At 38.5% G+C, this 44,052-nt stretch carries 44 protein-coding genes and 2 pseudogenes; 39 read left to right on the top strand and 7 right to left on the bottom strand.

Translation table 11 applies throughout. The features are described 5' to 3' along the window. Positions 1–689: 689 nt before the first annotated feature. From H4J63_RS10745 to H4J63_RS10775, 7 genes are all read left to right on the top strand, one after another. Positions 690–1,664: a transposase gene (locus H4J63_RS10745; RefSeq protein WP_182196495.1), complete on the top strand. Its 975-nt coding sequence runs from the start codon at positions 690–692 to the stop codon at positions 1,662–1,664. Between the two features lie 251 nt (positions 1,665–1,915). Further along, the gene (locus H4J63_RS10750; RefSeq protein ID WP_182196498.1) at positions 1,916–2,872 is read left to right on the top strand and encodes a phosphotransferase; all 957 of its coding nucleotides are present in this window, start codon (positions 1,916–1,918) and stop codon (positions 2,870–2,872) included. Between the two features lie 146 nt (positions 2,873–3,018). Continuing rightward, complete coding sequence (gene upp, locus H4J63_RS10755) at positions 3,019–3,648, top strand: uracil phosphoribosyltransferase (protein ID WP_002958676.1); 630 nt, start codon at positions 3,019–3,021, stop codon at positions 3,646–3,648. Positions 3,649–3,658: 10 nt separating this feature from the next. Beyond that, positions 3,659–4,897 (top strand): uracil-xanthine permease family protein, encoded by a 1,239-nt coding sequence (locus tag H4J63_RS10760; RefSeq protein ID WP_182196501.1) that lies wholly within the window; start codon positions 3,659–3,661, stop codon positions 4,895–4,897. 145 nt (positions 4,898–5,042) lie between these two features. Beyond that, entirely contained in the window at positions 5,043–6,788 is a 1,746-nt protein-coding gene (locus tag H4J63_RS10765; protein ID WP_182196503.1) for an HAD-IIB family hydrolase, read from the top strand. Beyond that, positions 6,781–8,001 carry a glycosyl transferase gene (locus H4J63_RS10770; protein ID WP_002958673.1) on the top strand — a complete coding sequence of 407 codons (1,221 nt, stop codon included), beginning with the start codon at positions 6,781–6,783 and terminating at the stop codon, positions 7,999–8,001. Before H4J63_RS10765 ends, H4J63_RS10770 begins: the two co-directional genes overlap by 8 nt. A 55-nt stretch (positions 8,002–8,056) precedes the next feature. Beyond that, on the top strand, positions 8,057–9,835 hold the full coding sequence (locus tag H4J63_RS10775; protein ID WP_182196506.1) for a sugar phosphorylase: 1,779 nt from the start codon (positions 8,057–8,059) through the stop codon (positions 9,833–9,835). Between the two features lie 104 nt (positions 9,836–9,939). On the opposite strand, the pseudogene H4J63_RS10780 reads toward H4J63_RS10775, so the two are convergent. After that, a pseudogene (locus H4J63_RS10780) lies at positions 9,940–12,783 on the bottom strand (TonB-dependent receptor domain-containing protein). A 615-nt stretch (positions 12,784–13,398) separates the two neighbouring features. Here H4J63_RS10780 and H4J63_RS10785 point away from each other — a divergent pair. Further along, the gene (locus tag H4J63_RS10785; RefSeq protein ID WP_182196509.1) at positions 13,399–13,788 is read left to right on the top strand and encodes a cytochrome b562; all 390 of its coding nucleotides are present in this window, start codon (positions 13,399–13,401) and stop codon (positions 13,786–13,788) included. An 83-nt stretch (positions 13,789–13,871) separates the two neighbouring features. Next, positions 13,872–14,258, top strand: coding sequence for an OsmC family protein (locus tag H4J63_RS10790; protein WP_008170108.1), 387 nt, complete (start codon positions 13,872–13,874; stop codon positions 14,256–14,258). A 62-nt stretch (positions 14,259–14,320) separates the two neighbouring features. Here the strand turns inward: H4J63_RS10790 and ykgO are convergent, their stop codons facing one another. After that, on the bottom strand, positions 14,321–14,455 hold the full coding sequence (gene ykgO / locus H4J63_RS10795) for a type B 50S ribosomal protein L36 (RefSeq protein WP_002958669.1): 135 nt from the start codon (positions 14,453–14,455) through the stop codon (positions 14,321–14,323). Beyond that, positions 14,452–14,718 carry a type B 50S ribosomal protein L31 gene (locus tag H4J63_RS10800; protein ID WP_182196512.1) on the bottom strand — a complete coding sequence of 89 codons (267 nt, stop codon included), beginning with the start codon at positions 14,716–14,718 and terminating at the stop codon, positions 14,452–14,454. Before H4J63_RS10800 ends, ykgO begins: the two co-directional genes overlap by 4 nt. A 241-nt stretch (positions 14,719–14,959) precedes the next feature. On the opposite strand from H4J63_RS10800, the gene H4J63_RS10805 reads away from it, so the two are divergent. After that, a complete protein-coding gene (locus tag H4J63_RS10805) occupies positions 14,960–15,229 on the top strand; it encodes a hypothetical protein (protein ID WP_007580861.1) in 270 nt (89 codons plus the stop codon). A gap of 61 nt (positions 15,230–15,290) precedes the next feature. On the opposite strand, the gene H4J63_RS10810 is transcribed toward H4J63_RS10805, so the two are convergent. Next, a complete protein-coding gene (locus H4J63_RS10810; protein WP_182196515.1) occupies positions 15,291–15,764 on the bottom strand; it encodes a hypothetical protein in 474 nt (157 codons plus the stop codon). An 81-nt stretch (positions 15,765–15,845) separates the two neighbouring features. Here H4J63_RS10810 and H4J63_RS10815 point away from each other — a divergent pair, with 81 nt between their 5' ends. After that, the gene (locus H4J63_RS10815) at positions 15,846–16,145 is read left to right on the top strand and encodes a PadR family transcriptional regulator (protein ID WP_182196517.1); all 300 of its coding nucleotides are present in this window, start codon (positions 15,846–15,848) and stop codon (positions 16,143–16,145) included. Between the two features lie 399 nt (positions 16,146–16,544). Continuing rightward, positions 16,545–17,024 carry a hypothetical protein gene (locus H4J63_RS10820; protein ID WP_182196519.1) on the top strand — a complete coding sequence of 160 codons (480 nt, stop codon included), beginning with the start codon at positions 16,545–16,547 and terminating at the stop codon, positions 17,022–17,024. Between the two features lie 22 nt (positions 17,025–17,046). On the opposite strand, the gene H4J63_RS10825 is transcribed toward H4J63_RS10820, so the two are convergent. Then, a complete protein-coding gene (locus H4J63_RS10825) occupies positions 17,047–17,934 on the bottom strand; it encodes a LysR family transcriptional regulator (protein ID WP_182196521.1) in 888 nt (295 codons plus the stop codon). A 116-nt stretch (positions 17,935–18,050) separates the two neighbouring features. On the opposite strand from H4J63_RS10825, the gene H4J63_RS10830 reads away from it, so the two are divergent. The 6 genes and pseudogenes from H4J63_RS10830 (at position 18,051) to H4J63_RS10855 (ending at position 22,949) form a co-directional block, all read left to right on the top strand. Then, complete coding sequence (locus H4J63_RS10830; protein ID WP_076924782.1) at positions 18,051–19,223, top strand: MFS transporter; 1,173 nt, start codon at positions 18,051–18,053, stop codon at positions 19,221–19,223. 157 nt (positions 19,224–19,380) lie between these two features. Then, the gene (gene dkgB, locus H4J63_RS10835) at positions 19,381–20,196 is read left to right on the top strand and encodes a 2,5-didehydrogluconate reductase DkgB (RefSeq protein ID WP_076924781.1); all 816 of its coding nucleotides are present in this window, start codon (positions 19,381–19,383) and stop codon (positions 20,194–20,196) included. 79 nt (positions 20,197–20,275) lie between these two features. Then, the gene (locus H4J63_RS10840) at positions 20,276–20,563 is read left to right on the top strand and encodes a putative quinol monooxygenase (protein WP_002958660.1); all 288 of its coding nucleotides are present in this window, start codon (positions 20,276–20,278) and stop codon (positions 20,561–20,563) included. A gap of 440 nt (positions 20,564–21,003) precedes the next feature. Next, positions 21,004–21,348, top strand: coding sequence for a hypothetical protein (locus H4J63_RS10845; RefSeq protein ID WP_024606141.1), 345 nt, complete (start codon positions 21,004–21,006; stop codon positions 21,346–21,348). 302 nt (positions 21,349–21,650) lie between these two features. Continuing rightward, positions 21,651–22,054 (top strand): annotated as a pseudogene (locus H4J63_RS10850) (hypothetical protein). Between the two features lie 130 nt (positions 22,055–22,184). After that, entirely contained in the window at positions 22,185–22,949 is a 765-nt protein-coding gene (locus tag H4J63_RS10855; protein WP_182196523.1) for a 2-keto-4-pentenoate hydratase, read from the top strand. A gap of 8 nt (positions 22,950–22,957) precedes the next feature. Here H4J63_RS10855 and H4J63_RS10860 read toward each other — a convergent pair whose 3' ends face one another. After that, complete coding sequence (locus tag H4J63_RS10860) at positions 22,958–23,611, bottom strand: DUF6058 family natural product biosynthesis protein (protein ID WP_182196552.1); 654 nt, start codon at positions 23,609–23,611, stop codon at positions 22,958–22,960. Between the two features lie 171 nt (positions 23,612–23,782). Between H4J63_RS10860 and dapA the strand changes: the two genes are divergently transcribed. From dapA to H4J63_RS10965, 21 genes are all read left to right on the top strand, one after another. Further along, positions 23,783–24,700, top strand: a complete 918-nt coding sequence (dapA, locus tag H4J63_RS10865; protein WP_182196525.1) for a 4-hydroxy-tetrahydrodipicolinate synthase — start codon at positions 23,783–23,785, stop codon at positions 24,698–24,700. 118 nt (positions 24,701–24,818) lie between these two features. After that, positions 24,819–25,532, top strand: a complete 714-nt coding sequence (locus H4J63_RS10870; RefSeq protein ID WP_182196527.1) for a beta-ketoacyl synthase chain length factor — start codon at positions 24,819–24,821, stop codon at positions 25,530–25,532. Then, on the top strand, positions 25,525–26,307 hold the full coding sequence (locus H4J63_RS10875) for a 1-acyl-sn-glycerol-3-phosphate acyltransferase (RefSeq protein WP_180961397.1): 783 nt from the start codon (positions 25,525–25,527) through the stop codon (positions 26,305–26,307). The genes H4J63_RS10870 and H4J63_RS10875 overlap by 8 nt, the downstream gene beginning before the upstream one ends. Next, positions 26,304–26,561 carry a phosphopantetheine-binding protein gene (locus H4J63_RS10880; RefSeq protein ID WP_007580830.1) on the top strand — a complete coding sequence of 86 codons (258 nt, stop codon included), beginning with the start codon at positions 26,304–26,306 and terminating at the stop codon, positions 26,559–26,561. The genes H4J63_RS10875 and H4J63_RS10880 overlap by 4 nt, the downstream gene beginning before the upstream one ends. 21 nt (positions 26,562–26,582) lie before the next feature. Further along, positions 26,583–26,828, top strand: coding sequence for an acyl carrier protein (locus tag H4J63_RS10885; RefSeq protein WP_002958648.1), 246 nt, complete (start codon positions 26,583–26,585; stop codon positions 26,826–26,828). Positions 26,829–26,907: 79 nt separating this feature from the next. After that, entirely contained in the window at positions 26,908–27,399 is a 492-nt protein-coding gene (locus H4J63_RS10890) for a hypothetical protein (protein WP_259365608.1), read from the top strand. Further along, a complete protein-coding gene (locus H4J63_RS10895; RefSeq protein ID WP_182196531.1) occupies positions 27,392–28,756 on the top strand; it encodes an AMP-binding protein in 1,365 nt (454 codons plus the stop codon). The genes H4J63_RS10890 and H4J63_RS10895 overlap by 8 nt, the downstream gene beginning before the upstream one ends. Continuing rightward, positions 28,740–29,105, top strand: a complete 366-nt coding sequence (locus H4J63_RS10900; protein ID WP_024606158.1) for a thioester dehydrase — start codon at positions 28,740–28,742, stop codon at positions 29,103–29,105. The genes H4J63_RS10895 and H4J63_RS10900 overlap by 17 nt, the downstream gene beginning before the upstream one ends. After that, the gene (locus H4J63_RS10905) at positions 29,098–29,847 is read left to right on the top strand and encodes a glycosyltransferase family 2 protein (RefSeq protein ID WP_182196534.1); all 750 of its coding nucleotides are present in this window, start codon (positions 29,098–29,100) and stop codon (positions 29,845–29,847) included. The genes H4J63_RS10900 and H4J63_RS10905 overlap by 8 nt, the downstream gene beginning before the upstream one ends. Next, positions 29,837–30,805, top strand: coding sequence for an acyltransferase (locus tag H4J63_RS10910; protein ID WP_165735812.1), 969 nt, complete (start codon positions 29,837–29,839; stop codon positions 30,803–30,805). Before H4J63_RS10905 ends, H4J63_RS10910 begins: the two co-directional genes overlap by 11 nt. Continuing rightward, positions 30,798–32,342: a histidine ammonia-lyase gene (hutH, locus tag H4J63_RS10915; RefSeq protein WP_008137191.1), complete on the top strand. Its 1,545-nt coding sequence runs from the start codon at positions 30,798–30,800 to the stop codon at positions 32,340–32,342. Before H4J63_RS10910 ends, hutH begins: the two co-directional genes overlap by 8 nt. After that, a complete protein-coding gene (locus H4J63_RS10920) occupies positions 32,335–32,763 on the top strand; it encodes a thioesterase family protein (protein WP_007580812.1) in 429 nt (142 codons plus the stop codon). The genes hutH and H4J63_RS10920 overlap by 8 nt, the downstream gene beginning before the upstream one ends. Before the next feature lie 23 nt (positions 32,764–32,786). Next, a complete protein-coding gene (locus H4J63_RS10925; RefSeq protein ID WP_182196536.1) occupies positions 32,787–33,296 on the top strand; it encodes an outer membrane lipoprotein carrier protein LolA in 510 nt (169 codons plus the stop codon). Positions 33,297–33,342: 46 nt separating this feature from the next. Next, positions 33,343–35,583 (top strand): MMPL family transporter, encoded by a 2,241-nt coding sequence (locus H4J63_RS10930; protein WP_182196538.1) that lies wholly within the window; start codon positions 33,343–33,345, stop codon positions 35,581–35,583. A 1-nt stretch (position 35,584) separates the two neighbouring features. Next, positions 35,585–36,823 (top strand): NAD(P)/FAD-dependent oxidoreductase, encoded by a 1,239-nt coding sequence (locus H4J63_RS10935; protein WP_182196540.1) that lies wholly within the window; start codon positions 35,585–35,587, stop codon positions 36,821–36,823. Then, positions 36,811–37,371 carry a DUF3261 domain-containing protein gene (locus H4J63_RS10940; RefSeq protein WP_024606153.1) on the top strand — a complete coding sequence of 187 codons (561 nt, stop codon included), beginning with the start codon at positions 36,811–36,813 and terminating at the stop codon, positions 37,369–37,371. The genes H4J63_RS10935 and H4J63_RS10940 overlap by 13 nt, the downstream gene beginning before the upstream one ends. After that, a complete protein-coding gene (locus H4J63_RS10945) occupies positions 37,368–38,537 on the top strand; it encodes a beta-ketoacyl-ACP synthase (RefSeq protein WP_182196542.1) in 1,170 nt (389 codons plus the stop codon). Before H4J63_RS10940 ends, H4J63_RS10945 begins: the two co-directional genes overlap by 4 nt. Beyond that, entirely contained in the window at positions 38,530–38,985 is a 456-nt protein-coding gene (locus H4J63_RS10950) for a hotdog family protein (protein WP_182196544.1), read from the top strand. The genes H4J63_RS10945 and H4J63_RS10950 overlap by 8 nt, the downstream gene beginning before the upstream one ends. Continuing rightward, complete coding sequence (fabG, locus tag H4J63_RS10955; protein ID WP_182196546.1) at positions 38,982–39,707, top strand: 3-oxoacyl-ACP reductase FabG; 726 nt, start codon at positions 38,982–38,984, stop codon at positions 39,705–39,707. Before H4J63_RS10950 ends, fabG begins: the two co-directional genes overlap by 4 nt. Further along, positions 39,707–40,936 (top strand): beta-ketoacyl-ACP synthase, encoded by a 1,230-nt coding sequence (locus H4J63_RS10960; protein WP_182196555.1) that lies wholly within the window; start codon positions 39,707–39,709, stop codon positions 40,934–40,936. The genes fabG and H4J63_RS10960 overlap by 1 nt, the downstream gene beginning before the upstream one ends. Before the next feature lie 90 nt (positions 40,937–41,026). Beyond that, positions 41,027–42,331 (top strand): DEAD/DEAH box helicase, encoded by a 1,305-nt coding sequence (locus H4J63_RS10965; RefSeq protein ID WP_002958629.1) that lies wholly within the window; start codon positions 41,027–41,029, stop codon positions 42,329–42,331. A gap of 30 nt (positions 42,332–42,361) precedes the next feature. Here the strand turns inward: H4J63_RS10965 and H4J63_RS10970 are convergent, their stop codons facing one another. After that, positions 42,362–43,861 carry an amidase family protein gene (locus H4J63_RS10970; protein WP_182196549.1) on the bottom strand — a complete coding sequence of 500 codons (1,500 nt, stop codon included), beginning with the start codon at positions 43,859–43,861 and terminating at the stop codon, positions 42,362–42,364. Between the last annotated feature and the right edge of the window lie 191 nt (positions 43,862–44,052).

Here is a 44,052-nt window from a genome sequence, read left to right on the forward strand (position 1 = left end):
AATATCAAACACTTCTATATTCTGCGTAAAAATACAGTAATCAATTGAACCAAAATAGGAACTCAGCTATGGTTTGTTTATCAATAAAAACAAATTTAAAAACGAGTTAATCTACAGGCTCGTTAGGCATCTAAATGAGCAACGAAGGATTAGTTAAAGTTCACGTATCTTTGCCAAATCACTGGATGATTGGTGGGGAGTCTATGTGTAGTGGCATAGTGATTTTGGCCACTATTTACATACAAACTTGAGAGAACAAACTAGACACCCATCCTAAATTTAGAGAACAAACTAGACACCCATCCTAAATTTTGCACTTTTCAAAATTAAAGGCTAGCCTTTTATTAGTACAAAAAACAAGCAGGACGTCTTATGGCAATTGAGAGAACAAACTAGACACCCATCCTAAATTTAGAGAACAAACTAGACACCCATCCTAAATTTTGCACTTTTCAAAATTAAAGGCTAGCCTTTTATTAGTACAAAAAACAAGCAGGGCGTCTTATGGCAATCGCAAGAAAGCGTCAAGTAAGTTTGGTTGATACAAAATACTATCACTGTATTTCACGTTGCGTGCGTCGTGCTTTTTTGTGTGGAAAATAAATAAACTAGACACCCACTCTAAATTTTGCACTTTTAGAAGTTAAAGACTAGCCTTTGTTTAGTGTAAAAAACAAGCAGGGTGTCTTATGGCTATCGCGAGAAAGCGTCAAGTAAGTTTGGCTGATACAAAATACTACCACTGTATTTCGCGTTGCGTGCGCCGTGCATTTTTATGTGGCGAAGACCACTTTACAGGTAAGTCTTACGAGCATCGACGAGGCTGGGTTGAAGACAAACTGCTTGAGTTAGCCAAGATATTTTGTATTGACGTATGTGCTTATGCCGTAATGAGTAATCATACACACTTAGTCTTGTATGTTGATGATAAAAAAGCGAATAGGTTAAATGATAAAGCGATTGTTATTCGCTGGCATAAACTGTGTAAAGGCACCGTACTTACGCAAAAATATGTACAGGGTGAAAAGCTAAGTAAAGTTGAACTTATCTTTTTTTATCAAACAGTAAAGGAATATCGAGAGCGCCTATCAAGTATTAGCTGGTTTATGCGGTTGTTAAATGAAGATATTGCTCGCAGAGCAAATAAGGAAGATAACTGTACCGGCAGGTTTTGGGAGGGGCGATTTAGATCGCAAGCACTGCTTGATGAAGCCGCACTTGCCGCCTGTATGGCGTATGTCGATTTAAACCCCATTAGAGCCAAGATGGCTAAAACGCCAGAAGAGTCAGACCATACCAGCGCTCAAGTACGCTTAATATGCGCAAAAGAAGGCAAGCAGCCAAAACAACTACTGCGCTTTGCAGGCATGCCACGTAAAATAATGCCCAAAGGGCTGCCGTTTGAGCTTAAATCGTACCTTGAACTTGTTGAATTAACAGGGCGTTGTATACGTGAAAATAAGCGAGGGTATATTGAGAGTTCACACTTACCCTTACTCGAAAGAGTGAATATATCCCCCGAAAACTGGTTAAAGCTCACCACACAATTTACGCGTGTATTTCATGGCGCAGTAGGCAGGCCAGCCTCACAAGAAGGTTATTGTGAAAACTTAAAGCGAAAGCGGCGAGCGAATATCAGTAACTGCGAAAAGCTACTAGCATAAAACTTAAACTACTCAGTACGAAATTAAAACTGCAAATATGCAGTCATTTTCATGCGTGCAATTTAGATTTAATAGGCTAATGACTTATTTAATGGATGAAATGGAAATAACCTGGTGTAGTGGCATAGTGATTTTGGCCACTATTTACATACAAACTTGTATAAAACAAAGCGGGGCTTTTTTATGCCTTAGTTTTATTAAAAACGCCCACTAGTGTTAAACTACAAAAAACTTAATGACTTAATATAGTTATGGCATTTTACATTCCTTTATTACAACCTCACTTTAAGCACATTGAAATTGGCGATACGCTTACATCACTTTGGAGTGGATGTGGCAGTATTGTACAGTGCCAGCTTGATGATAAAGCCTGTGTTATTAAAGCTATTAAAATACCCAGTTATATACACCATCCTAAAATTAAACAAAGCGAATTTGCACTTAAAAGAAAGCAGTATTCCTATAGTGTTGAATACACTTTTTATAAGCTTTATAGCCAGCACTTACCAAAACATGCGCAAAGTATTAAATGTATAAGCGCAGTTAATAAAGATGATGAATACGCGCTGGTGTTTAAAAACTTTATCAAACATGGGTTTACTCAAGCAGTGCCACAACATGTTAAAGCTATATTAAGGTGGCTTGCACACTTTCATGCGTTTAACTTAAGTAAACCCGCTGATGGGTTATGGCAGCAAGGCAATTACTGGCATTTAAGCACGCGCCCAGATGAGTTTAATAAACTAAAAGATAACCTTGATAAAAAGTCCGATATTAAAAATGTTGCACATAAAATAGATGAGCAACTACAAAGTTGTGCGTACAAAACGCTGATTCATGGCGATGCAAAACTTGCTAATTTTGCAGCAAATGAGCACGATAAAATACTCGGTTATGATTTTCAGTACATAGGTTCAGGTTGCGGGATAATTGATGTAATGTATTTTATGACCAGTTGCTTGAGTGATGCACAATTACACGAGTGCGCTGATGAGTACCTTGTGTATTATTTTGACAATTTAAAGGCTGCTATTACAACTTATCACCCTTGGGCACCCGCAGGTAAAATAGCTGACGATTGGCTCGCTTTATGGCCTGCTGCATGGGCTGACTTTTATCGATTTTTAGCTGGCTGGAGCCCCGAGCACCAAAAAATAAATAGTTATATGCAACAGCAAGTAAACAGCTGGTTAGCGAGTAACATTTAATAAACACAACGGGTTGGTTGCTTGCATAAATATCAAGCAAAACAATGCATTTTGGCACGATGTATGAAAATCTCTTTAAAACTACAGGTCAAATGACCTTTTTTAATATAAAATACTGCAAATTCTTGTATCAGTAGGTTTATATCATGGCAATTCACGTTATTTCTCACCCTCTTGTTCAACATAAACTAGGCCTAATGCGAGCGCATGGTATTAGTACTAAAAGCTTTCGTGAATTATGTTCTGAAGTTGGAACCTTATTAACTTACGAAGCAACTAAAAACCTACAGTTAGAAGATAACGAAATTACAGGCTGGGATGGCAATAAATTAAAAGTAGAGCATATTAAAGGTAAAAAAATTACCGTAGTGCCTATTTTACGCGCAGGTCTTGGCATGATGGACGGTGTTATGCAGTTATTACCTGCGGCTAAAGTAAGTGTGGTTGGTCTTGAACGTAACGAAGAAACACTAGAACCAGTACCATATTTTGAAAAGCTAGTAGGTAATATTGATGAGCGCTTAAGCTTGGTTATTGACCCTATGCTTGCAACAGGTGGCTCAATGATTGCCACAATCGATATGCTTAAAAAAGCAGGCTGTAAAGAAATCAAAGTAATTGTATTAGTAGCTGCACCAGAAGGTGTGGAAAAAACACTTACAGCACATCCCGACGTAGAAATATTTACAGCCTCTGTAGATAGCCACTTAAACGAAAAGGGCTATATTATCCCTGGTTTAGGCGATGCGGGCGACAAAATATTCGGTACTGTTTAGGAGTCTTTAAGTGCAAAATAATGACACCTTTTCAATAAAAACTATTTTAACAGGCGCGCAAATGCTGTTTGTAGCATTTGGTGCGCTGGTATTAGTGCCACTTTTAACGAGCTTGGATCCTAATGTTGCGCTTTTTACCGCTGGCATTGGTACTTTGCTGTTTCAGGTAGTGACTAAAGGCCAAGTGCCTATATTTTTAGCTTCATCATTTGCTTTTATTGCACCCATTATTGCCGCTGTGCAAATGTGGGGCGTGCCGGCCACTATGGGCGGCTTAATGGTGGCCGGCTTTGCTTATATGCTTTTAAGTTTATTAGTGAAATTTAAAGGCGTTGCAACGCTTCATAAAATTTTACCGCCTGTGGTTGTAGGCCCTGTAATTATGGTTATTGGCTTAGCGCTTGCACCTGTTGCTGTAAATATGGCGATGGGTAAAAGTGGCGACGGCAGTATTCAAATTATTGATTACAACAGCGCTATTTATATTTCGTTGTTCTCGTTAGTGGTTACGCTTATTTTTGCAGTGTGGGGAAAAGGCGTATTTAAGCTTATACCTATTCTGGCAGGGGTTGTAGCGGGTTATTGTTTATCGCTTGCAATGGGCGTTGTGCAATTTGACGCAGTAACTAACGCACAGTGGTTTGCTGTACCAAACTTCACATGGCCTGAGTTTAAATGGCAGGCTATTTTGTTTATGGTGCCTGTAGCAATAGCACCTGCAATTGAGCATATTGGCGATATGATGGCTATTAGCCAAGTAACCAATAAAGACTTTTTGAAAAAGCCTGGGCTTCACCGTACTTTGTTTGGTGACGGCCTTGCGACGTCTGCCGCATCATTATTTGGCGGCCCGCCTAACACAACTTACTCAGAGGTAACGGGAGCAGTTATGCTTACCAAAAACTTCAATCCTAAAGTAATGATGTGGACAGCCATTATCGCTATTATTTTAGCCTTTGTTGCTAAAATGGGATCTGGCTTACAGACTATACCTGTACCTGTAATGGGCGGCATTATGATTCTACTTTTTGGCTCTATTGCTGTAGTGGGTTTAAATACATTAGTTAAGTCGGGCGATGATTTAACAGCACCACGTAACTTAAGTATTGTTGCACTTATTTTGGTGTGCGGTATAGGCGGTATGCATATTGGTGGTAGCCAATTTAGTTTAGAGGGCGTAAGTTTATGCGCTATTCTAGGCATTGTGCTCAACCTTGTATTACCTAAGGCGCAGCCTCAAGAGAGTTAATAGTGCACGTAAGTTAAAAATATTGCACCAAAATAGCGCATTTTCAATGCGCTATTTTTTTAACCTATTAATAAATATGCAAAAATAATAATGGTCTAGTATCTGCATTTAATTTCCAGAACGCATCGTATGCAAAGGAGTTACTATGTCAGAGGCCAATATTGTGGATATAACCCCGTTTTTAGCAAAACACCAACTGCCTTTAAAGTACCAATATTTGAGTGAGCAATATTTTGTTCCACTTGCGCATGACATCCTCGAATCTAAAAAAACAAATACTCCTATTTTTGTTGCCATAAATGGATGCCAGGGCTCAGGAAAAACAACACTCGCAGATTTTTTAGTTACGTGGTTTTCTAAAAACACACCACTTAACAGTGTTGCATTGTCTATTGATGACTTTTATTTAGCAAAACAAGCACGTAGTGAACTTGCCAAAGACGTACATCCTCTTTTTACTACTCGCGGAGTACCGGGTACTCACGATGTAGCGTTAATGAATAGCACAATAACTAACTTACTGGCAGGAGAGGTAAACGTACCGCTTCCACGTTTTAATAAACACGAAGACGACAGCGTGCTAGCAAGTGATTGGCTAACAAACGAAAAGCCAGTTGATATTGTTATTTTAGAAGGGTGGTGTGTAGGCAGTGAGCCACAACCGTTGTTTTCATTGAGTGAGCCGCTTAACGAGTTAGAGCACCAGTTTGATAAAGAAGGCGTTTGGCGCCGCTGTGTAAATAGCTGTTTGGCAAATGAATATAAAGCCGTTTTTAACCTAATTGATTATACCGTTATGCTAAAAGCACCGAGTTTTAGTGATGTTTTTACATGGCGACAAGAGCAAGAACAAAAGCTAATAGCCAAAAAAGGTGAAGGCTCAGGCACCATGACTAACGAGCAATTGGTGTATTTTATTTCTCATTTTGAGCGCATTACGCGTGAGAACTTAAACACACTGAGCGCTAAAGCAAATGCTTTAATTGAACTTGATAGCAACCGAGATATTAGCGGTATGCACCTAACGAGTGATGACACCCTTCAACCTATTATTTTTACAGATTTGGACGGTACATTACTCGATCACGCCGATTACAATACAAATAATATCAGTGAGTTATTACAGCAGCTGCAAAATGCGCATATTCCTGTGGTGTTTAATACCAGCAAAACTTTTTGCGAAGTTATAGAGCTTAAAAACGATTTAAATATTCAACAGCCTTTTATTGTCGAAAACGGTGCAGCGGTATTTATTCCAGAAGACTATTTTGAATTAAAGCCAATTGGTTGTAAAAAAGTAGGCGCTTATTGGTGCTACGCAATGGCAAAGCCGTTATCGAGTTTATTAAATGATTTAAATACTTTAAAGGCGGATTATAAAGCGCATTACAAATTGTTTAGTGACTTATCGAGTGAGCAAATATCAGAGCTTACCGGGCTAGACGATGCACAAGCAAGACGCGCACAAACCCGCGATTATTCAGACCCTCTTTATTGGTATGGCAATGACGAATTACTCACAGCTTTTGTAAACGATGTTGAAGCACTCGGCTACGATATAAAAATTGGTGGGCGCTTCATTCATATTGCCAAAAATACCGATAAAAGCGCTGCACAGCAGTGGTTAGTTAAACAGTTTACCCATCATTTCAGAAAGCCTCTCACGGTCATTGCACTTGGTGATAGCGATAACGATAAGCAAATGTTAGAGCATGCAAATATCGCCATTATTATCGCCAACCCGGCGAGTAAAAAGCCGGTTAAATTGTCGCACAACAAAGCACGATACTCTCAATCGCCAGCACCGCTGGGCTGGATTGAAGAAATAACATCGTTGCCGTGCATTAGCAGTATTTTAAGTATTTCTGAGGAGCAAACATCTCATGGCTGATTTTTATCAAAATGGCATTATTACAACATTACATAATATTGCCGACAGACCAATAGAAGACCTAGAAAAAGAGCTACTTACTTTTAGCAAGCAGCGCCCTATGGGGTTAATACTTCCTTCGTTATTTAGTGAACTTGAAGGCCCTGCACTGCAAAATATAGTTAGCGAATTACGCGAAGTACCTTATTTATCACAAATCACTATAGGCTTAGATAGAGCCGACGAAGCACAGTACCGCCATGCACTTGGCTTTTTTAAAGAGCTAAACCAAAACCACAAAGTATTATGGAACGACGGCCCACGCTTACAAGCACTCGATAAAGAATTACAAGAGCTAGGGGTTGCACCTCGCGAGCTTGGTAAAGGCCGTAATGTTTGGTATTGCATGGGCTATAAATTAGCAACAGCAGAAGTAGAGTCTATCGCGCTGCATGATTGCGATATTTTAACCTACGACAGAAGCTTACTTGCGCGTTTAATTTACCCTGTTGCGCATCCGCGTTTTAACTATGAATTTTGTAAAGGGTTTTACCCGCGTACTGCTAATGGAAAAATTAATGGCCGCGTATCACGCTTATTAGTAACGCCATTACTTCGCTCGTTTAAAACAATTTTAGGTAATACAGACTACCTTGAATATATGGATTCGTTTAGATACCCATTAGCAGGGGAGTTTTCGTTTAGACGCGATGTATTAAATGATATTCGCATTCCAAGTGACTGGGGCCTTGAAATTGGCGTACTGAGTGAGATGTATCGTAACTACTCCCATAACCGCTTGTGCCAAGTAGATATTGCCGATAACTATGATCATAAGCACCAAGAGCTTTCACTTGATGACCAAAGCGCAGGTTTGTCTAAAATGTCGATTGATATTACCAAGGCATTATTTAGAAAGCTGGCTACACAAGGCGTTACCTTTACCAGCGAAACAATTCGTTCATTAAAAGCGACTTATTACCGTATCGGTTTAGATTTTATAGAAACGTATCATAACGACGCGCTAATGAACGGGTTAACGCTTGATGTACACCAAGAAGAAAAAGCAGTAGAAATGTTTGCACAAAATATTATGGAAGCAGGGCAACACTTTTTAGAAAACCCAATGGAAGCGCCATTTGTGCCAAGTTGGAACCGTGTTGTATCTGCAATGCCAGACGTACTTGAGCGCTTAAAAGAAGCCGTAGAGCTAGATAACGAAGAATATAGTTAACCTGCGTGCAAGTTAACTAGCCTATAAGTCTAAACAATAAATATTAGGGGCGCATGTGAGCACAGTTAGCGAATTATTTTTACAACGAGTAGAGCAACATCTTCATATTATTTATGAGGGTGTTGAGCTGCCTTTATCGGTTACTGAGCTTGCTCAGCAACTCATTAAAATTATATTAGGTAGCAATGCACTGCGCGACCCGACGCCCCATACAAACCGATGGGATGAACAAGATATAGTATTGATTGCTTATGGCGACTCTATTATTAAACACGATGATAGTGAATTTGCCGTATCGAGCCCAATGGAGGCACCGCTTAAAACACTACACAGGTTTATAAAAGAGCAATGTGATATGCAGTTAAATGCGCTGCACATATTGCCATTTTACCCGTACAGCTCAGACGAAGGCTTTGCCGTAATGAACTACGTGCAAGTGAATGAGTCCTTGGGTGATTGGGGAGATATTCAAAATATCGCTAAAGACGTAAAGCTAATGGCGGATTTGGTTATTAACCATTGCTCAAGCAGAAGTGTATGGTTTGAGAACTTTTTAAATGATTTACACCCGGGTAAAGACTACTTTAAAACGGCGAGCTTAACGGATGATTTAAGCCAAGTTGTACGCCCGCGAACCTCATCGTTATTAAATACTGTAACTACGCCAAGCGGCGAAAAACATGTGTGGTGTACGTTTAGTCACGATCAGGTTGATTTTGACTTTGGCAATCCTGATGTACTTAAAGAGTTTGTGGGAATAATTAGGCATTATTTAGACAATGGCGTGCGTTTGTTTAGGCTTGATGCGGTTGCATTTTTGTGGAAACAGCTTAATACAAGTTGCATTAACTTGCCGCAAACACATGAAGCAGTAAGGCTAATGCGAACACTTATTGAGCACGCAGAGCCCAGCGTAGTTATAATTACCGAAACCAATATTCCAAACCAAGAAAACCTATCGTACTTTGGTAATGCCAACGAAGCGCACAGTATTTATAACTTTGCATTGCCGCCATTGTTGCTTCATACATTACTTAGTGGTGATAGTACTGCAATAAAGCATTGGATGATGAGTATGCCGCCTGCGCAAAATGGTACGGCATACTTTAACTTTATAGCCTCGCACGATGGAATAGGGCTCAGACCAATTGAAGGTTTACTACAACCTAGCGAAGTGGCGTCATTAGTAAGTACAACCATGCAGTTTGGTGGTCGTGTATCTATGCGTACCAGTAACGATGGCACACATACACCATACGAGCTAAATATTGCGTTATTTGATGCAATGCAAGGTACGCATAATGGCCCCGACAAGTTTGGCCTTGAGCGATTTATGTGTGCTCACGCAATTATGTTTGCGCTTGAAGGTATCCCAGGGCTTTATATTCACAGTTTGTTGGGTACAACTAACGATTACGAACGTTTTGAAAATTCACAGCATAACCGTGCTATAAATCGCCATCGTTGGCAAGAGTCAAAGTTACTGGCGGCAATTGGTGAAAAGTATAGTCATCATCATAAAGTGTTTAATGGCATAAAAGGCTTATTGGCAGTACGTAAAAAGCAGGGGGCTTTTCATCCTAACGCAACGCAATTTACTTTGCATTTAGCGGGTGGGTTGTTTGGTTTTTGGAGACAAAGTATAGACCGTCGCCAAAGCATATTTTGTGTTTATAACATTAGCGATAAACCACAAACGCTCACATTGGCCGACTTAAACTTAATTAACACCCAAAAGTGGTTTGATTTGGTGGCAGATAAAACGATTGAAGAAAGCCAATTAACAATAGAGCTAGAACCATACCAAAGCGTGTGGCTGAGTAATATTAAATAAGGCGCAATAATACCAATCCTCAAAATTGATCACTTAATTAAGAGGATTGATATAAAAAGGCTCGCAGTGCGAGCCTTTAATTTAATCAATAACGTTGTTACTAATTATAAGCTGTAGCTTAAGTTAATGTAGCCAAAACGGCCAATGTTATCGTAACTTGCGCTACCCGCGCTTGTACCACGTGAACCGTACGGAAGTTTACGGTTAAATACGTTATCAACACCTACTTTAACGCCTAAACCGCTATCGAAGTTATAACCGACTGTCATATCGGTAATAAAGTATTTACCGTAAGACATTTGATTACTTGGGTTAGGGTTGCTATCAAGTTCAACATTAGTGTATAGCTCTACTTCACTTAAAAAGCGTGTTTCAACTGTTGAGAAAAAGTTATCCATAACATAGCTTACTGACAGGTTAGTTTGCCATTTAGCTTCACCGGTCGTACCTGCATACTCGATATACGAGCTAGGATCGTCTTGGAATGGGTAGTCTTTACGTTCAATTAAGTAAGTACCAATTAAGCGGGTTTTAAAACTGCCTTCAAGCGCGTCAAAATCGTAACCTAGTTCAAAGTCTACCCCAGATGCTTTTTGCCCTGCAACGTTTAGCACTGAGTTTTGAATAAGTGAAATCTGGCCGCTTGCATCGCGAGTAATTAAATTACAGTATTGGTTATTAATACCTGTTTTGCTATCTACACAGCGATCAAGAATGTCTTGCGCGTTAATTGTGTCAATTGCATCTTCAAGTTCAATTTCCCAGTAATCAATGGTAAGTAGTGCGTTTTTTAAAAACTCTGGTTGGTAAACAATACCTACAGTCGTACTTGTCGATTCTTCACCTTTTACATCACGGTTACCGCTTGTTAAACCATCTAATGAAGCAGAATCGTAATCTGAGTTGAAATCACTCGCTACACCCAATGTGGCACAATTTGCAGTGAGAGTTGCTCCGTTTGATAAATCACCTAGGTTTTCGGCGCGACACGGGTCGTCAACACTATAAAAAGTTTGGCTCGGTGCACCAAATACTTCACTAATATTAGGAGCTCGAAGCGCAGCAGACTGAGTTACACGTACACGTAGCTCATCATTTACAGTCCAATCAAGGCCAAGTTTCCAGCTAGTTGCTTCGCCAATCGTACTGTAATCAGCATGACGTACTGCAGTATCAAACACTAAATCTTGAATAAGCGGTAAGTCAGTTAAAATTGGCATAGACACTTCAAAGAATACTTCGCGAACATTAAACGAGCCCTTATCTTCGCCCAGTGCGTTAAAGAACGTACCTTCTGCGTTATCAGGCTCTTTAGTTTCGCTTTCTTCTTTACGGTACTCAGCACCAAATGCAACACCCACATAACCCGCTGGTAACTCAAAAATAGCGCCGTTTGCAAGTGATCCAGAAATAACCGTTTGTTTAATAGTTGAAGTGCCAACAGATACCGTATTAATGTAATCAATGGCTTGTTGAGATGGCGCACCAAACCCCATAATATTTACAGGAACACAGCCATCAGCTTGGGCTGCTGCACTACGACAAACAACATTACCATTTTTATCTTCAACAGCATCAAGCGCATTAAAGTAATTAGCTAAAATCATGTTAGCGCCATTTTCGCGCTCTAGATCAGTTTGGCCGTATACTATAGAGGTATCTAATTCCCAATCATCAAATACAGTGCCTTTTAAGCCTGTTACAAAACGCGTTGTTTCACGGGTGTTGTTTTCTATACGACGGCCGAGGTCACTCATCATGCGGTTAACCATTATCGAGTCAACACCTTCCTCTTCCATGCGCGCTTTGATGCTTGGGTCTAGGTAAGGGTTGTCAATTTTAATGCTGTTATCATCGTCGCGGTAGAAATATGCTGGTTGGCCAATGCTTTCGCCTTGGCTATTTACATATTTAGCATCAAAGTAAACGTTTAAGTCGTCGGTAACATCGTAGTTAACTTTAAAGTTTACGTTGTAACGCTCAAACTCAGGTTGAATTTCTTCAAACTGGCCTAAGTTAAAAAAGTCACAGTTAGCGCATGCTGTGCCATCAACGTTATCGCCTATGTATAAGTCACGCGCACTGCCATCAGGGTTAAAGCTATTGGTAAATAAAGTATTTTCAAGTGCGTAAACACCCGCGTTATTAATAGCATAAAGACCGGCGTTCGGCGTTAAAATGTCATCCGGAAAAGCACTACTATCTTTATTGCTATCAGTTTGTGCTTGATTATGTAAGCTTCTAAAAGATGTGCTAGTCCAAGGGTGATCAAGCGCATTTAATGAATCTTGGCCTGAGTACTCTATAGCAAAAGCTGCATTACCACGGTCGTTATCAAAATTAGAGCCGTACGAGAAGGTTGCTTTTTCGTTGTTGTAGCTGTTTAGATCGGCAAAACCACGTGTAACGCTAAAATCCATGCCTTAAATGTTGTCTTTTAATATAAAGTTTACAACACCTGTTACCGCGTCAGCTCCGTACACAGCTGATGCACCACCCGTAATTATCTCTACACGTTCAACCCATACACTTGGAATAGTGTTGGTATCTACTGATTGAGAACCTGCAGAGCTTGATACATGACGCTTACCATTTACAAGTACCAAAGTACGGTCTGTACCCATATTACGCAAATCAAGAATATTTAAACCCGCAGTACCAATAAAACGGCCTGAGTTAGCCATAGAAAATGTATTGCCAAGTGCAGGTAAGTTATTTAGCGCTTCACCAATGTTTACTGCGCCAGTGTTCATTAGCTGCTCGCCGCTTATAACGGTTACTGGTGCAGGTGCAATAGCACCTTCACGTAAAATACGTGAACCCGTTACTTCAACGCGTTCAATTTTTGTTGCTTGCTCATCTTGTGCAAGCACAGAATTACTTGCTGTTGCAGCAGCAGTAATTAATGCACATTTAATGCTAGTAGAAAGTAAGTTATGACGTTTCATTTGATTCCCAGAGAACATTTTATAGTAATTAAATACAATGTAGTTTTTAACCAAATACAGTGTGTATTTGGGTAAACCCCTATAACTTTTTTTATGAGGGCGGCGATTATTGCATGCTGATTATTTTATTAAAAGGAACTAACTTACTGTAAAATAAGCAACTTGAAATAACCTGAAGAACTTTTGTTGTGTTTTTTGGTATTAACTGAGGAGGTTCTTTTAAATATTAATCTAGGTGTTTTTACATCTGGTTTTTCTTATGTATCTTAGTTATTAACATTGGATTTTCTTTGTTAAATTTTCAGTTGTTTTTTAAGTCAATTTTTTGCAGTTTATAATTATTCACATATAAATTTTTATTTATATGAAGTTGCCAGCGAGTGTAATATGTACTTATTTGTAAAGTTTATGTGTGTTAATGCTCTTTTAAAGCGATTTTTATTAGGTGTTTTTTATTCAAAAAAATCGTAATTTGAATATTTTTCACTATTGCGGCTTTAAAATGATTAATTTGTAAACCCCCTTTACAGTTCAAAGTACTCATAACAGCTCGTAAAGTTACTTTGCTACGTAAACTTGATACAATTTAATTGTTTTTAATTAATAGGTTTGACCATGAAGTATTTAGTTATTATTTTTACTTTTGTGTTTAGTTCAATGTCTTTTGCGCAGCAAGAAGTCGATCTTGAAGTAAATATGAAAAACACGGGCCTTGCATATAAACAAGCGGTGCAGGCAACTCAACTTAGTGAATTTAATACTGCGATTGATGAATTTATAAAGCTGATTAAAGTGAGTAAAACAGGTAAGTTTTACAAGAAACCAGAACAGTCATTGCAGGGCCTTGATAAAGTGATTGCTCAAGCTGAACTTGCAAAAAAAGCAGCAAACGAGCAGGGGCTAAGTGCAGCAAAAGAACCACTGAAAAATATAGATAATTTACGTAAAAAATATCATGAGTTACACGAGCCTCCAGGGTTCTTTGAATTACTGTTCGGTTCATAAACCTAAACACTATGTATCTTTAGTAGCTACTTTTAAGTTAATTGCGTTAAAGGTATCTGCAGCAATAAATATAAGGAAACACAATGGAAATTTCAGTTTCAATGTTAGAAGGCCAAAAGCAAAGCGCTAAATTTGGCGACCTAGAAGTAATAAGCGATCAAAGTGTAAACGCAGGTGGCAATGCAGAGCATCCAGAACCGTTTGATTATTTTTTAGTAAGTATGGTTTTATGTGCAGGTTTTTATGCGCGTAAGTTTTGCGAGCAGCGTGATATTTCAACGCAAGGTATGACGCTTACTCAAAATAACGAAAATGTAGATGACAACGGTAAAAAGCTATTTTCAATTGAGATTAACTTACCAGAAGGCTTCCCTGATAAATATAAAAAGGCGCTTATTGCAGCCGTTAATACCTGTACGGTAAAAAAAGTAATTCAGGCAGTGCCAGAGTTTTCAGTAGTGGTAAAATAATCCCCCTAAATTAGGTAGCTTAAGCAAGCTACCTAATTATAAGTTGAGCATCCCCGTTTAACTTATTTCTTTTTCATTCCTTGTACTGCTTTAAAGCGTGGGTTGTTTTTACAAATTACAAATACGCGACCTTTGCGTTTTACAATTTGACACCCCGGACGTTGCTTAGCACTTTTAAGAGAGCTTAATACTTTCATACCTTTTCCTTTTTAACAGTCGATAAACTTTTAAAACGACGATTAAACTGCGCAACGCGGCCATCTGTAGCGGTTGTTTTTTGCTTGCCTGTATAAAATGGGTGCGAGTCACTTGATACATCAATAGGTACGTATGGATATGTATTACCGTCTATTTCTATTGTGCGGCTCGTTTTTATGGTTGAGCCAATAATAAAGTAAGAATCGACAGCGGTATCGTGAAAAGCAACCACGTGGTAATCAGGATGAATATTTGGTTTCATAATACGCCTCAATAAATGATATGTGATAATGTATCATTCGAATTTAACGTATTTATTTTCCCAATGCAAATTATTTAAATGTTCCTCAAAAAGGCCGTAATTGCTGGCTATTTGCGCAAACAAATCAAAAAATAAGCACTTGAATCAAAAATGCTGGCTATTGGCGTTTAGGCTGTTATAACTATATTTAAGAGTTAAAACGTTAACAAATACGGTTATAAAGTTATTACAGAGGTTATGTATGAGTGACGCAACACAACAACAAGAACAAATTGATCAAGGGGTGATGGAAACCCTAAGAGAGCGCGACCACAGTACCTTGGCGCAACAAGTAAATCCTTTAACCTGCAACCACAATGATATTGTAGAGTTACTAGCAAGATATATGGCACTAAGCGAGCAAGAAGATGATGAGCTGTTTGATGATTGGTTTGATAATCTAACTAAAGAGCAACATACTGTTTTAAAAGTATTTGAAGTTTACCGCGGACAATATGAGCACCAAAATTAGTTGTAAAGCTATTTCATTATTAAGTAGCCGCAGTTAAACAATTACAGCTACTTTCATTAATTTAAAACGTTAGGTCGAACAGGGCTTGATTATTTATATAGGCTTTTTTCTCGGCCGCATGACACGCCATACATGCTCCTTTTGCAATATTAAAGGCGGTTTTATGGTCACTAGGTTTACCGTCAAGTAGCGAGGTTTGAACTTTTTTCCACAAACCACTGAATAAAATTGCATTAGCGTTGTGTGCACGTGCAGGGCGTTTTAGTGTTCCATTGTGAATGGTTGTTTTAATTTTACGCCACTGATACTCCGCAAACTCCGGGTTGTTCCTTTCAACAGCCTCATGCATTTTTTCAAATCGTTGACCAACCTCTAACATGGGTTGATCAAAGCCTCGCAGGTATTTTTGTATAATAGCAAAACGATCTTGCTCAGTTGTTTGATTGAGTATCCAATCATTTTGGTTTTTGGCGATTGAGTTAAAGCTAGTAGCGAAGAGAAAAAAGCTAGATGTAAGAAAGAAAGATATTCGCATTACTTTGCCTGTTTATTTGTTGATATCGGAATTCGATATTAGTGAATAAACATATAAAACACAAGCTAAAAGAGGTTCACATTGAAGCACAAAGAGTTATTTAGCGGTTTTATTCGCTTACATGTTTTATATCATGCTGCTAAATCGCCAATATACGGAGCATGGATGATAGAAGAGCTTGCTGAACACGGTTATAAAATGTCGCCGGGCACACTGTACCCAATGCTTCATAGTATGCATGGCAAAGGCTATTTAGAATGTGAAAAAAAGATTCATGATGGGCGTTCTAAAAAGTACTACTCATGCACACCACTTGGTCTTGAAGCATTAGCCGAAGCAAAAAACAAATTAAAAGAATTAAAATTAGAAATTAAAAGTTAGCTATTGTTTAGCTAAAGCCTGTTGTTTATAAGCTCAAACGTGGTTTTATATAATTTAAGAATGCTGCAATTAGTGGCAATATCACACTATTTGTATAATATCAGTTGCATTAAATTAATGATCTATTATGGCGTTAATAAAATAGCGAAATAACAAGGTAGAAATTTAACATCTAGTTGTTCTCGGCAATTGCTCTATCTCCTGCATCCTCGCAGGCGTATTGTATAAAATCATGGCCTTCCTTGTGCGTTAAATTAAGTAAAATAATGATTTGTGGTTAACTTAAGACCTGTTCCTGGTTAAAATACAGATGGTTGCTTTATTACTCATATTTGGAATGATAATTGCTTCTTTAATTATAAAAATAAAGTCGTCAATTTTTAGACACATGAGGCAAAAATGAATTTTGGAACTCTTTCTTCACAGTTATACAATGACAATAGCTATTCGAATCTAAGTAATTTAAATAAAAACACTGTAAAAACGGATGATCCTAGTAAAAGTCCAGAGGCTAAAGCAGACTCTTCTTTAAATAAAGACGCCGAAAAAACTACGAACTCGACAGCAGCTACTGAAGACGCAAAGTCTATCACTAGCAGCGAAACAGAAGATTCGAGTGACAATTCAGCGGTTCAAATGAATAAAGCGATCGAATCAATTAAGGATTTGCAGAGTAAAATAAGAGAAATGACCAATAGTTCTGATACGCCCACAGGTGAAGCGGTAGAAGAGCTAAGCGAACTTAGAAAGCAACTCGATAGTGAGCTGTCGTCGATACAATTAACAGTGCGAAAAAATGTATCTACTTTAATGGATTCAATGTTTTCATCATCTTCAGATAATAAAAATTCAGGTTTGCTTTTTAATAACCAAGCATAATTTAACTTACTTTTTAATATAGTTATAAACTAAGCCGTGGTTTTATAAAATCTAAAAAAGCCACAATTCGAGACGATACCGCACTGTTTTTATAATACACGGCTTGTATAATTTCTCGGTTATTTGGCGAGCTAATTGCACTGGGTAACACTTCAACTAATTTACCTGTTTTTAGGTCATCGCCAATCATAAAGTGAGAAAGTAGCGCAACGCCTTGGTTTGCAATGCACAGCTGGCGCACTGTTTCACCGCTGCTTGCGCTAAGCGAAAACGTAAATAAAGCGGGTTTTACTAACGGCCAGGTGTTTAATTTAGGGGAGTCACTAAAACCAATTAACTTATGATTTTGTAAGTCATCAATTTGCGCAATTGCTTTGTTATTATTTATATATTCTGGGCTGGCTACAATACGCAACTGGCTGCTGCCAAGTCTACGAGCATGTAAGTTTGAGTCTTTTAAATCACCAATGCGTATGGCTAAATCGGTTTTATGTTCAAGTAAATCAATAATGCTGTCGTGCGAGGTTATATCAAGCGTTATGTGTGGGTATTGCTTAGCAAATTCACCGATTAAAGGCGTAAGTTGGTGCAATACAAAAGGGCTTGCCGCATCTATTCTCAGCTTGCCACTTGGCGCTTGTTTTAAAAGCTTTATGGCTTCTTCACCGGTATAAAGCGTATTTAACCCTTCGCGCGCATATTTTATAAAAGTATGGCCTTCTTCGGTAAGCTCTAATCGGCGTGTTGTTCTGTTTAGCAAAGTGCATTGCAATGTATTTTCTAGGCGTGATACCGCTCGCGACACTTTAGCCACCTGTTGATCGAGCAAATTAGCCGCTCCCGAAAAGCTTCCGCAATCTACTACCGTTATAAACGTTTCTAAATCTTCAGTTTTTGAATGAACAGCCATAAGTATACCAACACCATCTTTGCATTATTAACAAAAGTATTTTGTCACTAATGCTATTTTTTGCAAACGATATTTTAGCCAAACTACATTCTTCAAATATTAATGAGGATATAACTATGCCATTGGCTTTGTGGGCGCTTACCTTAAGCGCATTTGCAATAGGAACAACTGAGTTTGTAATAGTGGGATTAGTACCCACCATTGCAAACGATTTAGGCGTAAGCCTACCTTCAGCGGGTTTGCTTGTAAGTTTATATGCGGTTGGCGTTGCTATTGGTGCACCGGTGCTAACAGCTTTAACGGGTCGTTGGAATCGTAAAGTGGTATTAATAAGCTTAATGGGCTTGTTTGTACTGGGCAACTTACTTGCTTGGCAAGCGCCAAGTTACGAAACATTAATACTTGCGCGCATTTTAACGGGGCTTGCCCATGGTGTATTTTTCTCAATCGGATCGATGATTGCCACAAGCTTAGTAAGTAAAGACAAAGAAGCCAGTGCAATTGCGATTATGTTTACCGGGCTTACTGTAGCACTAGTAACTGGTGTGCCATTAGGTACATGGATTGGCCAGCACTTTGGTTGGCGTGCTACGTTTTTAGTTGTGTCGGTATTAGGCTTAATTGCATTAATTGGCAGCTCTATTTTAGTACCAAAAAACTTAAAACAATCAATACCTGCAACGTTTAAAGAGCAACTACAAGTAATCGTAAAACCGCGTTTATTACTCGTATATTTAATGACGATATTGGGCTATGGCGGCACGTTTACAGCGTTTACTTATTTAGCACCTATTTTAGAGCAACAAACAGGTTTTGCGCCTTCGGCTATTGCCTTAATAATGCTTGTTTACGGTGTATCGGTAGCAATAGGTAATATTTGGGGTGGAAAGTTGGCCGACAAACGCGGCCCAATTAGCGCACTGAGTATTATATTCAGCGCTTTGAGTGTTATTTTACTGATATTTACCTTTACGATGGAATCAAAAATTGCCGCTGTACTTACTATTTTAGTCTGGGGCGCATTTGCTTTTGGTAATGTGCCAGGCTTGCAACTTTATGTAGTAAAGCAAGCACAAAAGCACACGCCCAATGCGGTAGATGTTGCATCAGGCTTAAACATAGCCGCATTTAATATTGGTATTGCACTTGGATCAATTATTGGTGGTAGCGTAGTAGAAAACATGACCCTACAAGATACAGCATGGATAGGCGCCGTTATCTCTGTTTTAGCACTTGGTGTTACACGTTACAGCGGTATGCTTGATAAACGTGAAATTCAGCAAGCGTAAACTATCTTCTGTTAGGGTTGAAACTAAAATTAATGACCTCATACCTGTTATGAGGTCATTAATTTTTAAGTGACAGTTGTAATAAGAAGTAAAAGGTGTATTTCGTAAAGCTTTAGAAGAGCTTGTTTTTAACCGATTATTTTATAAGGATAGAGCCATGACACAACGTGTAATTGAAATGCCAGATTTAGGTATGGGAACATTCCGTTTAGAGGGCGACACTGCCTATAACTCAGTAAAAATGGCGCTCGAAGTTGGGTTTCGCCATATTGATACCGCACAAATTTATGGCAACGAAGAGCAAGTAGGCCAAGCCATAAAAGATAGTAATATTCCGCGCAGTGAAATATTCTTAACTACCAAAGTGTGGAATAACAAATTAAATAAAAGTGACTTTATCCCAAGCGTTAAAAAGTCACTTGAAAAGCTACAAGTTGATTCGGTCGACTTACTGCTAATTCATTGGCCATCGCCTGCTAACGACGAGCCAATGAGTGAATACCTTACTGAATTACTAAAAGCTAAGCAGCTTGGTTTAACTAAACACATTGGTGTATCAAACTTCACCATTGCAAATTTAAACTTGGCTCAGCAAACGCTCGACTCGCGTGAAATATTTACCAATCAGGTTGAGGTTCACCCGTACTTAACTAATACTAAATTGCGTGCATTCTGTGCTCAGCACGACATTCATGTAACAGCATACATGCCATTTGTAGTAGGTAAAGTACTTAAAGATCAAACCATTATCGACATTGCTAAAAAGCACGATGCAAGTCCAGCACAAGTTGTTCTAGCATGGGTAAACGCTAATGGCATGACGACAATTCCATCATCAACTAAGCGTAAAAACTTAGAAGATAACTTTAACGATCACGTTAAATTAGATGATGAAGACATAGCCCGTATTGATGGTCTTGATTGCGGCGACCGCCAAGCAACACCAGAATTTGCGCCGCAGTGGGATCAGTAAACTTACCTCAAACGCAAAGTTAAACTAAATATTCTAAGGTGTAGATTATCTACACCTTAACTTTTAAAAAGGAATACACATGTTAACGGTTATAGCTGCACTGTCGTGCAAGAATATTGATGCAGATGTCATGCTTACAGCACTTGAAAACTTACAAAAGTCATCGCGCCAAGAAGTAGGGTGCTTACGTTATGAATTATCGGTAAAAAGTGATGATGAACATACAGACTATGTAGTTAGCGAACAATGGGCGTCTGATGAGCACTTTGAAGCGCATAAAAACGAGCCACATTTTAAAGCGTTTGGTACGCAAGTTACTGGGCTTTTGACCAATAGTAGTATTGATGTGTATAAATCAATAGGTTAAATTCTTTTTATAGTGCCTATTATTGTACGTATTAAAATACTTAGCTAAATTACATATTATAAAGTAAATACCCAAATAGGTGCTGTTAACCTACATCACCTTTTATTCTTCCACTCCAACCTACTTAAATACTCAACTTCCCCAATATCAATGAAACCTATCAGGACTCTTTTTTGTTAATGTGTAGGCGACGAAATCAAAAGAGGTTTAAATCTTTATTAAAAGTCGTTTTGGTATAACAACCCACCCAAATAAAGAACACATTTAATTTGTTGTTTACATTAAAGTACTCTGGTGTAAATATAGAAACACTCATGGGCACTGTTAAATGCCTTAGTCATGAAAAGTATAGTGATCGATATAACATCAATCACTAGCTGAAACTCACAGCCAAAAAACCTTAATAGCTTTAAGCTGTAGCAATTTATATGGAAATAATAATGAAAAAATTAATCGCCATTATAGCGTTGTTAGGCTTTGTTTCATTTGCACAAGCAAATGATAGTTTTGTAGTGAACGCCAAATTTTATGATAATAAAAACCTAATTGGCTCACCTACTTTAGTTGTAAACTCAAATGAAGAGGCATCAGTTTCAGTTAATAATTCGTATAGTTTTGCTCTTATAGTAACGCCAATTGATGATTCTACTGTTAGTTTAGCAACTGAGCTGAAGCTAGGTGGAAAGCACATGGCTCCCTCTTTAGTTGTTGAACTAGGCAAAGAAGCAAGTATCAACATTGATGGTAAAGAGCTTTCGGTTGTAGTAAGTAAATCAAGCAGTTAATAAGTTAATAAGTTAAAAATTAGGAATGTAATTAATGAGAAACTCAAGAAATGAGATAGTAAAATACGGAGTATCCTTCGGTACGGCCTTAGCAATTGCTATTTCATGGAGTGCTAATGAGTCTGTGTTATGGGCTATTTTGCACGGTTTTTTATCTTGGTTTTATGTTATTTGGCATGTAATTACGCGATAAGTGTTTTCGCGGGTGCGCAGATTGATTATGTAAGCTGCGGTCAATGTTAATAGTCGAGCAATTATCATTTAAAACAATTAAGCTAAAAATATAAAAGGAATAATTAATAATGAAAGGTGCTGGTGGAAGCTCTGGTGGTATAGGGCATTTTTTATTGGTTTAATTATGATGTGCGGTGGCTTTTATATGCTGCTAAACGCAATTTCGGTGACCTCTAATTTTGGACTAAGTTCTCGCATTTATAGTGTTAATGCTTTAGGTGGCTTTGGCGTTACAGGCGGCATGGTTATGATCCCATTTATTTTTGGTGTGGGTCTGATTTTTTACAATTCTAAAAATATTTTAGGCTGGGTGCTATCTCTAGGTTCGTTAACCGCACTCATATTTGGCGTTATATCGAGTGTTCGATTTAGTATGCGAACTATGACATCGTTTGATTTGATTGTTATTATAATTTTAGCGTTTGGCGGCTTAGGGCTATTTTTACGATCGCTTAAATCTATTGATACTTAAATAATTACCGCGCTTTGTTTTAAATATAATTTCAATTATTGGCATTTAACATTATGTTCTAATGCCTAAATTAATAATGTAATCCTTCCTATTTACTGCTTAACCAGTAACGTATTTTAAAGAGATTTATGTGAACAACTCAATACAGCTAAAACTAATTGCTACTCACTTATTAGCACAAAGAGAAGAAAATCCAGCGTGTTCAAACTTTCCTAAAGAGTTAGTACTAGACACGACTGACGATGCAGTAGAAGTACAAAAGTTGATGATTTATTTAAATGATCAAACTGTATATGGCTGGAAGTGTATGCTGCCTTTAGATGATGGCTCAATTATATTAGCGCCTCTTTTACATGCACCTATAAAACAAGCTGAAAATTGCCCACTGTATACAACAAATAACAAAGCGCTGATAGAACCAGAAATTGCATTTATTTTACAAAGCGATTTACCAAGTAATAAAACCTATACAAATGAAGACGTGGATACGGCATTTGCCAGCGCCCATTTAGCACTTGAGCTTATTCAAAAAAGGTTTGATGAAGACACTCCAAGCACTCACATTGAAAAGCTGGCCGATGGTTTATCTAATCAAGGCGTGTATTTAGGCCCACAAATAGATAAAGCCAAAGCGTATAACGCAAATACTGTAAATATTAACGTTAAGCAAACTGAGCTGGAGTTAAACTTGGCAGGTGTGCATCCTGCAGAACTTGCGCAGCTTCCACTTTATTGGGCGGTTAATTACTTATCAGCAAAGGGAACTAATTTAAAAACTGGGCAAGTGTTTATAACAGGCTCTTATTGTGGTGTTGTTGAGCTTAATACAGATCAGTTAACCACGGTTAGTTACGAAGACTTAGGGTCTGTTAGCACTACGTTTTTATCAAAGTAAATTTAGCGTTACTTAATAGATAAATCATATTTTAAAATAAGCGCATCTATGTAACGGGTGCGCAAAGTGTGTTGTTTTTCATGATCGGCGCCATGCCCTAACGCTTTGTTTAAAAGCTTCATGGCGGGGTGTAGTTGTGCTCTTTCTTCTTGGTTTAAACTCGCTTTACTGCGCAGTTCTGTAATGTCGTCAACTAATAGTCTGCCAATATCTACCGAGACTATTTCGTCTATTAAACCATTCTGAGTAAGTACACCGTACTTACTGCATAAAAACTGTTGCCAAATTTGCTGTAAGTGCTCGTCTATTTCACAGCCAAATAGCTCTTCGCTAAACGTAAATCCTTGCTGAGCGAGCTTAGTTAGGCTTGCAGTATATTGCTGTGCAAAATAATTAAAAGCGTGGCTTGATGATTCTATTTTTTGTTTTAAAAGACCCTGCCCCCAATTAACACAGCCGCGCGGGTAATAGTCGTCATACTCTTCGCATTCATACAAGCCTGAATATGAGCTGCAGCTAAGTTGGCTTTTAATACAGTAACTTGGTTTTGGGAAAACACTTCGCTCTTGCCAAGCTAAAAGTGTATCTGCATCTATATTTAATGCTTGGCACAGTTCATCGGTGTTATAAAAATGAGTTGCTAAGTAGTCAGATAAACGCATAAAGCCTCTGGTATCGTTAAAAATAAAATACTGTTTATATATACAGCTGTTCATTTTGTATTACCAAACTTAATAATACAAGAGATTTTATAATTAAATGTAGGCTTACACCTCCAAAAGTACCCGCAATTATGTTACAAATAGCGCAAGTTTTATAAATAATGATTTTTTATGCGCACCCTAGAGAAAATTAAACAAGCAAGCCTTATTACAGCTATTAAAACGCCATACTTAGCAAACGGTGAAATAGATCTCGCAAAGTACGATGAACTCGTAGAAATACAAATTACAGCGGGCGTTGATGGCATTGTGGTCGGTGGCACAACAGGCGAAGGCCAGTTAATGAACTGGGAAGAGCATTTAATGCTTATAGCGCACAGTGCAAACAAGTATGGCGACAAACTGGTTATTGTTGGTAATACCGGTAGTAACAACACCCGTGAAGCTATTAAAGCAACTAAGTATGGCTTTGCCAGCGGTATGGATGCAGCACTGCAAATTAACCCGTACTACGGACGTACGTCAATTGCGGGTGTTAAAGAGCACTTTAAGCGTGTGTTAGATATTGGACCTGCCTTTATTTACAACGTAGCAGGGCGCACAGGTCAAGACCTAACACCTGATATTATTGAGCCACTGGCACAGCACGAGCATTTTATTGGTGTTAAAGAGTGTGGCGGCAATGAACGCATAGCCCATTATGAGCAGCAAGGTATTGCATGTTGGTCGGGTAACGATGACGAAAGCCATGATGCGCGCCACACACATAAAGCGCACGGTGTTATTTCGGTTACATCTAACCTTATTCCTGGTTTGTTCCGTCAGTTGATGGATACTAAAAATGATGAGTTAAATACCTCATTACAACCATTAATGAACTGGTTGTTCTGCGAGCCAAATCCGATTGCTATTAATACCGCCATGATGATGACAGGTGCAGTAAACCCAGTATTTAGATTGCCGTACTTACCACTTAGTGATGAGCAGCAAGCTCAAGGCGAAGTGTTAATTAATGAGTTAAATAATAACGATGTTGTTGGCGGTACAGCTAAGTGTTTAAAGCAGAATGATATAGCTCTACTTTCATAATAATATGAGCAGGCACTGAACAACTCGTTAGTTCAGTGCCTTTTGTTAATGATTATTTACTTCTATTGCTAAAATCGGTAAAATTCCCTCCCTTATATCTTATAAAATATGCAGAGCTGTGAAATTTGTTGTTGAAGAACTCGCTATATGGATAAAGCCCGAACAGCGACAAATAAAAGAGAGTAATTGGTTTGATTCCTCTGTATTAAATCTTAGTTGGGTACCTGCTATGCAGCGACGCCGAATGACTTCCTTTATCAAAATGGCACTCTTTAGTGCTCATCAAGTAAGTACTCAAGGTAACTACGTTAATTTACCGAGTGTTTTTTCTTCTCGCCACGGCGATTTTCACAAAACGTCCAACTTACTTGTTGATGTAGTTAATGATCAGCCACTGTCGCCCACTGGTTTTGGGTTAAGTGTGCATAATGCCGCATCGGGACTTTTTGGGATAATACAGGGTAATACAAGTGCTACAAATGCTATTGCTGCAGGAGCCGAAAGCTTTATTTATGCACTAGTAGATGGCTTTGTTAGACTTGCTGATAACGATCAGCAACACATGTTAATAGTTCATACGGATGAGACTCTCCCCGATATTTACGCTCAGTATGCCGATGAACAGCAAATAGCACACTCTATTGGTTTAATAATAAGAGCGCCGCAAAAAGGCGAACCCCATTTTAGTTTAAACAAAGTATTTAATACGGGCATGGAAAAAAGCGACTTACCAATGAGTATTCAATGCGCTAAAGCTTTGTATGAGCGAAGCAATATATTACTTGTTCATAACACGCTTGAGCACGATTGGCAGCTTACATACCATGCTTAAAAATGTACAAAGGTTATGTGGGTTGATTTGGCGGATTATTGCTACTGCATTTTGCTTTTCAGTTTTTGGGGTTGGTGGTTTAGTATTAGCCTTTATTGTTTTTCCTGCTCAGCGCCTATTTCAAAGTGACTCAGTTAAACAAAAGATTAAGGCTCGAAAAACAGTACATTACAGCTTCAAATGGTTTGTTAGTTTAATGCATGTAACGGGCGTTATTCGATTTCATGTCAACGATAAAGCAAAAATTGAAGGCTTAAAAGGGCAACTGATATTAGCAAACCATCCTTCTTTAATTGATGTTGTTGTTTTAATTTCGGTAGTAAAAAATGCAGATTGCGTAGTAAAGGCGCATTTATTTAAAAATCCTTTTATGCGCGGCGTTATTAAAAGCACCGGCTATATAAGTAATGACGATCCGCAGGAGCTATTACGAGAATGCGAGCGCAGTTTGCAAAAGGGTAATAACTTAATTGTATTTCCTGAAGGGACACGGACAGAGCCTCACAAAACATTAAAGTTTAAACGAGGCGCTGCAAATATTGCAATTAGATGTCATGCGCCCATTACTACTTTTTTAATTAAAATGAAGCCAAACACTTTAACCAAAGGCACACCTTGGTATAAGGTCGCGCCATATCAGGCGCATTTTACAATGGGGCTTGCGAGCCAGCAGTTTAATTGTGCAACGTACGACAGCGATATGCCTGCGATGCAATCACGCCAATTGACTAAAGATTTACAACATTATTTTACACAAGAGCTAAAAAATATATGAGCGAATTAAAAGAACAAATAAAACAACTGATTATCTCAAGCCTTGACCTTGAAGACATGACCACTGCTGACATACAAGATGATGACGCTTTATTTGTAGATGGCCTAGGGCTAGACAGCATAGATGCATTAGAGCTTGGCCTTGCGATAAAGAAGCAATTTGATGTGAAAATAGATGCAAACTCTGATCAAACTAAAGCGCACTTTGCCTCAGTTAATTCTTTAGCAAAATTTATTGAACAAGCACGTTCTTAATATATAAAAGTAGGAAGAAAGATGAAAACCGCTGCTGAAATTTATGATGTATTACACGGCATTTTAGAAAACGAATTTGAAATAGACCCAGAAGATATTAGCTTAGAGGCTAACCTGTACCAAGATCTTGATTTAGACAGTATTGATGCAGTTGACTTAGTTGTGAAATTAAGAGAAATCACAGGTAAAAAAATTGAGCCTGATGCCTTTAAGCTTGTGCGCACAGTGCAAGACATAGTCACCGAAATAGAAAAGTTAGTTAACTAATACTATGTTAAAAGCAGTTTTAACAACGTTAATTATGATTTGCTTGGCTTGCTACCCTATTATTGTGTACGTAGGTCTTATGCGTTTTAATAGTCAGATTATTACAGTATTACTGCTATTTTTACTCGGGCTTAGACTTTGGTTAAGCAGAGCCTTGTTTGATGAAATGCCGTGGTTAAAGCCCGCTACATTTTTAGCTGCCATTACTATTTTGATTTCCAAGGTAATGGATAGCGACTTAGGGCTGCGTTTGTATCCCGTAATCATTAATTTAGTTATGTTAGTTGTGTTTGCGTATTCTTTGTATAAAGGGCCTTCTATTATTGAAACCTTTGCGCGTATCACTGAGCCCTCACTTGATGAAAACGGTGTGATTTATACAAAAAAAGTAACGCTAGTGTGGTGTGTTTTTTTTGTATTAAACGGTGGTATTGCCCTGTACACCAGTATTTTTAGTAGCCTAGAAACCTGGGCTTTTTATAATGGTTTTATTGCTTACTTAGCTATGGGCACATTGTTTGCTATAGAGTGGCTAGTCAGACAAAAAGTAAAAAGGAACGCCGGTGTTTAATGCTTTTCAAAGTAATGCGATAAGAACATGTTTTAATCATACTGATAATGATATTTCGGAGCGTCAGTTTGTTAGTGATATAAACGAAGTTTTAACAAAGCTATCAACGTTAAATGCTAAATCATCGGTTGTTTTATACACCACAGACACCTACAAATTTGCCGTGTACTTATTTGCTTTGGCACTACACGGAAACACAGTGATTTTGCCGCCTAATGGGCAACCTGCAACGTTAAACTCCTTGCTTAAACAAACACCTTTTTTTATTGGTGAGTCTGAATTAGTAGCCGATTTAGAGGCTGATTTTTTAGATATAGGAACCTTAGTCAATCAACCTCACTTTGTATCTATTGAAACAATTAAATGGCCTCAAGAAGGCACAATTGTTTTTTACACGTCGGGCTCGTCGGGTAAAGCAAAGCCAATTGTAAAAACGTGGCAGGTAATAAATAAAGAATTAAGTACATTAATTAATAGCTACGCACTGATTGATAATACTATTTTTATAGCGAGTGTTTCGCATCAGCATATATACGGCTTATTGTTTAGATTATTGTGGCCATTACATGCAGGAAAGATTGTAAATACAGAGCTATTGCATTACCCAGAACATATAGCTACAAAGCTCAAGTTATTTAAAAAAGTAGTGTTTGTTTCAAGCCCAGCGCAGTTAAAACGGTTATGTATTGATAATGTTTTAGTGGATGATAAGTCTCATTTACAATGGATTTTTTCATCAGGCGGACCGCTATTAAACGAAGATGCTGTATCGTTGTTTACGCAATTAAATAAACCAGTTACACAAGTTTTTGGTAGTACCGAAACCGGTGGTATTGCATATCGACAAGTTACTTCACTTGAAAAGGTTAGCCTTTGGCAGCCATTTTCGGGTATTAAAGTACGGGCTTTGGATGATCAGCGTTTAATTTTAAACTCACCGCTCGTTCGCGACAAAAATTACCCTTTAGATGATAGAGGCGAAGTACTTAAAAATGGTCAATTTAGACTATTAGGCCGATTCGACCGAATTATAAAATTAGAAGAAAAGCGATTAAGTTTAGATGAGCTAGAACAACATTTGTGTACTAGTGAGTGGGTAAGTGAAGCTAAAGTAATCGCCTTGCCTGGTGAGCGATTAATTGTAGGCGCTATTGTTGTGCTTACGCATAAAGGGCAGATGTTTTTTAATGGTGACGGTAAGTTAGCTACAAATAATTTATTAAAAGCGCATGCATTAGCGCGCTTTGAGCGAATTTGTATCCCTAAAAAGTGGCGTTTTGTAGAGCAATTACCATACAACTCACAGGCAAAGTTAAATTTAAAAGCATTGGAGAGTCTTTTTGCAAAAGTTGACTAAAACACAGCCTGATTTACTGTCTTGTGAAAAAGCAGAGCAAAAGTATAAATTAAGCTTACTAGTTCCTCATGATTTAGATTATTTCAAAGGACATTTTACGGATGGCCCAATACTCGCAGGTGTTGTGCAATTAGACTGGGCTGTGGCTGCAATTTGTAAATATTATAATGTTCAGCAACCTGTTAAAAATGTTGAAGTATTAAAATTTCAGGTAGTGATTACCCCAGGTATAACAATCGAATTATTGCTTGAGCAAAAAGCAGAGAATAAATATACCTTTTCGTATAATTCAAACAAAGGACAGCATGCATCTGGCCGTGTTGTTTTTGATAGCCTGATAAATGAATAACTTTTGTATTGTTATCCCAAATTATAATCACGTTACGGTTATTGATGATGTACTGAGCCAATTATCGTCATTTAATCTTCCTATTATTATGGTTGATGACGCAAGCAACGCCGAAGCTAAAAATGTGTTTAGTAACCTCAATGCAAAATACGCGCAGTTGATTGTAGTTACCCACGACGATAACCAAGGCAAAGGCGGCGCGGTACAAACAGGTTTAAGGCATGCACATAAGCTAGGATTTTCACATGCGATACAGGTTGATGCAGATGGGCAACATGACTTATCTGACATTAAAAAACTAATAGCACTTTCAAACACTCAGCCTAAAGCGCTGATTAGCTGCTGCCCAATATATGACGATTCAGTGCCTAAGCACCGTTATTTAGCACGTTACTTAACTCATGTATGGGTATGGATTGAGACGTTAAGTTTTACAATTGTAGATTCGATGTGTGGCTTTAGAGTGTATCCGCTTGAGCAAAGTACAAAGCTAATTGATGAGGTATCGCTTGGCAAACGTATGGATTTTGACCCCGAAATTTTAGTGCGTTTATATTGGCGCAACGTGCCTTTTGTATTTTTACCTAGCCAAGTAATTTACCCCGAAAATGGGCTTTCTCATTTTCAACCATTACATGATAACGTGCGTATTTCGTGGTTGCACACTCGCTTATTTTTTGGAATGTTGATTCGCTCTCCGGTGTTAATTTGGCATAAATTAAAGAGGCGTTATGGCAGCTAAGCACTGGTCTAAAATGCAAGAACGCGGTAATTTTTTAGGTATTCAAATACTGTTATTTGCTCATAAATTACTGGGTAGAAAAGGGCTGTGGATTGTTTTGTTTCCTGTCGTTTTTTATCTTTTTTTAACAGGAAAAGTAGCGCGTGTAGCATCTAAAGTGTTTTTAGAGCAAGTTAATGTTTACCAAGGCTGCAAACAACCTGTTACGTTTAAAATGCAATTAACGCACTTTTGCAGTTTTGCAGATAGCGCATTAGATAAAATTGATGCTTGGCTTGGGCGAATAACCCAACGTGATATTAAATACACTAATGAGCATTTATTTGCTGAGCTAGATGAGCAAAATCAAGGGGCTATTTTTATAGGTTCTCACTTGGGTAATTTAGAGGTGTGCAGGGCACTTAGCCAGCACCGCAGCAGTAAAAAAATAAATGTACTGGTGTTTACCCATCACGCTGTTGAATTTAATAAAATGCTTAAAAAGATTAACCCAGATGTGTCGGTTAATTTAATACAAGTGACTGATATGGGGCCTGACTTAGCTATTTTACTAAAAGAAAAAGTAGAGCAGGGAGAAATAATCGTTATTGTTGGTGACAGAACAAGCACAACAACGGCTTCTCGGTCGGTACAGGTACCATTTTTAGGCAAAAATGCCCCATTTTCACAGGGGCCTTTTATATTAGCCGCGCTGCTTGATTGCCCTGTTTACTTTTTGTTTTGTTTAAAAGATAAAAAAAGCAAAAAGTATCAAGTGATATTTGAACATTACAGCCAATCATTAAAAATGCCTCGACGAGAGCGACAGCAGGCGCTAACACTTATTATTACTGACTATGCACAGCGTTTGAGTTATTACGCAGCTTTATATCCTTATCAGTGGTTTAATTTTTACGATTTTTGGAAAAGTGATCAGCAGGTAGTGCGCGATCAATCAATGGAGAACAAGTGTGACTGAACAAAATATACAGCTTTTTGGCAATCAGCGATTATCAATTGAAGATATTGTTCGAGTTGCCTTTAATGAAACACAAGTGCAATTAAATAGCTGTGAAACCTTTAGCGTTAAAATTAATAGCGCTTTGCGTTTTTTAGACACACTTTTAAAAGAAGATGGCGTAATTTACGGCGTTACAACTGGTTACGGTGATTCTGTAACGGTGGCTGTACCCCTTGATTTAGTTGATGAACTACCTCTGCATTTAACTCGTTTTCATGGCTGTGGACTCGGGGATGTATTTAATAAAGTGCAAGGGCGTGCAATTTTAGCGACCCGCTTAACATCACTTTCACAGGGCTACTCTGGTATTAGCTGGGAAATGCTGCACCTACTTAAAGATTACTTAAATAACGATATAGTGCCAGTGATCCCGCAAGAAGGGTCAGTAGGTGCCAGTGGCGATTTAACACCGTTATCTTACGTTGCAGGTGCGATGGTAGGCGAGCGTGATGTGTTTTACAAAGACCAAGTACGTAACAGTGCAGAAGTTATGAAAGAAGTTGGCTTAGAACCACTAACACTAAGGCCAAAAGAAGGTCTTGCCGTTATGAATGGCACAGCGGTAATGACTGCATTAGCGTGTTTAGCGTTTGATAGGGCTAATTACTTAGCTAAACTGGCGAGCCGCATTACTGCATTATCAAGTTTAGCGCTTAAAGGAAATAGCCATCATTTTGATGAGATATTATTTTCAGTTAAGCCACATCCTGGGCAGCAACAAATTGCACGTTGGATAAGAGAAGATTTAAACCATCACGATCACCCTCGTAATGCAGACAGACTTCAAGATAGGTATTCAATCCGTTGTGCACCCCATGTTATTGGTGTTCTGCAAGACAGTCTGCCGTTTTTTAGGCACATGATAGAAAACGAGCTTAACTCAGCAAACGATAACCCAATAATTGACGGTCAAGGTGAGCATGTCTTACACGGTGGGCATTTTTACGGAGGCCACATTGCAATGGCAATGGATAGCATGAAAACAGCCGTTGCAAACCTTGCTGATTTAGCCGACAGACAAATCGCTTCTTTGGTTGATACTAAGTACAACAATGGGCTACCTTCAAACTTGTCTGATAGTGCACCAGAGCGCCGTTATATTAATCATGGTTTTAAAGCGGTTCAAATTGGCTGTAGTGCTTACACAGCAGAGGCATTAAAACTAACCATGCCGGCCAGCGTTTTTTCTCGCTCTACGGAGTGTCATAATCAAGATAAAGTGAGTATGGGAACTATTGCGTCTCGCGATTGTTTACGTATTTTACAGCTAACAGAACAAGTATTAGCAAGTACGTTATTAGCAAGTATTCAAGGTGTTAGATTGCGTATAAAACAAGGCGATCTTGAGTTTTCGACTTTAACGCAAGATATGCAAAACATGTATACCGATATAACTGATTACTTTGAAAACCTCACTGAGGATAGACCAATGGAAGCCGTGCTAAGGCAAACAATAGGGTATATTCAAACTAAACGTTGGGCGTTGTATGAATAGTAAAGGTGCATTATTAACGCATGTGGTAGAAATTGAAATTCCATTTCATGACTGCGACCCAATGAATGTTGTATGGCATGGTAATTACCCACGTTATTTAGAAGTAGCGCGCTGCGAGTTACTGCGTTTATTTGATTATGATTACCCGCAAATGCATGAATCGGGCTACGCGTGGCCAATTGTTGATATGCAAATAAAGTATGTTGCCTCAGCAGTATTTACTCAAAAAATTAAAGTAGCGGCTTATTTAAAAGAATACGAGAACCGACTACGGATTGATTACGTAATCACTGACTCGCTAACTAATAAGCGCCTTACTAAAGCCTCAACCACGCAAGTTGCGGTTGAGGTTAGCTCTAAAGAAATGCAATTTGAATCACCCGCTATTTTATTTAATAAGTTAAAAGCGGTTTTGAATTAAATTTTTATTTTATAGGCGATTAAATGAATTTTTTAAAATGTTTTACATTGAGCATAGCTATTAGCTTTTTACTGTTTTGCACTGTAGTAAATGCAGCAGCTATTAAAGGTGAGTTTAAGCAATACAAGCAATTTAATGGATTTGCTAAGCCTTTTATTTCGTCGGGTGTTTTTTTGTTAATTGATGAAAAGCTAATTTGGCAAGTGAAAATGCCTGTTGAGAGTATGCTCATAATAGAAAACGGCAAAGTGCTTGCACAAAATGCCAATGGTGAGTTAATACCACAACCCGGTAGCGAGCAATTTGTAGGATTACTGAGTGACTTACTTAGCGTAAATATGAGTGCGCTGGAAACACGTTTTGACATTGCTAAAATGCAAGACAGTTGCACACAGTTAACACCAAAAGAAGCGATGCTACAGCAATTATTTAGTGATTTTATTTTATGTGAAACTGCTAAGCAAGTGAGCAGTATTACACTAAATGAGCACTCAGGAAATAGCACAAAAATTGAGTTTACTTATTCCAAATAAAATTATGTTTTTAAATAATGCAGTGGTTAATTAAGGGAATAGTGCAGTGACAAAACGAATTACCGTTATTGTAGGGTGGTTTAGCAGTTTAATTTTACTTTTTACTGCAGCTTTTTGGCTGTCTAAACCAACGTTTAGCGCCGATATGTTTAGCTTATTGCCAAAGTCGCACTCCCAAATTGCACATGCTGAAGATGTCTTTTTTCAGCAAAATGCTAACCGTATTATGTTCTCGTTTGCAGGAAATAATAAAAATAAAGCATTTGATGATTTCCAAAAATGGCTTGACGATAATGCAATTAAAAGCACATTTAACTTTCCGTCCGTTAACGATTTAGCGCAAACATTCTCACCTTTCAAACATGCGTTATTAAGTGATACTTACAAGCAAACATTAAGCAAAAAAACAACGTTTGAACATTATTACCTTGAGCAATTAAATCAGTTAGGCAACCCATTTGTAAGTGCTACCTTAAGCAAAGATACAAGTTTGAGCCTAGCGGCATTTATAGGAGATAACTTAAAACAAAGCCAATTGTTTACGCTTGAACAAGGTCGTTTAACTCGACGTTTAAAAGGCGTTGAATACCGTGTCATTTTGGCAAACTTAGCGCCTGAAAATTTAGGGGTTAATAAATCAATTGATTTAGCTGGCGCGATAATTAAACAGATAAATATACTTAATAAAACCTACCCTGATTTAAGCATTACTTACTCTGGTGTGCTATTTCATACGGCTGAAAATGCTGAACAAGCTAAATACGAGATGAGCCTGTTTGGTGGCATTAGCTTATTAGCCCTTATTGTTATGGTATTTTGGGTGTTTAGGCGTTTAAACAGTATTTTATTAGCAAGCTTTACCGTACTGAGTGCACTTATTGGCGGCGCTATCGCTATGGTGTTGCTGTTTAAGACTATTCATTTATTAACGCTTGTTTTTGCAGTTACCTTGATTGGTATTGCCATTGATTATGCATTTCATGGTATGACTGATTTAGCCAAAAAAGAGTATGAAAAAGGCTACAGCAAAGGGACACAATCTGCGCTTTTACTCTCTCTTATTACGACTACGTTGGGTTATTGTTGCTTACTAGGTGCGCCACTAACGTTATTATCTCAAGTTGGCGTGTTTGTTATTGCGGGTTTAGTGAGTGCTTGGCTATTTACAGTTTTAGTTTTGCCATTGTGGCAATCTACACTCAGGTTATCGCCTTCGAGTTTATTGATGAGTCAAAAGCTCATTAAGGTTTTTTTATACTGCAATAGTTTAAAAAAACCGATACTCATTACATTATTAGCCCTTATAAGTGCGTTATTTTTAATAAAACCTATTAGCTTTAATGATGATGTAAAGCTATTAAATGCAAGCTCCGAACATTTAATGCTAAACGAAAAAAAGCATTTGTTATTACTTGGGCAATGGGATAGCCAAATTGTTTTTATGTTTGCAGATAGCGACGAAGCGCTTTTACAAAAACAAGAACAATTTTTAAAACGCTTAACCCAACTAAACCCTAATTTTAAACATAATAGCATTAGCCATTGGTTGCCTAGTTTACAAAAGCAGAGGGATAACCAAGCCTTGTTTGAACAGGCTAAAAACAAAGGGACTTTGGATATTGCAGAGCGCGTTACAGGGCAAGCGTTATTAAGTACAAAGGCACCGTTATTAACTTATGAAACACTCGCCACGAGTACATTTAAACCATTACTGCTTTCTCAAATGGTTGTTGAGTCAGAACAATCGATAACATGGGTGTCTATTTCGGGTATTTCATCTGATCAACTAATTAATGAGGTTGAAAAAAACAATGGAATTTACCTTTATAATAAACCTAAACAAATTAGTGCTTTATTAAGTGATTACCGTGAATATTTACTATTAAGCCTAGTGCTTGCGGGTTTTATTAGTTGGCTGCTTTTTAGTTGGCGATTTACGATTAAGATAGCGCTGCTGCAGGTGACCATTTTATCTGTTGTGGTGTTGAGCATGCTTTGGGTATGTAATGCGATTCAAGGTAGCTTGTCGTTATTTAATTTACTCGGTGCGTTACTTGTTATTGCATTAGCAATTGATTACCTCGTTTTTTATCAAATAAATAAGTTAGAGCCCAAAAATGTGTTAGCGATTAGCTTATCGGCTGCGTCATCAATGTGGGTATTTGGGATGTTGAGTGCATCTGATACACCGGCTATTTTTAGCTTTGGGCTGAGTGTAATGGTAGGGATTTTAGCTATTTACTTTTTATCACCGCTGAGTGTTTTAAAGCCTCAAAAGGAACAATAATTTGAATAACCTTGAGCAGTACGATGTTGTTGTTATTGGCGCTGGGCCTTCGGGTGCATTGGCTAGTAGCCTTTTAGTACAAAAGGGATGGCGGGTGCTGGTACTTGAACAGCAGGCGTTTCCACGTTTTTCAATTGGTGAAAGCTTACTGCCGCAATGTATGGCGTTCTTAGAAGAGGCGGGCTTAATCGATATACTGCATAACAATGCAGCGACTTTAGGTTTTCAGTTTAAAGATGGCGCTGCTTTTCATCGGGCAGGGCAAAATACGACTATAAACTTTACCGAAAAATTTACTAAAGGCCCAGGCACTACGTATCAAGTGAAAAGAGCTGACTTTGACAAATTATTAGCAGACAAAGCACAAGGACAAGGCGTAGAGATCAGATATAAGCACACCGTGGTTGACTACTGTGATGAGCCAAATGGTGCATCATTAGTGGTACACAATGAGCAGCAACAAGCTTACCGCGTTAATGCCCGATTTGTATTGGACGCAAGTGGCTTTGGGCGTGTATTACCAAAATTGTTAGATTTAGAACTTCCCTCTAGCTTTCCTGTTCGCAGCGCTTATTTTAGTCATTTTAAAGACAATATTAGTGATTCAAGCTTCGATCGTAATAAAATTTTGATTACCGTGCACCCTCAATATTCTGATGTGTGGTATTGGCTTATTCCCTTTAGTGATGGTACTGCGAGTATTGGGGTGGTGGCGCAGTCAGAGCGTTTTAATGACGACGAATCTAGCGATTTACTAAATCAATTTATAGAGCAAGATCCTTATTTAAAAACACTGTTAGCACAACGAGAGTTATTAACTCCAGCAAAAAATATTAAAGGCTACTCGGCAAATGTGAGTAAGTTATATGGTAAGCACTTTGCTTTATTAGGTAATGCGGGGGAATTTTTAGATCCGGTATTTTCATCAGGTGTAACAATTGCACTTAAATCTGCAAATTTAGTTGCTCCACTTGTTGATTTCTATTTAAAAAACGAAGTCGTCGATTTTGACACTCACTACGCACAGCCATTACAAGCTGGAGTTGATTGTTTTAGAACCTTTGTAACAGGATGGTACGATACGCGTTTTCAGGATGTAATATTTTACTCTGAGCAAAATACTCAGGTACGAGAAATGATTAGTGCTATTTTAGCGGGCTACGCATGGGATACAAATAACCCATTTGTTGCACAAAGTGAACGCCGTTTAAATGTCTTGGCTCAGTTATGTCAAAATTAATTAAGTATGCGGTGTGTAGTGTATTCATATTTGCTGTATTGAGCGCCTGTACGAGTTTTACAGCATCTAAGAATAGAGTGTATCTATCACCTAATATTCAATTAAATATTAATAGCGTGCCAGCACAAATGTTTGATAGGTCTTGGCAGCATGTTTTGTATATTACAAATCAGCAAAAAACACATACTGTATTTGCCCAATTAGCTATAAATGACAAAGGTGCAATTAAGTTATTGTTAATGACAGTACAAGGCTTTCCAATTATGGAGCTTGAAAAACCTTTAAATGGCCCGGTAAAAACACGAAATATGCTGGCGGTAGAAGGGATAGACCCTCATTATATCTTGGCGGATATTGCATTAGTACATTGGCCAGTAGCATTTTTACAAAAGCAGTTAGAGGGTGCTTTAATAGAGCAGGTTGGCTCTAATCGGGAAGTATTTAACGATGAGGGTACATTTATCACCATTGACTATAGTGGTGAGTCGACAACGTTGAACAATATTTTACATCAGTATCAAATAACATTTAAAAAGGTAGAACAGTGACATATTGGCTGAATGATTTAGGCATTGTGAGCGCGATGGGCATAGGCCAAGATGCAACCACAACAAGCTTAAATAAATATAAACCTGCAACTCCTTTATTAACTTTAAATACAAGTTTAAGTGCTGAGCAAACTCCGCTTTATGTTGGGCAAGTTCAGTCTATTGCTTTATCAAATAATAAACGTATCAATACATTTATTGATCTAGCTTTAGAGCAGATTAAGCCAACCTTAGATAAACTTTCGCATATTGATAAGTCGCGTATCGCAATTGTAATGGGTACTAGTACATCAGGTATTCATGATGGTGAAAGAGCGCGTAAAAGCTATGAAAGTACAAAACTCTGGCCTGATGACTTTAGTTACAGTGATCAAGAGTTAGCTACACCCGCTCATTACATTGCACATAAAATAGGGGCTCTAGGGCCTTGTTACAGTATTTCTACTGCGTGCACGTCGAGTAGCAAAGCGTTAATTAGCGCCCGAGCTTTGCTAAATGCTGATTTAGCCGATGTGGTAATTTGTGGTGGTGCGGATAGTTTGTGCCAATTAACAATTAATGGCTTTGATTCGCTCGCTTCATTAAGCTTGGGTTTATGCCAGCCTTTTTCTAGCACCAGAGACGGCATAAATATTGGTGAAGGGGCCGCTTTATTTGTAATGACTAAAAATATGCCAATAACAAATAACGGCGTTATGTTACTAGGCTGTGGCGAAAGTTCAGATGCGCATCATATGTCAGCCCCCGATCCTAATGGAGTGGGCGCCCAAGCCTCAATGGAAAAAGCACTAAAAAGTGCAAAGTTATCCTGTGGTGATATTGATTATATTAACGCTCACGGTACGGCTACTGTAAAAAATGACGAAATGGAAGCACTTGCAATTAATCGCGTGTTTGGCAACAATACCCCGCTTAGCTCTAGTAAGCATTTAACAGGGCATACCCTTGGTGCTGCAGGCGCTATTGAAGCCGGTATATGTTGGTTATTATTAAAAGACAGCGGCCAACATATGCTGCCATATAACGTGATTAAAGAAGGCAGTGATTTGGCTGATATAAAAATAATAAAACAAGCGTTTAAGCCCGCTCTTAAATACTGCTTATCTAATTCATTTGCGTTTGGCGGTAATAATGCCAGCTTAATATTGGGAGTTAACGTTGACTAATTACCTTATAGAGCAAGTAGTCCCGCATGATGCGCCAATGATTTTAATAGATAGCCTTTTGACATACAGCGAAGATGAAGCTCAGTGCGGAGTTACTATAACTGAGCAAAGCCCTTTTTTTAGTCCTGCGATTAATGGCGTACCTAGCTATATTGGTGTTGAGTACATGGCGCAGTCTATTGCCGCTTATGCTGGTGCGTTGGCGAATGATGAAAATAAACCTGTAAAAATTGGTTTTTTAATTGGCACGCGAAAATATCAAACTTATCAACCGGGTTTTAAAAACGGCAGTAAGTTGACTATTGAAGTGAAAAAACTATATCAAGAAGATTCAGGTTTAAGTGTATTTGAATGCCAAATACTCGCGTGTGAAACTCTACTTTGCCAAGCAAAAATTAATGTATTTCAGCCTGAAAATCCGTTGGAATTTATAAGAGAAAATCAATGACAAAAAGAATTTTAGTTACGGGTTCAAGCCGTGGCATTGGTAAAGCTATTGCGTTAAAACTTGCTGAGCAAGGGTTTGATATTGCAGTACATTGCAGAGCAGGTGTTGAGCCAGCTCAAGCAACATGCGATGAAATTAATGCATTAGGCAGAGCCACCAGTTTATTACAATTTGATGTATGTGACAGAGAGCAGGCTAAAATACAAATAATAGAAGATATAGCTCAGCATGGCGCTTATTATGGCGTGGTGTGTAATGCAGGTATTACTAACGATATGGCATTTCCTGCTATGCAAGGGGAAGACTGGGATTGTGTAATACGTACAGGCCTTGATGGGTTTTATAATGTAGTACACCCAACTGTAATGCCTATGGTACAAAGCCGTAAAGGTGGGCGCATAATTACAATGTCGTCTGTATCGGGTATTGCAGGTAACCGAGGGCAAGTAAATTATAGTGCAGCAAAAGCCGGTATTATTGGGGCCACTAAAGCACTTGCGTTAGAATTGGCAAAACGCAAAATTACGGTTAATTGTGTGGCACCTGGTTTAATAGAAACCGCGATGACTGATGAATTACCTATTGATGAAATGATGAAAATGATACCCCTAAAGCGCATGGGGAGCGTTAAAGAAGTCGCAGGCACAGTCGCTTTTTTAATGTCTGATGATGCAGCTTACATAACACGCCAAGTGATTTCGGTTAATGGTGGCATGGTTTGATTAAACGCGTTGTTGTAACAGGCATGTCTGTGGTCACTGCATTGGGCGATGATTGGTCTGAATTTAAACAAGCCTTAATTAAAGGCGAAAATGCTGTTGTTACTATGCCAGAGTGGGATATAGCCGACGATCTCAATACTCGTTTAGCCGCGCCAGTTAAACACTTTGAGCGACCAAGTCATTATAAACGTAAACAAATCCGTTCAATGGGGCGAGTGTCACTTATGTCAACTCGTGCTACTGAATGCGCACTTGAACAAGCCAAACTACTCGAGCACGAAAGTCTAACAGATGGCTCTACGGGCATAGCATATGGCTCATCTACTGGCTCTACTGCGCCATTACTCGCCTTTGCAAATATGATGGAAACGGGGTCGATGTCAGGTGTAACAGCAACGAGTTACATTAAAATGATGGCGCATACTGTCCCTGTAAATGTGGGTGTGTTTTTTGGTTTAAAAGGGCGTGTTATAACAACAAGCTCTGCTTGTACATCGGGATCTCAAGGAATAGGCTACGCCTATGAAGCGATTAAGTTTGGCCGACAAAAAATAATGGTGGCTGGTGGAGCTGAAGAGTTATGTATTACTGAAGCCGCCGTATTTGATACGCTTTATGCTACATCTACACAAAATCAAACACCAAAAAAAACACCAAGACCTTTTGATAAAAATCGCGATGGCTTAGTGATAGGCGAAGGCGCGGGTACACTTATTTTAGAAGAATACGAACATGCAAAAGCGCGCGGAGCAACAATATTAGCTGAGGTGGTTGGTTTTGGTTGTAATTCTGATGGGCAGCACGTTACTCAACCAACATCAAAAACAATGCAACTAGCGATAGAAATGGCACTGCAAGATGCCAATCTAGAATCAGAAAAAATTGGTTACGTTAATGCGCATGGTACATCAACAGATAAAGGTGATATTGCCGAGTCTCACGCAACGTTTAAAGCATTGGGCAGCAAACCTATTAGCTCGTTAAAAAGTTATTTGGGGCACACATTAGGTGCTTGTGGTGCAATAGAAGCATGGGCAAGCATTAATATGATGGCTGATAACTGGTTTGCACCAACAATTAATTTAGATAACGTTGATGACGAATGTGCTCAGCTTGATTACATAAGGCATCAAGGGCGTGAGATTAATACCGATTATGTGATGAGTAATAACTTTGCGTTTGGTGGTATTAACACCTCTTTAATATTTAAACGCTATAAAGTAGATTAAACACGTTAAAAGATAAGTTATGACTAACTGTTAGCTCATTTTTGCTGTATAATTTGCGACCCTTGATAATGTGGCCGTAGGTTATACAGCATGAATTTTAAATCTTTTAGTTTCGCTCCTGAAATCATCCAGGCGTTGGACGAACTTAACTATCACACCCTTACGCCCATTCAGCGCGCAGCAATTCCTGCTGTTCGTAAAGGTAAAGACGTTTTAGCCAGTGCACAAACTGGTACCGGCAAAACTGCCGCGTTTGCTTTACCTATCATCCAAAAATTGGTTGAGTCTGAACTCAGCACAACTAATGCACCTCATGCATTAGTACTTGCACCAACGCGTGAACTTGCAGAACAAATAGCTAATAACTTTAGAGATTTTGCAAAGCATACATCACTTAAAGTCGTTAGTTTATTTGGTGGTGTGAGCACTGCTGGCCAAGCAAACGCTTTAAAAGAAGGCGTTGATATTGTTGTTGCAACACCGGGTCGTTTATTTGACCATATTCGCCTAGGTAACTTAAGCCTTGCAAGTGTTAAGCACCTTGTTCTTGATGAAGCTGACCGTATGCTTGATATGGGCTTTATCGAAGATATGCAAAACGTTATTAAAAGCTGTGCAGAAGAGCGCCAGATTTTACTTTTCTCAGCGACTTTCCCTGCAGCAATTAAACAATTTGCATCTAAAGTATTGAAACAAGCTGAAATAGTACGTGTTGATCAAACTAACAGTACAGCAAGTACCGTTGAACATGTTGTTTACCCAGTTGAAGAACGTCGTAAGCAAGAGTTACTTTCTGAATTGATTGGTAAGAAAAACTGGCAACAAGTGCTTGTATTCGTAAACATGAAAGAAACAGCTGATGAGCTTGTTAAAGAGCTTAACCTTGATGGTATTCCGGCAGGCGTTTGCCACGGTGATAAATCTCAAGGTAACCGTCGTCGTGCTTTACGTGAATTTAAAGAAGGCAAGGTACGCGTATTAGTAGCTACAGAAGTGGCTGCTCGCGGTATCGATATTGATGGCTTACCACGTGTAATTAACATTGATTTACCATGGCTTGCAGAAGATTACGTTCACCGTATTGGCCGTACAGGTCGTGCTGGTCGCCAAGGTCAAGCAATCTCATTTGTTAGCCGCGAAGAAGAAAACACCTTGTTTGAAATTGAAACGTTAATCGGTCAAAAAATCAAACGTGTATATCTAGAAGGTTACGAAGTAAGTAACCGTGAAGTACTGATTGATAAAATTGGTAAAAAACCAGCGCATTTACGCCGTACACGCTCTAACAAGTTATCAGGACAAGCAACTGGTGAAGCGAGAGCAGTAAATCGCTCACGTATTTCAAGCGTTCGCAAAAGCTTAAAAGGCGAAAAACTGTCACTTAAAAAGTCATAGTTAACGCCGTTTAGTTAAAAAAACCTGAGTTTACTCAGGTTTTTTTGTGCCTGGTGATAACACCTCATCAATAGTATTTGCATATTCATAAGCCGCTTGCTCGTCCCCTTTATTTGCTATTATGGATAAACCAACCGGCAAACCACTTACTTTTCCGACCGGTAGGGTTATGTGTGTTGTGCCTGCAATAGCAGATAACGAACTACTACTGCCATTAAAATTATCACCATTAACTAAGTCTGTTTTCCAGGCGGGTGATACTGTAGGCGCTATAACAATATCAAGCTTGTTGTTTTTATACACATTAACAATGGCTGTCGTTGCTAAAGTGCGATAGCGGTCTTTAGTCTCCTGGTATTTTTGTTTGTTAGTTAAATCAATAGCCTGCGATTGAACTAGGATATCTTGCTCAAAGTGGGGCATTTCTGTATTTTTATTTTGAATATTAAAATTAATAAGTGCTTTTAGGCTTTTAACAGCTACTTGTGTTGGAGTGCTTGCGAGGTAGTGATTAATTTCGGCTTTGAAGTCGTAAAGTAAAATATAGTATTCATCAACAAATAGCGTATCTAAGTTGTCAGTAATATCTACATTAATAATAGTGTGCCCAGCCTGTTTTAATGCTTGTAACTGCTTGGCATAAAGGCGCTGCGTTTCAATTGTAAATTTATCGCTAGGTAGCGCACCTATAATAAGTGATGATTTTGATTTTAGATTACCTGTTTTTAATTCAAACCCTGTAGTTGTCGTATCAAGAGAGTCCTCACCTTGCAAAACAGATAAAACCAGTAGCGAATCTTTAAGTGAATGCGCCATCGGCCCTACTGAATCTTGGCTACTTGAAAGAGGCACAACACCTGAGCGTGATACTTGGCCCATACTCGGTTTTATTGCATAAACTCCATTTACTGAGGCAGGGCACGTAATTGAACCGTCTGTTTCAGTCCCTAATGCTATGGGCGCAAAGTTAAGTGCTACTGCAACAGCAGAACCTGCGCTAGAACCACATGGGTTACGTGTTACATCGTGCGCATTATGTGTTTGTCCGCCTACGGCACTCCAGCCTGAAGATGAATAGGATGAACGAAAATTTGCCCATTCACTTAAATTAGCTTTGCCTAAAATTATAGCGCCTGCATTACGTAGTTGTTTAACAACAAAAGCATCATTATTAGTAACGTTATTTTTAAGTGCTAAAGAGCCAGCCGTTGTGGGAAGTGTGCCTTTAGTCTCAATATTATCTTTAAGAAGTACAGGTATTCCATGTAATGGTCCAGCCCAAGTTCCTTTAGTGGCAAGTTCATCTAGCGTTTTAGCTTGAGCAAGTGCTGTAGGCTCTAGACTAATAACTGCATTATATTGTGGATTAAGTTTATTAATTCGGTCTATATAATTTTGGGTGAGTTGCTGTGCATTAATAGAATTATTTTTATATGCACTGTGAATTTCACCGATGGTTTTTAGTTCTTGTGCTTTAGCGTTAAAAATTGCTAATACACTAAGCAGCGAAAAGGTAAATGTTTTCATCATTGTTGAGGTGCTTAAGTTGTTATTATTTTCTATACATTTAGCACAAAAAAGCCTCACAAAGTGATAACACCATTCAGTTAAGCATGCTTTGACTTAATGGTGTACCGAGTTTTTGAAATTCGAACGGTCCTACTTTTGGGCCGTTTTCTTTTTTCTGGAAGAATATAACGTTTCACTCGTTCTCGCATTGC

It is taken from the genome of Pseudoalteromonas sp. 5Ae-yellow, from assembly GCF_014077565.1.
GTDB lineage: Bacteria > Pseudomonadota > Gammaproteobacteria > Enterobacterales > Alteromonadaceae > Pseudoalteromonas.

Excerpts from the sequence above, each read along its gene's own strand:
- H4J63_RS10745 (WP_182196495.1), top strand. The coding sequence starts at position 690 with ATGGCTATCGCGAGAAAGCGTCAAGTAAGTTTGGCTGATACAAAATAC.
- H4J63_RS10750 (WP_182196498.1), top strand. The coding sequence starts at position 1,916 with ATGGCATTTTACATTCCTTTATTACAACCTCACTTTAAGCACATTGAA.
- upp (WP_002958676.1), top strand. The coding sequence starts at position 3,019 with ATGGCAATTCACGTTATTTCTCACCCTCTTGTTCAACATAAACTAGGC.
- H4J63_RS10765 (WP_182196503.1), top strand. The coding sequence starts at position 5,043 with ATGTCAGAGGCCAATATTGTGGATATAACCCCGTTTTTAGCAAAACAC.
- H4J63_RS10770 (WP_002958673.1), top strand. The coding sequence starts at position 6,781 with ATGGCTGATTTTTATCAAAATGGCATTATTACAACATTACATAATATT.
- H4J63_RS10785 (WP_182196509.1), top strand. The coding sequence starts at position 13,399 with ATGAAGTATTTAGTTATTATTTTTACTTTTGTGTTTAGTTCAATGTCT.
- H4J63_RS10790 (WP_008170108.1), top strand. The coding sequence starts at position 13,872 with ATGGAAATTTCAGTTTCAATGTTAGAAGGCCAAAAGCAAAGCGCTAAA.
- ykgO (WP_002958669.1), bottom strand. The coding sequence starts at position 14,455 with ATGAAAGTATTAAGCTCTCTTAAAAGTGCTAAGCAACGTCCGGGGTGT.
- H4J63_RS10800 (WP_182196512.1), bottom strand. The coding sequence starts at position 14,718 with ATGAAACCAAATATTCATCCTGATTACCACGTGGTTGCTTTTCACGAT.
- H4J63_RS10805 (WP_007580861.1), top strand. The coding sequence starts at position 14,960 with ATGAGTGACGCAACACAACAACAAGAACAAATTGATCAAGGGGTGATG.
- H4J63_RS10810 (WP_182196515.1), bottom strand. The coding sequence starts at position 15,764 with ATGCGAATATCTTTCTTTCTTACATCTAGCTTTTTTCTCTTCGCTACT.
- H4J63_RS10820 (WP_182196519.1), top strand. The coding sequence starts at position 16,545 with ATGAATTTTGGAACTCTTTCTTCACAGTTATACAATGACAATAGCTAT.
- H4J63_RS10825 (WP_182196521.1), bottom strand. The coding sequence starts at position 17,934 with ATGGCTGTTCATTCAAAAACTGAAGATTTAGAAACGTTTATAACGGTA.
- H4J63_RS10830 (WP_076924782.1), top strand. The coding sequence starts at position 18,051 with ATGCCATTGGCTTTGTGGGCGCTTACCTTAAGCGCATTTGCAATAGGA.
- dkgB (WP_076924781.1), top strand. The coding sequence starts at position 19,381 with ATGACACAACGTGTAATTGAAATGCCAGATTTAGGTATGGGAACATTC.
- H4J63_RS10840 (WP_002958660.1), top strand. The coding sequence starts at position 20,276 with ATGTTAACGGTTATAGCTGCACTGTCGTGCAAGAATATTGATGCAGAT.
- H4J63_RS10845 (WP_024606141.1), top strand. The coding sequence starts at position 21,004 with ATGAAAAAATTAATCGCCATTATAGCGTTGTTAGGCTTTGTTTCATTT.
- H4J63_RS10860 (WP_182196552.1), bottom strand. The coding sequence starts at position 23,611 with ATGCGTTTATCTGACTACTTAGCAACTCATTTTTATAACACCGATGAA.
- dapA (WP_182196525.1), top strand. The coding sequence starts at position 23,783 with ATGCGCACCCTAGAGAAAATTAAACAAGCAAGCCTTATTACAGCTATT.
- H4J63_RS10875 (WP_180961397.1), top strand. The coding sequence starts at position 25,525 with ATGCTTAAAAATGTACAAAGGTTATGTGGGTTGATTTGGCGGATTATT.
- H4J63_RS10880 (WP_007580830.1), top strand. The coding sequence starts at position 26,304 with ATGAGCGAATTAAAAGAACAAATAAAACAACTGATTATCTCAAGCCTT.
- H4J63_RS10885 (WP_002958648.1), top strand. The coding sequence starts at position 26,583 with ATGAAAACCGCTGCTGAAATTTATGATGTATTACACGGCATTTTAGAA.
- H4J63_RS10890 (WP_259365608.1), top strand. The coding sequence starts at position 26,908 with ATGCGTTTTAATAGTCAGATTATTACAGTATTACTGCTATTTTTACTC.
- H4J63_RS10905 (WP_182196534.1), top strand. The coding sequence starts at position 29,098 with ATGAATAACTTTTGTATTGTTATCCCAAATTATAATCACGTTACGGTT.
- H4J63_RS10910 (WP_165735812.1), top strand. The coding sequence starts at position 29,837 with ATGGCAGCTAAGCACTGGTCTAAAATGCAAGAACGCGGTAATTTTTTA.
- H4J63_RS10920 (WP_007580812.1), top strand. The coding sequence starts at position 32,335 with ATGAATAGTAAAGGTGCATTATTAACGCATGTGGTAGAAATTGAAATT.
- H4J63_RS10925 (WP_182196536.1), top strand. The coding sequence starts at position 32,787 with ATGAATTTTTTAAAATGTTTTACATTGAGCATAGCTATTAGCTTTTTA.
- H4J63_RS10940 (WP_024606153.1), top strand. The coding sequence starts at position 36,811 with ATGTCAAAATTAATTAAGTATGCGGTGTGTAGTGTATTCATATTTGCT.
- fabG (WP_182196546.1), top strand. The coding sequence starts at position 38,982 with ATGACAAAAAGAATTTTAGTTACGGGTTCAAGCCGTGGCATTGGTAAA.
- H4J63_RS10965 (WP_002958629.1), top strand. The coding sequence starts at position 41,027 with ATGAATTTTAAATCTTTTAGTTTCGCTCCTGAAATCATCCAGGCGTTG.
- H4J63_RS10970 (WP_182196549.1), bottom strand. The coding sequence starts at position 43,861 with ATGATGAAAACATTTACCTTTTCGCTGCTTAGTGTATTAGCAATTTTT.